General features: G+C 65.0%; 47 protein-coding genes (2 of these 47 running past the window's edge). 19 read left to right on the top strand and 28 right to left on the bottom strand.

What is annotated here, in order from left to right; genetic code table 11:
- Nucleotides 1-1,228, top strand: the 3' portion of a protein-coding gene (locus BLV92_RS25895) for an LLM class flavin-dependent oxidoreductase (RefSeq protein ID WP_090550659.1). 152 nt of this gene lie to the left of the window's left edge; the window shows 1,228 of its 1,380 coding nt (coding positions 153-1,380); the start codon falls outside the window, past its left edge; it ends in the stop codon at nucleotides 1,226-1,228.
- A 143-nt stretch (nucleotides 1,229-1,371) separates the two neighbouring features.
- Here the strand turns inward: BLV92_RS25895 and BLV92_RS25890 are convergent, their stop codons facing one another.
- A complete protein-coding gene (locus BLV92_RS25890) occupies nucleotides 1,372-2,397 on the bottom strand; it encodes a sulfonate ABC transporter substrate-binding protein (protein ID WP_090550658.1) in 1,026 nt (341 codons plus the stop codon).
- 30 nt (nucleotides 2,398-2,427) lie between these two features.
- On the bottom strand, nucleotides 2,428-3,381 hold the full coding sequence (locus tag BLV92_RS25885) for a TauD/TfdA dioxygenase family protein (protein ID WP_090550655.1): 954 nt from the start codon (nucleotides 3,379-3,381) through the stop codon (nucleotides 2,428-2,430).
- Nucleotides 3,382-3,605: 224 nt separating this feature from the next.
- Here BLV92_RS25885 and BLV92_RS25880 point away from each other — a divergent pair, with 224 nt between their 5' ends.
- Together BLV92_RS25880 and BLV92_RS32230 are read left to right on the top strand one after the other, a co-directional pair.
- Nucleotides 3,606-4,337: a carbonic anhydrase gene (locus BLV92_RS25880; RefSeq protein ID WP_090550652.1), complete on the top strand. Its 732-nt coding sequence runs from the start codon at nucleotides 3,606-3,608 to the stop codon at nucleotides 4,335-4,337.
- A gap of 456 nt (nucleotides 4,338-4,793) precedes the next feature.
- The gene (locus BLV92_RS32230; RefSeq protein WP_166676948.1) at nucleotides 4,794-4,970 is read left to right on the top strand and encodes a hypothetical protein; all 177 of its coding nucleotides are present in this window, start codon (nucleotides 4,794-4,796) and stop codon (nucleotides 4,968-4,970) included.
- Between the two features lie 40 nt (nucleotides 4,971-5,010).
- Here the strand turns inward: BLV92_RS32230 and BLV92_RS25875 are convergent, their stop codons facing one another.
- On the bottom strand, nucleotides 5,011-6,036 hold the full coding sequence (locus BLV92_RS25875; protein WP_090551469.1) for an aldo/keto reductase: 1,026 nt from the start codon (nucleotides 6,034-6,036) through the stop codon (nucleotides 5,011-5,013).
- Between the two features lies 1 nt (nucleotide 6,037).
- Between BLV92_RS25875 and BLV92_RS31805 the strand changes: the two genes are divergently transcribed.
- Both BLV92_RS31805 and BLV92_RS25870 read left to right on the top strand, forming a co-directional pair.
- The gene (locus BLV92_RS31805) at nucleotides 6,038-6,316 is read left to right on the top strand and encodes a hypothetical protein (RefSeq protein ID WP_134045273.1); all 279 of its coding nucleotides are present in this window, start codon (nucleotides 6,038-6,040) and stop codon (nucleotides 6,314-6,316) included.
- The gene (locus tag BLV92_RS25870) at nucleotides 6,313-7,740 is read left to right on the top strand and encodes a DHA2 family efflux MFS transporter permease subunit (protein ID WP_090551467.1); all 1,428 of its coding nucleotides are present in this window, start codon (nucleotides 6,313-6,315) and stop codon (nucleotides 7,738-7,740) included. Before BLV92_RS31805 ends, BLV92_RS25870 begins: the two co-directional genes overlap by 4 nt.
- 545 nt (nucleotides 7,741-8,285) lie before the next feature.
- Here the strand turns inward: BLV92_RS25870 and BLV92_RS25865 are convergent.
- The gene (locus tag BLV92_RS25865) at nucleotides 8,286-9,308 is read right to left on the bottom strand and encodes a VTT domain-containing protein (protein WP_090550650.1); all 1,023 of its coding nucleotides are present in this window, start codon (nucleotides 9,306-9,308) and stop codon (nucleotides 8,286-8,288) included.
- Between the two features lie 392 nt (nucleotides 9,309-9,700).
- Here BLV92_RS25865 and BLV92_RS25860 point away from each other — a divergent pair, with 392 nt between their 5' ends.
- From BLV92_RS25860 to BLV92_RS25850, 3 genes are all read left to right on the top strand, one after another.
- Entirely contained in the window at nucleotides 9,701-10,507 is an 807-nt protein-coding gene (locus BLV92_RS25860) for a helix-turn-helix transcriptional regulator (protein ID WP_090550647.1), read from the top strand.
- A gap of 558 nt (nucleotides 10,508-11,065) precedes the next feature.
- Nucleotides 11,066-12,760, top strand: a complete 1,695-nt coding sequence (locus BLV92_RS25855) for an FAD-dependent oxidoreductase (RefSeq protein WP_090550645.1) — start codon at nucleotides 11,066-11,068, stop codon at nucleotides 12,758-12,760.
- Nucleotides 12,761-12,786: 26 nt separating this feature from the next.
- Nucleotides 12,787-12,981: a hypothetical protein gene (locus BLV92_RS25850; RefSeq protein WP_090550642.1), complete on the top strand. Its 195-nt coding sequence runs from the start codon at nucleotides 12,787-12,789 to the stop codon at nucleotides 12,979-12,981.
- Nucleotides 12,982-13,023: 42 nt separating this feature from the next.
- Here BLV92_RS25850 and BLV92_RS32965 read toward each other — a convergent pair whose 3' ends face one another.
- The 7 genes from BLV92_RS32965 to BLV92_RS25815 form a co-directional block, all read right to left on the bottom strand.
- The gene (locus BLV92_RS32965) at nucleotides 13,024-13,788 is read right to left on the bottom strand and encodes a response regulator transcription factor (protein WP_090550641.1); all 765 of its coding nucleotides are present in this window, start codon (nucleotides 13,786-13,788) and stop codon (nucleotides 13,024-13,026) included.
- 437 nt (nucleotides 13,789-14,225) lie between these two features.
- Complete coding sequence (gene ggt / locus BLV92_RS25840; RefSeq protein WP_090550638.1) at nucleotides 14,226-15,953, bottom strand: gamma-glutamyltransferase; 1,728 nt, start codon at nucleotides 15,951-15,953, stop codon at nucleotides 14,226-14,228.
- 119 nt (nucleotides 15,954-16,072) lie between these two features.
- Nucleotides 16,073-17,476 carry an MFS transporter gene (locus BLV92_RS25835; protein ID WP_090550636.1) on the bottom strand — a complete coding sequence of 468 codons (1,404 nt, stop codon included), beginning with the start codon at nucleotides 17,474-17,476 and terminating at the stop codon, nucleotides 16,073-16,075.
- 207 nt (nucleotides 17,477-17,683) lie between these two features.
- Nucleotides 17,684-18,463 (bottom strand): phosphocholine cytidylyltransferase family protein, encoded by a 780-nt coding sequence (locus tag BLV92_RS25830; protein WP_090550633.1) that lies wholly within the window; start codon nucleotides 18,461-18,463, stop codon nucleotides 17,684-17,686.
- Between the two features lie 27 nt (nucleotides 18,464-18,490).
- Nucleotides 18,491-19,504, bottom strand: a complete 1,014-nt coding sequence (locus BLV92_RS25825) for an HpnL family protein (protein ID WP_090550631.1) — start codon at nucleotides 19,502-19,504, stop codon at nucleotides 18,491-18,493.
- Nucleotides 19,501-20,352: a HalD/BesD family halogenase gene (locus tag BLV92_RS25820; protein ID WP_090550628.1), complete on the bottom strand. Its 852-nt coding sequence runs from the start codon at nucleotides 20,350-20,352 to the stop codon at nucleotides 19,501-19,503. The genes BLV92_RS25825 and BLV92_RS25820 overlap by 4 nt, the downstream gene beginning before the upstream one ends.
- Entirely contained in the window at nucleotides 20,349-21,044 is a 696-nt protein-coding gene (locus tag BLV92_RS25815; RefSeq protein WP_090550626.1) for a CDP-alcohol phosphatidyltransferase family protein, read from the bottom strand. Before BLV92_RS25815 ends, BLV92_RS25820 begins: the two co-directional genes overlap by 4 nt.
- Before the next feature lie 624 nt (nucleotides 21,045-21,668).
- On the opposite strand from BLV92_RS25815, the gene BLV92_RS25810 reads away from it, so the two are divergent.
- The gene (locus BLV92_RS25810) at nucleotides 21,669-22,100 is read left to right on the top strand and encodes a hypothetical protein (RefSeq protein WP_090550623.1); all 432 of its coding nucleotides are present in this window, start codon (nucleotides 21,669-21,671) and stop codon (nucleotides 22,098-22,100) included.
- A gap of 31 nt (nucleotides 22,101-22,131) precedes the next feature.
- Here the strand turns inward: BLV92_RS25810 and BLV92_RS25805 are convergent, their stop codons facing one another.
- Nucleotides 22,132-22,641 carry a hypothetical protein gene (locus tag BLV92_RS25805; RefSeq protein WP_090550620.1) on the bottom strand — a complete coding sequence of 170 codons (510 nt, stop codon included), beginning with the start codon at nucleotides 22,639-22,641 and terminating at the stop codon, nucleotides 22,132-22,134.
- Between the two features lie 632 nt (nucleotides 22,642-23,273).
- Here BLV92_RS25805 and BLV92_RS25800 point away from each other — a divergent pair.
- From BLV92_RS25800 to BLV92_RS25790, 3 genes are all read left to right on the top strand, one after another.
- The gene (locus tag BLV92_RS25800) at nucleotides 23,274-24,443 is read left to right on the top strand and encodes a porin (protein ID WP_090550617.1); all 1,170 of its coding nucleotides are present in this window, start codon (nucleotides 23,274-23,276) and stop codon (nucleotides 24,441-24,443) included.
- Between the two features lie 137 nt (nucleotides 24,444-24,580).
- Nucleotides 24,581-25,027, top strand: a complete 447-nt coding sequence (locus tag BLV92_RS25795; RefSeq protein ID WP_309147442.1) for a sugar ABC transporter ATPase — start codon at nucleotides 24,581-24,583, stop codon at nucleotides 25,025-25,027.
- A 136-nt stretch (nucleotides 25,028-25,163) separates the two neighbouring features.
- On the top strand, nucleotides 25,164-25,679 hold the full coding sequence (locus BLV92_RS25790; protein WP_243842614.1) for a metal-dependent hydrolase: 516 nt from the start codon (nucleotides 25,164-25,166) through the stop codon (nucleotides 25,677-25,679).
- Nucleotides 25,680-25,869: 190 nt separating this feature from the next.
- Here BLV92_RS25790 and amaB read toward each other — a convergent pair whose 3' ends face one another.
- Nucleotides 25,870-27,369 carry an L-piperidine-6-carboxylate dehydrogenase gene (gene amaB, locus BLV92_RS25785; RefSeq protein ID WP_090550616.1) on the bottom strand — a complete coding sequence of 500 codons (1,500 nt, stop codon included), beginning with the start codon at nucleotides 27,367-27,369 and terminating at the stop codon, nucleotides 25,870-25,872.
- Between the two features lie 535 nt (nucleotides 27,370-27,904).
- A complete protein-coding gene (locus BLV92_RS25780) occupies nucleotides 27,905-28,108 on the bottom strand; it encodes a DUF6900 domain-containing protein (protein ID WP_143040731.1) in 204 nt (67 codons plus the stop codon).
- 234 nt (nucleotides 28,109-28,342) lie between these two features.
- Between BLV92_RS25780 and BLV92_RS25775 the strand changes: the two genes are divergently transcribed.
- The gene (locus tag BLV92_RS25775) at nucleotides 28,343-29,017 is read left to right on the top strand and encodes a helix-turn-helix domain-containing protein (RefSeq protein ID WP_090550611.1); all 675 of its coding nucleotides are present in this window, start codon (nucleotides 28,343-28,345) and stop codon (nucleotides 29,015-29,017) included.
- Between the two features lie 91 nt (nucleotides 29,018-29,108).
- On the opposite strand, the gene pcaQ is transcribed toward BLV92_RS25775, so the two are convergent.
- Nucleotides 29,109-30,092, bottom strand: a complete 984-nt coding sequence (gene pcaQ, locus BLV92_RS25770) for a pca operon transcription factor PcaQ (protein ID WP_090550607.1) — start codon at nucleotides 30,090-30,092, stop codon at nucleotides 29,109-29,111.
- 138 nt (nucleotides 30,093-30,230) lie between these two features.
- On the opposite strand from pcaQ, the gene pcaH reads away from it, so the two are divergent.
- Nucleotides 30,231-30,935 (top strand): protocatechuate 3,4-dioxygenase subunit beta, encoded by a 705-nt coding sequence (gene pcaH / locus BLV92_RS25765; protein ID WP_090550605.1) that lies wholly within the window; start codon nucleotides 30,231-30,233, stop codon nucleotides 30,933-30,935.
- Between the two features lie 2 nt (nucleotides 30,936-30,937).
- On the top strand, nucleotides 30,938-31,525 hold the full coding sequence (gene pcaG / locus BLV92_RS25760; RefSeq protein ID WP_090550602.1) for a protocatechuate 3,4-dioxygenase subunit alpha: 588 nt from the start codon (nucleotides 30,938-30,940) through the stop codon (nucleotides 31,523-31,525).
- Between the two features lie 139 nt (nucleotides 31,526-31,664).
- Here the strand turns inward: pcaG and BLV92_RS25755 are convergent, their stop codons facing one another.
- From BLV92_RS25755 to uvrA, 3 genes are all read right to left on the bottom strand, one after another.
- A complete protein-coding gene (locus BLV92_RS25755; protein ID WP_090550601.1) occupies nucleotides 31,665-32,243 on the bottom strand; it encodes an NnrU family protein in 579 nt (192 codons plus the stop codon).
- A gap of 290 nt (nucleotides 32,244-32,533) precedes the next feature.
- Entirely contained in the window at nucleotides 32,534-32,764 is a 231-nt protein-coding gene (locus BLV92_RS25750) for an H-NS histone family protein (RefSeq protein WP_090550599.1), read from the bottom strand.
- A gap of 300 nt (nucleotides 32,765-33,064) precedes the next feature.
- On the bottom strand, nucleotides 33,065-38,977 hold the full coding sequence (gene uvrA / locus BLV92_RS25745; RefSeq protein ID WP_244283922.1) for an excinuclease ABC subunit UvrA: 5,913 nt from the start codon (nucleotides 38,975-38,977) through the stop codon (nucleotides 33,065-33,067).
- A gap of 367 nt (nucleotides 38,978-39,344) precedes the next feature.
- Between uvrA and adhP the strand changes: the two genes are divergently transcribed.
- Complete coding sequence (gene adhP / locus BLV92_RS25740) at nucleotides 39,345-40,373, top strand: alcohol dehydrogenase AdhP (RefSeq protein WP_090550595.1); 1,029 nt, start codon at nucleotides 39,345-39,347, stop codon at nucleotides 40,371-40,373.
- Nucleotides 40,374-40,433: 60 nt separating this feature from the next.
- Here adhP and BLV92_RS25735 read toward each other — a convergent pair whose 3' ends face one another.
- The 4 genes from BLV92_RS25735 to BLV92_RS25720 form a co-directional block, all read right to left on the bottom strand.
- Nucleotides 40,434-40,736 carry a putative quinol monooxygenase gene (locus tag BLV92_RS25735; RefSeq protein WP_090550592.1) on the bottom strand — a complete coding sequence of 101 codons (303 nt, stop codon included), beginning with the start codon at nucleotides 40,734-40,736 and terminating at the stop codon, nucleotides 40,434-40,436.
- Nucleotides 40,737-40,772: 36 nt separating this feature from the next.
- Complete coding sequence (locus tag BLV92_RS25730; protein ID WP_090550590.1) at nucleotides 40,773-41,870, bottom strand: NADH:flavin oxidoreductase/NADH oxidase; 1,098 nt, start codon at nucleotides 41,868-41,870, stop codon at nucleotides 40,773-40,775.
- 228 nt (nucleotides 41,871-42,098) lie between these two features.
- Entirely contained in the window at nucleotides 42,099-42,785 is a 687-nt protein-coding gene (locus BLV92_RS25725; RefSeq protein ID WP_090550587.1) for a type 1 glutamine amidotransferase domain-containing protein, read from the bottom strand.
- A gap of 121 nt (nucleotides 42,786-42,906) precedes the next feature.
- The gene (locus tag BLV92_RS25720) at nucleotides 42,907-43,509 is read right to left on the bottom strand and encodes a TetR/AcrR family transcriptional regulator (RefSeq protein ID WP_090550585.1); all 603 of its coding nucleotides are present in this window, start codon (nucleotides 43,507-43,509) and stop codon (nucleotides 42,907-42,909) included.
- Between the two features lie 249 nt (nucleotides 43,510-43,758).
- Between BLV92_RS25720 and BLV92_RS25715 the strand changes: the two genes are divergently transcribed.
- The gene (locus BLV92_RS25715) at nucleotides 43,759-44,409 is read left to right on the top strand and encodes an SGNH/GDSL hydrolase family protein (protein ID WP_090550582.1); all 651 of its coding nucleotides are present in this window, start codon (nucleotides 43,759-43,761) and stop codon (nucleotides 44,407-44,409) included.
- A 135-nt stretch (nucleotides 44,410-44,544) separates the two neighbouring features.
- Here BLV92_RS25715 and cyoD read toward each other — a convergent pair whose 3' ends face one another.
- The 5 genes from cyoD to BLV92_RS25690 all read right to left on the bottom strand — a co-directional run bounded on the left by cyoD (nucleotide 44,545) and on the right by BLV92_RS25690 (nucleotide 50,251).
- Nucleotides 44,545-44,877 carry a cytochrome o ubiquinol oxidase subunit IV gene (gene cyoD, locus BLV92_RS25710; RefSeq protein WP_090550579.1) on the bottom strand — a complete coding sequence of 111 codons (333 nt, stop codon included), beginning with the start codon at nucleotides 44,875-44,877 and terminating at the stop codon, nucleotides 44,545-44,547.
- 1 nt (nucleotide 44,878) lies between these two features.
- Nucleotides 44,879-45,490 (bottom strand): cytochrome o ubiquinol oxidase subunit III, encoded by a 612-nt coding sequence (cyoC, locus tag BLV92_RS25705; protein WP_090550576.1) that lies wholly within the window; start codon nucleotides 45,488-45,490, stop codon nucleotides 44,879-44,881.
- Entirely contained in the window at nucleotides 45,490-47,526 is a 2,037-nt protein-coding gene (cyoB, locus tag BLV92_RS25700; RefSeq protein ID WP_090550574.1) for a cytochrome o ubiquinol oxidase subunit I, read from the bottom strand. Before cyoB ends, cyoC begins: the two co-directional genes overlap by 1 nt.
- 3 nt (nucleotides 47,527-47,529) lie before the next feature.
- A complete protein-coding gene (cyoA, locus tag BLV92_RS25695) occupies nucleotides 47,530-48,417 on the bottom strand; it encodes a ubiquinol oxidase subunit II (protein ID WP_090551463.1) in 888 nt (295 codons plus the stop codon).
- Nucleotides 48,418-48,697: 280 nt separating this feature from the next.
- The gene (locus BLV92_RS25690) at nucleotides 48,698-50,251 is read right to left on the bottom strand and encodes an NADH-quinone oxidoreductase subunit M (protein ID WP_090550571.1); all 1,554 of its coding nucleotides are present in this window, start codon (nucleotides 50,249-50,251) and stop codon (nucleotides 48,698-48,700) included.
- Nucleotides 50,252-51,042: 791 nt separating this feature from the next.
- On the opposite strand from BLV92_RS25690, the gene BLV92_RS25685 reads away from it, so the two are divergent.
- A complete protein-coding gene (locus BLV92_RS25685; protein ID WP_090550568.1) occupies nucleotides 51,043-52,563 on the top strand; it encodes an MFS transporter in 1,521 nt (506 codons plus the stop codon).
- A 403-nt stretch (nucleotides 52,564-52,966) separates the two neighbouring features.
- On the opposite strand, the gene BLV92_RS25680 is transcribed toward BLV92_RS25685, so the two are convergent.
- The gene (locus BLV92_RS25680) at nucleotides 52,967-54,379 is read right to left on the bottom strand and encodes a sugar efflux transporter (RefSeq protein WP_090550566.1); all 1,413 of its coding nucleotides are present in this window, start codon (nucleotides 54,377-54,379) and stop codon (nucleotides 52,967-52,969) included.
- A gap of 820 nt (nucleotides 54,380-55,199) precedes the next feature.
- On the opposite strand from BLV92_RS25680, the gene BLV92_RS25675 reads away from it, so the two are divergent.
- Nucleotides 55,200-57,671: the 5' portion of an excinuclease ABC subunit UvrA gene (locus BLV92_RS25675; protein ID WP_373681841.1), read on the top strand. Its footprint extends 147 nt past the window's final position; only the first 2,472 of its 2,619 coding nucleotides appear in the window; its start codon is at nucleotides 55,200-55,202; its stop codon lies off the right edge, out of view.

The raw sequence follows: 57,671 nt of genomic DNA, 5'->3' as shown, positions 1-57,671 counted from the left end.
ACGCGCGAAATTCGACACGATCTTTTTCGCGGACAGCGTCAGCGTGCGCGACGACAACCTCGCATCGCTGTCGCGCACCGCGCGCGCCGATCACTTCGAGCCGCTCACGCTGCTGTCCGCGCTATCGGTCGTGACGAAACAGATCGGCCTGATCGCAACGGTATCGACGACCTTCAACGAGCCGTATAACCTCGCGCGCAAGTTCGCGTCGCTCGACCATCTGAGCGGCGGGCGCGCCGGATGGAATCTCGTCACGTCGAACACCGAGTCGGAAGCGCACAACTTCAACTTCGAGAAGCATCTCGACCACGAAGTGCGCTACGAACGCGCGCGCGAGTTCTACGACGTCGTCGCAGGGTTATGGGACAGTTGGGATGACGATGCATTCGTCCGCGACAAGGCGAGCGGCGTCTATTTCGACGCGGACAAGCTGCATGTGCTGAACCACCATGGCAAGCACTTTCGCGTGCGCGGCCCGTTGAACGTCGCGCGTTCGCCGCAGGGATGGCCCGTCGTCGTGCAGGCGGGCGCATCGGAAACAGGCCGTGAACTCGCCGCGCAAACGGCCGAGGTGATCTTCGTAGCGCACCAGACGTTCGCGGAAGCGCAGTCGTTCTATCGCGACCTGAAGGCGCGTGTCGCGCGTTACGGCCGCCACCCGGACCATCTGAAGATCATGCCGGGCATCTTCCCGGTGGTCGGCCGCACCCAGGCGGAAGCCGAGGAAAAATTCGACGCGTTGCAATCGCTGATTCAGCCGACCGTCGGCGTGTCGCTGCTGTCGAAGATGATCGGCGGCGACGTGGATCTATCGCAGTATCCGGTCGACGGGCCGGTGCCGGAACTGCCGGAGACCAACGGCGGCAAGAGCCGCCAGCGGCTGCTGTTCGATCTCGCGCGGCGCGAGAACCTGACGATTCGCGATCTGTATCTGCGCATTGCCGGCGCGCGCGGACACCAGCAGGTCGTCGGCACGCCGCAGTCGATCGCGGACCAGTTGCAGCAATGGTTCGAGGAAGAAGGCGCGGACGGTTTCAACATCATGTCGCCGTGGCTGCCCGGCGGGCTCGCCGAATTCGCGACGCTCGTCGTGCCGGAGCTTCAGCGGCGCGGACTGTTCCGCACCGAATACGAAGGCCGCACGCTGCGCGAGAATCTCGGATTGCCGCGCCCCGTCAACCGCTACGCGCAATCAAACCACGTCGCTGCGGCGGCGCTCGCCGGCTGACGCTTTGCTCGTTCGCGAACCCGACCTGTGCCGACTGCAAAGCGGCACAACGGAAATTTAATTGCCGATACGAAACGACCCGCCGGCACTCGATGCGCCGGCAGGTCGCGTGATTCCGATCGTCGTATCGAACTACCCGATCGTCAAACCGCCGGCCAGCGCGCGTCGGCGACGACCAGCTTCTTCGGGATCAGCTTCAGTTCCGTAAACGTATCCGCGATCTGCTGCTGATACGCAAGCGTCGCGGCATCGATCGGCTGCACGCCGTAGCTGGAACGTTTCAACGCGACTTCAAGCGTCCCCGCGTCGAGCCCGACGAGCGGCGACAGCTGTGCGGCCACGGCCGGCACGTTGTCGCGCGCCCAGTCGTCGATCTTGCCGATCTCGTCGAGCAGCGCATGCACGACCTGCGGCTGTGCGTTCGCGAACTTGCGGGTCGCGAGATAGTACTGCGTGTTCCGCACGAGCCCGTCGCCGTTCGCAATCGAACGCGCATTCGCCTGGCGCTCGATCGCGGCCAGATACGGATCCCAGATCACCCACGCATCGACGCTGCCGCTCGTGAACGCCGCGCGCGCATCGGCGGGCGCGAGATAGACGGGCTGAATGTCGGTGTACTTGAGGTTCGCCTTCTGCAGCACCTTCACAAGCAGATAGTGAACGTTCGACCCCTTGTTCAGCGCGACGCGCTTGCCGCGCAGATCCGCCGGCGTGCGGATCGGAGAATTTTGCGCAACGACGATCGCCTCGCCCTGCGGCGCCGGCGGCTCGCTGCCGACATACACGAAATCGACGCCGCCCGCCTGCGCGAAAATCGGCGGCGTTTCGCCGACCGTGCCGACGTCGACCGCGCCCGCGTTCAGCCCTTCGAGCAGTTGCGGTCCGCCCGGAAATTCGAGCCACTGCACGCCGATGCCGAGCGGCGCGAGCCGCTTTTCGAGCGTGCCTCGCGCCTTCAGAACGACGAAATTGCCGTATTTCTGGAAGCCGATTCGCAGCGTCTTGCTGCCCTGCGCCTGAGCAGCGCCGCTGGCCGCGGCAAGCCCGGCCGCCGCGCCGACTCCGGTTGCGCCGCGCACCGCGGCAAACGTCGCGGCCCCGGCCGCGGCTTTCAGCAGCGCGCGGCGCGTGCCGTTTGCTGTGTGGTCGTCCTGCGTGTATTTCGACATCGTGTCCCTGCCTGCAAATGGTCAATCAAATCAATTCAACGCGACTGCCGCCGCCGCGCCCACCGGCGAACCCTGCAGCGCGATCGACGCGCGTCCGTCCGGACCGACCGGCACGTCGCCGACCAGCGTCGTCCGGTACAACTGGCGGTCGAACTCCAGGTCGAAGATGTCGGACGGCGCGAGATGCGCGGTGCTGCGGTTGTCCCAGAACGCGACGCTGCCCGCTTCCCATTTGAAACGCACCGTGAATTCAGGCCGGGTCACGTGCTCCCACAGCAGTTCGAGCAGCACCTGGCTTTCGCGCGGACTGACGCCGACAATTTCCTTCAGGAAACTCGGGCTGACGTACAGCGCGCGTTCGCCGGTTTCGGGATGCACGCGCACCAGCGGATGTTCGGCGATTAGCGTGTGTTGTTCGACAGCCTTGTCGAATACGTCGGTGCCGCTCGTCCCGGCCGGCGCCGCGAAACGATGCACGCCGCGCAGCCCGTCGACGAACGCGCGCAGCGGCGCGGACAGTTTTTCGTAGGCGATCACGAGATTCGTCCACTGCGTGTCGCCGCCGTATGGCGGGATCGTCACGCCGCGCAGGATCGATGCATACGGCGGATTGACCGCGGCCGTCACGTCCGTATGCCAGCCGGTCCACGGACGCAGCAGCGACTGGCCGGCAAAGCGCGTCGCCTTGCGATACTTCGCGATCGAATAGACCTGCGGATAACCGTCGACGTGGCCGAACACCGGATGCCCGGGCGTCAGTTCGCCGAACTGCGCGGAAAACGCGATGTGCTGCTCATGCGACAGGAACTGCTCGCGAAAGAACATGACGCGCCACTTCAGCAGCGCCGCGCGAATGGCGGCGATCTGCTGCGGCGACAGCGGACGCGCAAGATCGACGCCGCGAATTTCGGCGCCGATGTGCGCGGACAGCGGAACGACCTCGATCGAATGCGGATGCGGCTCCGCGACGACGGCTGCGCTCATCGGAAACTCCTCGGATCACGCGTGAGCGCGCGGATGCACGAAGGCAATCTGCGCGCGGACGGGTATGCATCATGCGTGGCGACGAGCGAGCGGGTCAACGAATCGCTTCGAATATTTTCTGCTACGTATTTCGTATCAGAAAATCTATCTTTTGCAGGAATGCCCGGTCGCGCGAAGCCGTGTCAGCGTAAACTCCCGCCTGTTGTCATCCGATTCTGTTGATCATGAGAAAGCGAGAAAACTCCACGCCGGACAAACATCCCCCCCAGCCGCACGCCGGGCACGACGATTCGTGCGGGTGCGGCCTGCTGCATCTGCTGGAAGGCGTGGACGAATTTACGCAACACGTCTTTCCTGGCAACAAGGAGTTGTTCCAGAGCCTCGCGCACAGCCAGGCGCCGCATACGCTGTTCATCACCTGCGCGGATTCGCGCGTATCGCCGGAGATGATCACGCAGACGCGTCCCGGCGAACTGTTCGTCTGCCGCAACATCGGCAACATCGTGCCGGCCTATGGCGAGATGCTCGGCGGCGTATCCGCGGTGGTCGAGTTCGCGGTGCTCGCGCTGAACGTGCAGCAGATCGTGCTGTGCGGCCATACCGACTGCGGCGCGATGAAGGGGCTCGCGTCCGGCGGCGCGGCGACTACCGACATGCCGACCGTGCATGCATGGCTGCGCAATGCGGAAGCCGCGCGCAGCGTCGTGCAGACGCGCGGCCTCGAAGGCGATGCGGTCGTGCAGGCGCTGGTCGAGGAAAACGTCCGGCTGCAACTGACGCACCTGAGCACGCATCCGGCCGTCGCGGCCCGCGTTGCGCAAGGCCGTCTGCGGTTGCAGGGCTGGGTCTACGACATCGGACACGGCAAGGTAGCCGTGCTCGACGAGGCGCACGGAAGTTTCCAGTCGCTCGCGGAAGCCCGCGCGCGGCTCCAGCGCAAGCTGACCGCGAAATAACGCCGGTCGCGAGGCTGAATACGGCGCGGACCCGATCGGAAAACGGGAAAAATCCGCGCCGCCCCCCATTTTTCACCCCTGTTCCAATCGGAAACGAAGCACTGGCGCGGCTCTCCAGCCATCGCCAAAAAGTGTTGCGGATTAGGTATTTACCCTAATCGGGTTTCCGATTAGAATCCGCCCCGTGTCGAGAAAAGTGGCGAACCGCCGCAGCCGAAACAAGAAGAATCGAAGGCCCGTTGCGATAAAGCTTTAGCTTGCGCAGTACCGTCTCACCCCACTCGCATCCTCCCTTCGCTGTCGCGCCAATGAGGCGCTAGTCGTCGGCGCAACGCCCCGAACAATTCAGCCCGAAGTCCCGCCTGACAAGCGCCGCCACCGCGGTGCGGCTGTCGCTCGCCCCTACGGGCCGGCGGGATGACGGACCAAGGACGAATGCCCCAAGGAGTCGATCACATGGATTACGCGTTAAAGCCGGTGCAACTGGTCGAAGTCAAGCTGCTGCTCCATCCCACCGACCTTCGCCGCGCGCAGAGCGCCGCGCGCGAAGCCAATCTGACCGAGCGCGATTTTTATGCGCTCGCCATCCATCTCGGCACCGCCGAGATCCTGCATTCGGTGCGCCGGCCCTGAACCGATGCCGGCGCCGACCGTTCGCGTCGATCGCGCGACGTTACACCGGCGACGGATTGCGTTCCGCGAACCCTTCCTGATGCCAGTACGGATACACGGGCCGCACCGCGCTCGCCGCATCGAGTTTCGCGACCTGCTCGGCCGTGAGGTTCCAGCCGACCGCGCCGAGGTTCTGGCGCAACTGGGCCTCGTCGCGTGCGCCGATCAAAACGGTCGACACCGTCGGCCGTTGCAGCAGCCAGTTCAGCGCGATCTGCGGAATAGTTTTCCCGGTTTCCTTTGCGATATCGTCGAGCGCATCGACCACGCGGTACAGATACTCGTCCGGCACTGGCGGCCCCTGCTCGGCCGTCTTGTGCAGACGGCTCGTTTCCGGCAGCGGCTGGCCGCGGCGAAGCTTGCCGGTCAGCCGGCCCCAGCCGAGCGGACTCCACACCACCGCGCCGACGCCCTGGTCTATGCCGAGCGGCATCAACTCCCATTCGTAGTCGCGACCGATCAGCGAGTAATACGTCTGGTTCGCGACATAGCGCGGATAACCATAGCGATCCGCGACCGCGAGCGACTTCATCAGGTGCCAGCCCGAGAAATTCGACACGCCGGTGTACAGGATCTTGCCGGCGCGCACGAGGTCGTCGAGCGTCGACAACACTTCTTCGACCGGCGTCCGCGCATCGAAGCCGTGCAGCTGGAACAGGTCGATGTAGTCGGTCTGCAAACGCTTGAGCGCGGCATCGACCGCACGCGTCAGGTGAAACCGCGACGAGCCGACGCTGTTCGGGCCGTCGTCGAAACGAAAGGTCGCTTTCGTCGAGATGAGCGCCTTGTCGCGGCGGCCTTTCAGCGCCTCGCCGAGAACGGACTCCGATGCGCCGCCTGAATAGATGTCCGCGCTGTCGAACATCGTCACGCCCGCGTCGAGGCAGATGTCGATCAGGCGGCGCGCTTCCGCGACATCGGTCGCGCCCCACGCCTCGAAGAATTCGCCCTTGCCGCCGAAGGTTCCAGTGCCGAAGCTGAGTACCGGAACCTTGAAGCCGGACGCGCCCAGAAATCGATATTCCATCGTGATCCTCCGCGGAAAGTTGGTTGGCGAACAGCCGATGAGTGTACGCGCGTCGCCCGAAGTCTGCACCGCGTTGCCGATCGGCAACCCGCTGTACAGCGGCGCTTTCCTGTTGGAAACTGACGGCTTTGCCGCGCGGGCCGATGCGTCCGCTGCCGGCGTCGCTCCGATCCGCTCCAACAACAGGCATATACCGATGACCCGATGTTTCCTCGCTCACGCACCGCATTCGTTGCGCGCGCGTGGCTTCACCTGCGCGTCCTGCAAGGACGCGCGATGACGAACACGACTTCCCGCACGACGTCGGTCGGCTGGCTGCCGTACATCGTCGCCGCGACGTTCTTCATGGAGTATCTCGACACGACGGTGATCGCCACCGCGCTGCCGCAGATGGCGCACTCGTTCGGCATCGGCCCGAACAGCCTGAGCCTCGGGATGACCGCGTACATGCTCGCGCTCGCGATCTTCATCCCGGTGAGCGGCTGGGTCGCGGATCGCTGCGGATCGCGGACGGTGTTCTTCAGCGCGATCGTCACGTTCACGCTCGCGTCGGTGTTGTGCGGGCTGTCGCAGAACGTCGCCGAGTTCACGGCCGCGCGGCTGCTGCAAGGGATCGGCGGCGCGATGATGGTGCCGGTCGGCCGGCTGATCGTCGTGCGCAGCACCGACAAGAGCCGGCTGATGCAGGCGATCTCGACGATCACATGGCCCGCGATCGCCGCGCCGGTGGTCGGACCGCCGATCGGCGGCTTCATCACCACCTATGCGTCGTGGCGCTGGATCTTTCTGCTGAACGTGCCGTTCGGCATCGCGGTGCTCGTCGCGGTCGCGACGCTCGTGCCGAACCTGCGCGGCGAACAGCGCAAGCCGCTCGACGTCGTCGGCCTCGTGCTGAGCGGCGCGACGTTGACCGCGCTGCTGTACGGCGCGGAAATCGCGAGCCAGCCGGGCGAAAATCCGTGGACCGCGGGCGCGATCGTCGCGCTGGGCGTGGCGCTCGGGTTCGTCGCGTTCGCGCATGCGAAACGGCATCCGCATCCGCTGATCGACGTATCGACGCTGAAGATCCCGACGTTCTCGGTGACCGTCGTGACCGGCTCCGTCACGCGCATCGGCATGGGCGCAGTGCCGTATCTGATGCCGCTGCTGTTTCAGGTCGGTTTCGGGCTGTCCGCGTTCAAGTCGGGGCTGCTGCTGCTCGCGAGCGCGGTCGGCAACCTCGGGATGAAGGCGCTGACGACGCGCATCCTGCAACGCTGGGGATTCCGCGCGGTGTCGATCGTCGATGTCGCGATCGCAGCGGCGGCGACGATCGCGTGCGGACTGCTGACGCCGGACGTGCCGCTCGCGATCGTGCTGATCGTCGTGTTCGTCTATGGCGTCACGCGTTCGATGCAGTTCTCGACGCTCGCGACGCTCGCCTACGCGGACGTGCCGCAACCGCAGATGAGCGGCGCGAGCACGCTATGGAGCGCGGCGATGCAGATGACCCAGGGGCTCGGCATTGCATTTGGCGCGGTGTCGCTGAGAGTCGGGGCCACGCTGAACGGCGAAACGACCGGTCATGTCTTCACGCTCGACGACTTCCGGTTCGCGTTCCTGCTCGCCGGCATCATTACGCTGGTGTCGGTCGGCGGATACATGCAGATGGCGCGCGACGCGGGGCACAACGTCGGCGGCGGGTCGCGGCGGCAGCGGGCGTGATTCAAGTGCAGGCGGTGCAGCTTCGTCGTCCGCTGCACTGTCGTTGCGCCTCTTGTGACGCATGCAGCGTGAATTTCGCTGCATGCCAGTATGTTGCATGATGCCCGCAGTGGAGCGCCGCCGAAGCGGCTGGAACGCAGCACATCGTTCCGTGCGCGTCGTTCTCTCTGCCATGATTCCTTCATGGAGCGCGAGTCACGCGCGCCATCGGCTCCTGGCGAGTCGGGCATGAAGTGAAGCGCGCTGCCCGTGCAGCTTCGTTGCCTGTTGCATCGGCGTTCGGCTTTCGCGATTCACGTTGCATGACCTCGCAGCAACGTCGAGGCCATCATCGGAACGCAACATTCTCCCGTGTACGTGATGCCTGCTCCCACGTTTCTTCACACGGCGCAGGCTCGCATGAACGTGAAGCGCGGACGATACAACCGCGTTGCTCATTGCACGGTGATGCAGCTTTCGCGATTCATGCTACACGGCCCCGCAGCACCGCCGAGGCCGCTGAAAATACAGCATTCTTCCGCGCGCGCGATCCCGCCTGCCGCCCGCTAGTCGGACAAACTCGCTCGCACGGTGAATTCCTCTTCATCCGGCGGCTCGACATCGCGGCCCTTCACCCGCACCGTCTGAAACTCTGCGGACAGCGGCTCGACCGGATAACCATGCCGCTCCCACGCATCGAGCCCGCCCTTCAGCGCCTTCGCGTGATAGATGTGCTTGCTGCGCAACTGGTTGACGATCCGCTTCGCGGTCGCCTCGTTCGGGCAGACGCAGTAGACGACGATCGGCCGTTCGAGCAGTTCCGGCGGCAGCGGCTCGTCGGAATCGAGGTTCAGCGGACGCGCGCCCGGAATCCGGTACGCCTCCTTCTCGCGCACGCTGCGCGGACGCGCATCGAACACGACCGGCGGCACCTCCGACTTCAGCATCTCGTCGAGCTGATCCGGCGTGATCCGGCGATGCGCAAGCCAGCGCCGGAACTGCAACCGGCGCAGCCACCGATACGCGAGGAACAACACGCCGGCCACCGCCAGCACGTCGAAAATCGTGCCGCCGTTCGCACGCACGAACTGTGAGAAAAAGGCAATCTGATCGTGCGCGACCGCGCCGCCGAGCAGCCATGCGCCGGCCCACAACGATGCGCCGACCGCGTCCCACAACAGGAAAATCCGCGTTTCGATCGACGTCGTGCCGAGCAGCGGCGCCGCGATCAGCCCGAGGCCCGGCACGAACTTCGCGACCGACAGGATCGGCGCGCCATGGCGCTCGAACACGTTGCGCGCGACGCGGATCGTCGTATCGAGCGACAGCGAATAACGCACGAGTCCGTTCAGCAGCCGGCGGCCGCGCAGCCGTCCCGCGGTGAACCACAACGAATCGGCGAGCAGCGTCGCGCCGACCGCCGCCAGCAGCAGGTTCACGTACGACGCCTCCCCCATCGCGGCCATCGTGCCCGCGAGCACGAGCACCGGTGCGGCGGGCAGCGGCACGCCGAGCTGCGTGACGAGCACGCTGAGAAAAACCGCGCCGGCGCCGAAGTCCGGCGGAATCGCGGTGGGAAGGTTCCACATGTCCGGGTTCCTGCTTTGGGGTTCCTGCGATGAAACAGTTTGAGGCGGCGGCCAGCATCGCACTTCGCCGCCCGATCGGTGAGAGTACCCTGGATAGGTGAAACTTTGCTGCCAGTATCTCGAATTCCGATCGGCAACAGGCGGCGCGCACGAGCGTTCGTTGATGCAAACCGTGGGGGCGAGCGCGGCAGGCATTCGGACTAGCCGGAACGGAGCAACGCGGGTTCCCACGCAAACGTCCGCGCGACAAGCGTCAGCGACGGGGTTGCCGATGGGAGAAAAGCGTCCGTGAACACCCATCCGCCGCACGCAGACGACGCTTTGACGCCCCGAATGCAAGGGTGCTAACCTGCTAATTCGCCGTTTTTCAACCGCTTTCTTATCCAGAAATCATGCGCCACTGGCGTCTCGACCGGCCGCAACCCGCCGGCCAGTTCGATCTGTCGCGCGTCACCGGCCTCGTCGGCGCGATCGGCCACGACGACGCCAACGCGCTCGCGTCCGAAGTGCTGCACGCGCTCGGGCCGGCCACGTCGGTGTCGCAATGCACGATCTTCGCGTACGAGTTCGGCAACCGGCCGCGCACGGTTTCGGTCGCCGATCATCGCGGCGGGCGCTTCCTGCGCGACGTCGCCGATACGTATGCGCGGCTTTTCTACGTGCTCGACGGCAACCAGCAGATCGTCACCGCCGCGCCGGCCGACCGTCCGGACCCGTCGCTGGTGCTCCACTGGCAGACCAGCGCGGATATCGCACACGAAGGCTACCGCAACGCGTGGTACTCGCAGCCGGACGTGTCGGACCGGTTGTCGCTGCTGCTGCAACCGGCCGCCGATATCTGGCTGTCGGTGAACCTGTATCGCGTGCGCGACGCCGGCAACTTCCTGCCCGGCGAGATCGAATTCGTCGAGACGCTTGCACCGCTGATCGGCCACGCGGCGCGGCATCACTATGCGTTGCGCGGACAGAGCCAGATGGGCATCCCGCAGATGATGCTCGCGCGGCTGCGCGGGTTATGCCCCGACCTGTCGAAGCGCGAACTGGACGCGCTGCGCGGCGTACTCGAAGGACACACAGCGGCCGAGATCGCCGAACGGATGGGCGTGAAGCCGTCGAGCGTCGTGACTTACCAGAAACGTGCTTATCAACGACTCGGAATTTCCAGTCAGCGACAGTTGTTCGCGTTGTGCGTCAGTTAGGAAAACCGCCGCAGTCGCGCGATTACTGACGCCCCCAAAAATCTCCCGCAAATTCAGGCTCGCCGTGCTTCGCCGGGCCGACTGGCCCTCTGCCTTCTACGCGGAAACCGCCTATCCCGTTAGCCGGCTGCAAGAAGCAGACGCCAGTTCCAGCCGGTTTCCGATCGACTACAAAAAGCATCGCTCCGGCACACCGCGCAACGAAGCGTCGCCCGCCTGACGAACGGCTTTCCGATCCGGAATATCCGTCGCGACAAAACCCCGATCGCCAGGCACCACGCCGCCCCACCCCCCTTGCACGGGGACCCGCACGAACCCGCCCCCTGTACCCAAATTGAGGACAGCCCCGGATACGCATCGATCCATACTTTCTCCAACGGGCGCCATTGCGCTTCGCCCCAGCGAAGCCACCGAACCCGCGCCAGCACAGCAAAAAACCGAGGAGACGCATCGATGCCCCCGATCCCTTTTCCTTCAGCAGCCGCATTCACGCGTATGCAGAACCGTGCGGCCCTTTCCGCGCTCTGACGAGCCCGCCCCACTGAACAGGAACCCACGATGAGCGTTGAATTCAAACCGTACCCGTTCGAGGCGAAACGCTACGACGCGCGGATTCCGCCGCTCGCAGACGGCCGCGAAACGCGTCGTCACGCTGTGACGATCGTCGGCGGCGGCCCGGTCGGCCTCGCGATCGCGCTCGGGCTCGCGAATCACGGCATCGCCTCGGTGCTAATCGAGGCGGACGAATCGGTGTGCTACGGCAGCCGCGCCATCTGCATCTCGCGGCGCAGCCTCGAAATCATCGAGCGGCTCGGCGCGCTCGACGGTTTTCTCACGAAAGGCCTGCCGTGGACCGGCGGACGCAGCTTCTATCGCAACGACGAAGTGCTGCACTTCACGATGCCGCAGGACGACAACCAGAAACTGCCGCCGATGGTGAACCTCGCGCAGTACCACATCGAGCAGTTCCTGCTCGACGCGGCCGAGAAGCGCGCGGACCTGATCGACATCCGCTGGCGCACGAAGGTCACGTCGGTCAAGACCGATGCGGACGGCGCGACACTCACGCTGTCGACGCCGCCCGGCGACTACGAAGCGCAGACCGACTGGCTCGTCGCCGCGGACGGCGGCCGCAGCACGATCCGCGACGCGCTCGGGCTGAAGCTGACCGGCACCAGCTACGAAGGCCGTTATGTGATCGTCGATATCCTGCTCGACAGCCCGCGCCCGACCGAACGCCTCGCGTATTTCGACCCGGCGTCGAACCCCGGCTCGACGGTGCTCGTGCACAAGCAGCCGGACGACGTGTGGCGCATCGACTATCAGTTGCGCGACGGCGAGGACGCGGACGAAGCGATCAAGCCCGAAAACGTGATGCCGCGCGTGCAGAGCCTGCTCGACATGATGGGCGAAACGTCGCCGTGGTCGCCGGTGTGGATCACGATCTACAAGGCAAATGCGCTGACGCTCGAACGCTATCGCCACGGCCGCGTGCTGTTCGCCGGCGACGCCGCGCACCTCGTGCCGATCTTCGGCGTGCGCGGCGCGAACTCGGGCATCGACGACGCGGACAATCTCGCGTGGAAGCTCGCGTTCGCGATCAAAGGCATCGGCGCGGACAGCCTGCTCGACAGCTACTCGGACGAACGGGTGTTCGCGGCGCACGAAAACCTGAGCTACGGAACGAAGAGCACCGAGTTCATGGCGCCGCCGTCGTTCGCGTTCGATCTGATGCGCTCGGCCGTGTTGAGCCTCGCGGTCAGGCATCCGGGCGTGCGTTCGCTGATCAACCCGCGGCAAACCTCCGCGATTTCCTATACGAAATCTTCGTTGAACGCGGCATCCGACGCATTCGACGGCGGACCGGCGCCGGGCGCCGTGCTGCCCGAATGTCCGCTGACGATCGTGGAACGCGGCGACGTGCGCGACGGCCACCTCACCGACCTCGCCGGTCCGCGCTTCACGGCGCTGTATTTCAGCGAGAACGGCGACGTTCCCGCCGGTCTCGACGGACTCGAAACGCACGCGCGGACCTGCGGAATCCCGTTCGAACTGGCGGCGATCAGCCGCCAGCGGCCGTCCGATCCGACGCGCCGGACCGCATGGGACCCCACCGGTCGCGTGTTCGAGATGTACGGCGCACAGCCCGGCGCACTCTACCTGGTGCGTCCGGACGGCCACGTGCTGGGCCGCTGGCTGCACGCGACCGCCGCGCAGGCCGTCGTCGCGCTCGACCATGCACTGAACGCGTAACCCGATTGCCGAATGAGGAAAAAGCCATGACCGACAGCGAACTCGACTCCGTCTATACGCGGCTGTGCAGAACGATGACCGATCTCGGCGAAGCGAACAGCCCGCTGTTTCTGGCCCGCTTCGCGCTGCTCGCGATCGACCGGATCGGAAACGCGGATGCCGCGCTGCGGCTGATCGACGACGCACGCGAAGGCATGACCGCGCGCGCCGACCACGCGTGACGGAGACCGGCAGCACACGCTCGCGCCGCCGGCGATACGGCGTCAGCCTCCGGTCGAACGCACGAGCCGCGCGAGCCGCGACCGGTTGCTGACGCCGAGTTTCTGAAACGACCGGTCGAGATGCGTGCGCACGGTCGTATAGGAAATACCGAGGCGCTGCGCGATTTCCTTGTCGAGCAGTCCTTCGACGACCAGCTCGACGACCTCGCGCTCGCGCCGCGTCAGCCGCCCGAACACGCCGCCCGGTCCTTCCGGCGGCGGCTCGTCGGCCGCCTTTGCGATGCCGGTGTCGTCGCGCGCCCGTGCGAGCGCTACGGTGAACGCCGGCCGCACCAGTTCGAGCAGCGCGAGTTCATGATCGGAAAAATTGTCCCGATGCTCGCCGCGCCAGATCCTCAGGTCGCCGATGTTCTCGCCATCGAACCACGCGAACAGGTTCAGCCCCCAGTGCAGTCCGTCGCGGCGCAGAAAGTCGTTGAACAGTTCCGACTCCGCCAGCTCTTCCTGCGGAATCACGTCGGTCACGCGCACGGCAGTCTGATAGCGTTGCAGCCGCGGGGTCAGCGAATCGCGATACTGGTAGTACTGCTCGTAACCGGACAGATTGTCGTCCGACATGTTGAGCGCCACGCGATTCGCGAACCGCTCGCGTTCGTCGTCCCACACGTAGGACGCGAGATAGTCGGCATTCAGCAGATCGAGCAGGCGCCGCCCCACCTCGCGCCGCAGTTCGTGCTCGGGTAGCGAATCGGCCAGCACCTTGAAGATATCGGCAACGAGTGCCTGTTCGCGGCTCGTCAGGTACATGCGGCACACCTGTCGGAATCGGAAACGTGGCCTCGGCCGCAATCAGCCGGCCGGACCGCCTTGCGCGGTCCGCGGTCGCGAAGCGCAGCCGCTAGAGCGTATACGGACGAATCGGGGTGTTCAAGACAGCAACGCCGACTGTGGACGGGCGTCCACACCGCAGTTGCCTAAAGGAAAATTCTTGTGCAGAAAGAAAGTGGGCGGCCGAAGCCGCCACTCAAAACACACGCCGGCGCAGTTGCTGTACCGTCACCGGAGTTTGCATGGTACGCGAGGAATTTCGTCGTTCAATCCTCATTAATGGGGACAAACGCGCACAAAATGAAAGGTTATGCCGCAAAATGAATCACTACGCATAACCAGGAAACCCGCCGACGCATCGGCTTGGACGTTCGCGCGCGCCGGCGGGAACGACCCGGCGCGCATCCCTGATACGGCTATTGAACGATCCGCGTCACGCCGCGGCCGCGCGGGTCGGCGGCGGCTTCCGGCGTGTCGCCGTCGATACGGATTGCCTGGATGTCGCCGTTGAAGTCCTGCCCCTTCAGCACGTAACCCTTCGCCTCCACCTGCTTCGCGAGCGGGCCGTCGATCGGCTGGTACGGCTCCCAGAAAATCGTGTTCGGCGGCAGCAGTTGATGATGGAAGCGCATCGCGCCGACCGCGTCTTTCAACGGCATATCGAAGTCGTACAGGTTGTTGACCACCTGGAAGATCGACGTGAAGATCCGCGAGCCGCCCGGCGTGCCGATCACGAGCGCGACCTTGCCGTCCTTCGTCAGGATCGTCGGCGTCATCGACGACAGCGGCCGCTTCCTGGGCGCGATCGCGTTCGCATCGCTGCCGACCACGCCGAACATGTTCGGCACGCCCGGCTTCGACGCGAAGTCGTCCATCTCGTCGTTCAGCACGATGCCCGCGCCCGGCACGACGACGCCCGACCCGAAGTAGCCGTTGATCGTGTACGTGCTCGACACCGCGTTGCCCCACCTGTCGACCACCGAGAAGTGCGTCGTTTCTGCCTTCTCCGGCATCGACGTGCCGAGGCCCGGCTGCACGCTCTTCGTGTCCGACGGCTTGTCCGGATCGACTTCGGCCGCGCGCTTCGCGAGATACGCGTCGTCGGTCAGTTGCGCGACCGGCACCTTGTAGAAGTCCGGGTCGCCGAGATACTGCGCGCGGTCCGCGAACACGCGCTTCTCGATCTCCGCGGTCAGATGGATGTACTGCGGCGAATTCAGCGGCACGTCCTTGAACTGCGGCGCGAGATCGGCCTTCATCTTCAGCAGCTGCACGAGGCCGACGCCGCCCGAACTCGGCGGCGGCGCGGTGATGACGTCATAACCGTTCCACTTCGCCTCGACCGGCTGCCGCCATACCGCCTTGTAGTCCTGCAGATCGCGCTTCGTGATGAGGCCGTTGCCCTTCATCGACGCGGCGATCAGATCGGCGGTGCGGCCGTTGTAGAAGTCCTTCGCGCCGTCGTTCGCGATGCGCGTGAGCACCGCCGCGAGTTCGGGCTGACGGAACGTCTCGCCCTGCTTCATCCCGCCGAAATACTGGTCGAAGTTCGTCTTGCCGTCGAACTGCTTCGACGCGTCGTCGCGGCGCTTCACCAGTTGCTCGTCGACTTCGAAGCCATCGCGCGCATAGTGGATCGCGGGCGCGAGCACCTGCTTCCATTTGAGCTTGCCGAAGCGGCGCTGCGCTTCCCACATGCCGTCGACAGTGCCCGGCACGCCGACCGCATAGCCGCCGTACAGGCTCTTGCCCTTGATCACGTTGCCCTGCTCGTCGAGGTACATCGTGCGGGTCGCGGCGAGCGGCGCGCGCTCGCGAAAGTCGAGGAAATACGGCTTGCCGTCGACGTACAGCGTCATGAATCCGCCGCCGCCGATGTTGCCCGCCTCCGGATACGTGACGGCCAGCGTGAACGCGATCGCGACCGCGGCGTCCACCGCGTTGCCGCCTTCGCGAAAGATCTGCTCCGCGGCATCGGCTGCGTAGCGGTCGGCGACCGCGACCGCCGATGCGGTCAATACCGGCTTCTGCTGCGGCGCCTTCGCAAGCGCCGGCGTGGCTTCGAGGAAACCGGTAGAAATTGCGGTCAGCGTGACGAGTGCGAGAGTGCCTGCGGAAATTCTTGTTCTGTCGATCAACTTCATTGAGCTTCCTCCATGATTCCGTTCATCAACTCACGTCCTGCCCTGGCCTTATAACACGCACGTCAATCGTTTGCGAGCCGGGCGCCTGCCTGATGCCTGCCTGGCGCGGGCGTCGGCGCCTACGCGGCGCGGCGCGTGCCGCGCGCGATCTCGTCGCCGGTGCCGGCCGGCAGACGCATCGTGACCGGAACCGACGCGACGCAGAACAATCCGACCACGACGAACGCGGGCCAGAAATCCGACCAGACGATCGTCGGATGGCCCTGGAGCGTATGCGAAATCTGCAGCACGATGCCGGCGATCGTCACGCCGAGCCCGAGCGACAGTTGCTGGATCACGCTCGCGACACTCGTTGCGCGGCCGATGTCGCGCGTCGGGATGTCCGCATACGCGAGCGAGTTGAGCGCGGTGAACTGCAACGAAGGAAACAGGCCGCCGATCAGCACGATCAGCAGGATCGCCCAGCGCGGCGTATCGGGAAAGAAAAATCCGCACGCGGCAATCGACGCGCCCGCGAGCATCGCGTTGACGATCAGCACATGACGAAACCCGTAGCGCCGCAACGCGCGCGACGCAATCGTCTTCATGAAGATCGAGCCGAACGCCGACGCGCACGTGATCGAGCCGGACGCGAACGCGGTCATGCCCAGTCCCTCCTGCAACGTCAGCGGCAGCAGGAACGGCACGGCGCCGAGCCCGATACGAAACAGCGAGCCGCCGGCGACGCTCGCGTTGAAACTCGGAATCCGCAGCAGGCTCAGATCGAGCACCGGCCGCTCGACGCGCCGCGCATGGAACCAGTAGATCGCGAGCAGCACCACGCCGCCGACACACATCGCGAGCGCGCTGCCAACCGGCACGAGCCCGCTGCCGACGAGCGACAGGCCGAGCATAAACAGCGCCGCGCCACCGGCGGACAACAGGAAACCGACCAGATCGAGCCGCCCTGGATGCTCTTCGTGCATGTTCGCGATGTGCCGTCCCGCGAGCCAGATGCCGAGCACCCCGATTGGAATGTTGACGAAAAAAATCAGCCGCCAGTGCAGGAACGTGGTGATGAAACCGCCGAGCGGCGGTCCGACCACCGGCCCGAGCAACGCGGGCACGGTCAGATAGTTGACCGCGCGAATGAAGTCGGACTTCGGCAGCGAACGGAAGATGATGATGCGCCCGACCGGCACCATCATCGCGCCGCCGATGCCCTGCACGAAGCGCGCGGCGACGAACATCGTCAACGACGTGGACGCCGCGCACAGCAGCGACCCGGCAATGAAAATTCCGATCGCGGTACGAAACACGGTGCGCGAACCGAAGCGGTCCGCGACCCAGCCGCAGATCGGGATGAACACGCCGAGGCCGATCACGTAGCTCGTGACCGCGAGTTTCAGCGTGATCGGATCGTGGCCGAGGTCCCGCGCCAGTGCGGGCAGCGAAGTGACGATGACCGTCGCGTCCACGTTCTCCATGAACATCGCGCAGGCGACGATGAGCGGGACGATGAAAGTGCCGAGGGCGAGTGGCATGGGCGGAACGACAGTCAGCGCGGCTGACGGCGTAAAGCCGCCATTATGGCATCGTGTTGCGGCCCCATGTTGCCGCGGAAACGCAGGAAAACGAATCGTGTGCCGCGGCGGCGCGACTTTTTACGATCCGAAAACGAGAAAAACTGGCGGACAAACAATGGCCCGCGCATACAGCGGCGGGCCATCGATCATCGAATAAGGCGGGATTTACAGTGTCGGCTGCTTCACGCGGCTCACGACCGGACGCAACTGCGGCAGCACTTCTTCGGCCGCGCGCACGACGTCGTTCGGGAAGTCGATCTCGATCCACGGCGCGCCGGTCACGTCCGCGGTGTCGAACTCCGGGCCGCGTTCGAGCAGCAGGTCGCGCACCGCTTCTTCGTGCGGCAGGTTCGCGCGGCCGCTGTCGACATAACCGGCGACGATCTGCGCGAACCGCTTCGCGGTCGCTTCGTTCAGCCGGAAGAAGCCAACCGACTCGCCGATGGTGTCGTATTGCAGCCCGACCGCGAGTTGCTTGCGCAGTTCGACCGGCACGCCGTCGCGCAGGCACAGCTTCACCGGCTCGTCGCCGGCCTCGAAGTCGCGGTCGATCAACAAACGGTTCGTCGGCGCGTCGCCGGCGACCAGCGGTGCGAGCACGCGCTCGTCGTACAGCACATCGGCGTCCATCAGCAGCACGTCGCCGCCGCGCGTCAGCGCATCGGCGACGCAATGCACGGTCAGCACGCTGCCCAGATCGAAACGCGTGTTCAGCACCGTCTCGACCGGATGCGGCCAGCCGATCCGCTTCAGTTCGGCGTCCACCTGCTCAGGCTGAAAGCCGAGCGCAAGCACGACTTCGGTCACGCCGGCCGCTTCGAGCAGTTGCAGGTGACGCTCCAGCAGCGACACCCCTTCGAACGGCAGCAGGCATTTCGGAAACTGTTCTCCAGCCTGTTGCTGAAGGCGCAGGCCAAGGCCCGCGGCAAGAATGATCGCGCGCATGCGTAAAGCGTTCCTCGGGAAAAAAACTTAATCGACGGCTTCGACAGCAGTCGGCACGCGCACCGCGCGCCGACGCTGCCAGTTCCGTTCGCTGAAATGCAGATAAAGCAGGCCCGGCAGGCCCAGCATGATTTCGCGCGCGCGCTTCGCGAGCGACAGCGCGAGCGCGGCGTCGGGCGGCAGCCCGACAAGCGGCGCGAGCAGCAGATAACCGCCCTCCTGCACGCCGAGCGAGCCCGGAATCGCGAACGCCGCGCCGCGGATCGCCTGGCCGACGCTTTCGAGCAGCAGCGCGTCGACCCAGCCGACCGGATGGCCGAGGAAGCGCAGCGCGAGCCACACCTCGACCGTGCCGGCCAGCCAGCCGACGAGGCTGAAGGCGAAACTCGCCGCCGCCTTGCCGCGCTGCCGATACAGTTCCTTCACGGCTTCATCGACCGCATCGGCGCGGCTCGTCAGCGACGACCAGTCGCGCTTGCCGAACAGCTTCGCGGCGACGCGCAGCGTGCGCCCGAACAGCCCGCGCCGCTGCGCGACGTAGAACAGCGCGATCATCGACGACAGCACCACGGTCGCGATCGCCGCCGCGATGCCGAGATTGCGCGGCGCGCCATGCGACGCGTACACGCAAAACAGCAGTATGCCGAACACCGCGAACAGGATCTGCGCGACTGCCTGCAACGTCGTGCTGACGGTGATCGCGGCCGCCGCATCGCGCATCCGCATCCCGCGCTGCGTGAGCTGGCGCACCATCACGACCGGGCCGCCGATCTGGCCGGCCGGCAGCAGGCTGTTCACCGCCTCGCCGGTCCAGCGCGCGAGCAGCGCGTCGCGCTGATCGACTGGATCATGCCGGCCGAACATCACCGCGATCGCCCCCGCGTCGAACGCGAGCGGCACCACATGCACGACAGCGAGCAGTCCGAGCCCCCAGCCGGCGGTCGCCAGCGCGGTCGTCACCGATCCGAGCCCTTGCCAGGCCAGCAGCGCGATGAAGAGTGCCGCGCCGATCGACAGCAGCAGGAGCGCAGCGCGACTCACGCGGACTCTCCCCCGGTGCCGCCGCCGCGCCGGCCCGCGAGGATTGCCTTGCGGAACACCTGGCGAAAGCCGAAGTACGCGATCGCGTCCTTCATGTTCGAAATGAAACGGCGCCACGGGCGCATGTTCGGGTTCGTCACGTACTCGAACGTCAGCGACACGCGCATCTCGCCTTCGGCGGCCGGCGTGACACGGTGGCGCAGCTTGTCGCCGTCGAACAGCACCAGCGAACCCGGCGGATACTGGACCGAGCCGGGTTGGTCCGAACGGCTGTCGTCGCGCGTGTGCAACTCGTAGTCGAGCGTGCACGACGAGTCGTCGATCACGCCGAACAGCACTGTGTAGCGGCGGCCGTCGTAATACGACGTGTCGTAGTGCCAGCCGATGTGGTCGCCTGCGCGCGTGTAGTAGTACAGCGCATACGCGTGCGGATCGTCCTGCGGCGACAGTTGCAGCCGGTCGCCAGTGATCTTTTCGAGCCACGCGATCAGTTCCGGCGAGCGGTAAAGCTGCGCGATGTACGGCGCGAGCCGGTCGATCGTGTGGCGGCTCACGCTGCCGCCCGCCTTGTGGCCCGGCAGGTAGTTGCGGTTGACTTCGGGAAGCAGCGCGCGCGCCGCGTCGATCAGTTGTTGCGTCGCGTCGGCGGGCAGGAACTCGGACAGGTACAGGAACGAGCCCTGATCCACGTATTCGCCGCGCAGACGCGCATTATCCAGCGGACGCAGCGCCGCCGCGACGGCCCGGGCCGGGTCGGCGCCGGGTGCGGTGGATTGCGGCGCGGGGCCGCCGGAGAAACGGGGGGCGGTGGACGGGACGACCTGTTCTTGTTCTGCTTGCGCACTCATCTGCTGATCCACATCTGGCTGGTTTCCTTCGCGGGACGGAGCCGGCGCGTCACGCGCCAGTAGTCGACCACGACCCACAGCGCAAACAGCGGTGCACCAATCGACGCCGCGACGACGAAAGGCGCCACGATACCGGTGAGCGTCACGAGCGGCAACAGATAGAGAACGTCCTCCGTCTCGAAGCCCCCGACGAACGCCTGTTTCGTGCCGACTTTGCCGGCCATTTCCTCGATCCGCATCCGCAGGAAGAAGATCGCCGCGACCGCGACGCCCGCCAGCCCGCCGAGCACCGCGGGCGGCACGTGCCACCCGGCGCCGGACGACTGGACGCCTAGCCCGTAGCCCATGCCGAAGAACAGCAGCACGGTCACGACCGCATCGGCGGCGAGATCGTAGAAATGACCAATACGGCTGGTTTTACCGCTGATGCGGGCCAGTTCGCCATCGGTGTGATCAACAAAATTCGACAAAACGATCAAAAATGCGCCGATGTTGACGTGCGTAAAGCCGCCGAGCGCGAGGCAATACGCGCCGGCCAGTCCGATCGCGAGGCGCAACGTGGTGAGGTGGTTCGGGGTGACACGCGTGTGGACAAGCGGCGTGACGAGCCAGCGCGCGGCGCGCGCGTCCCAGGTGCGGGGCAGCGGCACCGCGATCGGCGCCGTTTTCCCAGGTTGGTCTTTTCCAGTCATAACCGCGAAGTATAGTCGAAGCCGTATTTGCGTGTGTTGGGGGGCGGCACGTATCGGGATAGACGCCGGACCGCTGAGAGCCCGGCCTGGCGGCGGTATCGCCGCGGAACCGGGGGCTCGGATGCGGGCCGTTTCGGCCGGTGGTTGTCCGGCGGAAGATGCTGAAAAAAGCGCGCGCTTTCCGGATCCCGCGCTGATAACTCCCACGACTATGACGCCCAATCGCTGCGGGAATAGAGCGGATAGGACCGCCGCGTCGGGGACGACCGACGGCACCCGAAACCATGCCTCCCGATCAAGCAAACCGCAGGCCCGCAGATAACCCGAACGCACCCCAACCCAGGTCAAGGCGCTACCCGCCGCGCCATCCACAGAATCGGCCATCGCGTTTTAAGGGCCTGCGGATTTGACACTCTTTCGCGCCATCGTCCGGAAACGATCCGGTGCCGAGCGCCATGGTCACGAAGACATCAAGGACAGTGCGGAACTGATCGAGCGACGCCAATTACTGCGCTGCCGCAAGCACATTCGTTCGAACCCGCGTACAGTGCGTGCCTCTGAAACAGGCTTACGCACCCGCCCGGCGCACGCTCTGCTCCCGGCCGAACTCGAACCCTGACCCGGATGAAACGCCTTACCCGCCTCGCCCTTGCGCTGCTGCTCGCGGCGCTCCCCGCCATCGGCCGCCCGGCCACCCTCGACGACCTGCTGACGTGCAGGATGTCCGCGCACGAGTTCGTGTCCGGCCTCGTCGACCAGCAATTGATCGAGCCCAAGCCGATGCGCGTCGAGGACAACTCGATCAACGCGTTCTGGCCCGCCCACGACCAGCACCTGACCGCATACGGCTTCAGCGTGTTCGCGATCGTCGGATTCCAGCAGGACGACCCGCTTTTCCGGACCGGCAGCGGCAAGCCGATCGCGCGCTCGGCCTATGGCGCGGTCGTGCTCGGCAGCCAGGGCAAGGTCGAGGCCGCGGTGCGCGCCGCCGGCAATGCCGCGATCGTCTATCATGCGGCGCCGCTCCTGACCGCGATCTTCTGCAAGCAGGACTGACCTCGCGGCGGCGCGCGTCATACGTTACGCGTCAGCCGCCGACGCGGCCGAAACCGCCCGCCGCCCACGCCTGCGCGGCCGACTTCGACAGCTTGAACGTCGGCTCGACGCGCTGCTGCGCCAGTTGCCCGCCGAACGCGTCAAACGCGGTCAGCAGCGCGTAGGGCTCGTACTCGTCCGGCACGATGTCGAGCGTCACGTCGATGTCGCCGTGGTCGCCGTCGACCGTCACGCGCTTGTGCAACTGCGCATGCAACTGCTGCTCGTGACGACGCAACACCTCGCTCGCCGTCTTCACCAGCGTGCCGAACGCAGCGGCGTCGAGCGGCTTTGGATTCTTCTTGTCCCGCCCCATCGTCCACGGGCCGACCAGCGCGGGCTCCGGTTCGCCGTCCTTGATCATCGCGACGGCCCAGCCGTCGTCGTCTTCGTTCTTGATCACGCGCGCGGTCCAGCCGTCCTTGCGCCACAGGCGCGGGTCCTGCTGGATTTCGGGCGAGGCGGAGGAGTCGGAGGCGGCGGCGGGAGAGTCGGTCGTCATGGCGGCATTCGCGGAGTTGCTGGGCTGCCCGCCAGGCGGGCAAGCGCAGGATTTTACCTGCAAGCGATCGGAACACGCACGACAGATCTATCGGGATATAACTGCGGCGATAAACCACATTATATTTCCGAAACCCTTTTCAGGCCGCCAATAATCTATCTAAACAGGAATTAGCTTTTATCAAAAAAAAGCGGCCCGAAGGCCGCTAAAAAAACAGATGAAAAAGACCACCCTTGGTCAAGGGCAAACAAATTGTATCTCTGAACCGCGCAGCCTTTCACCATCGGGGCTGCAACAATGCCTTCCTGGCTCACGTCTTAATCTAGATCAAGAAATCGATCAGACTGCCGAAACGCTTGACAGACGGCCATTTCCGGGAATCGTCGCACGCACGCAACAGAATTATCATTGACAAACTTCTTTTACATTTTCACGTCCTACAAAATCCTTTTAATACCAATTACTTACTGCCATTAATCCATTTGTTACAAATTTCCACAAGCATTGTTGCGCGAGATAAAGGGAAAGACCCGGGGGACGCGAATACACTCTGCTCCGAATCATCAGATCACCGCTGCGACAGCCCTATACGCGTCGGTGTGATTCTCAAGTACTGTCCGGAGTTAGAAACCATGAAAAAAACCCTTATCGCCGCCGGCGTTCTCGGCGTCTTCGCAATGGGCGCGCACGCGCAGAGCAGCGTGACGTTGTACGGTTCGCTGGACGCAGGCATCGTCTACGCGAACAACGTCGCGGGCCACAGCGCGTGGATCCAGAACAGCGGCTCGGTGTCGAACACGTACTTCGGCCTGCGCGGCGCGGAAGACCTCGGCGGCGGCCTGAAGGCGATCTTCACCCTGGAAAGCGGCTTCAATCTGAACAACGGCGGCTACCACGGCGAAACCGGCTTCAACCGCAAGGCGTACGTCGGCCTGCAGAGCAACCAGTTCGGCACGCTGACGCTCGGCCGCCAGTACGACTCGGTCGTCGACTACCTGTCGCCGCTGTCGGCGGCGGGCATGGGCTTCGGCAACAACCTGGCCGGCCACCCGTTCGACAACGACAACCTCGCGCAGTCGTTCTCGATCAAGAACGCGGTCAAGTATGAAAGCGTGAACTACGCCGGCTTCAAGTTCGGCGGCCTGTACGGCTTCAGCAACGACCCGGAGGGCTTCTCGAACGGCCGCGCATGGAGCGCAGGCGCGTCGTACAACTACGGCCCGCTGAATGTCGCCGCCGCCTATCTGCAACTGAACAACTCGGGTGCGCTGGGTAGCGCGCAAGGCGCGGCCTCGTCCGACACCAACATCTCCGCGCGGCTGCAACGCACGTACGGCGTCGGCGCAACCTACGCGTTCGGCCCGGCGCTGGTCGGCCTCGTGTGGACGCATTCTCAGATCGACGGCCTGGCCTCGTTGAGCAGCGGCGGCGCCGCGTCGGGCGCAACGAACGGTCTCGGCGGGTTGAACCTGCACACCAACAACTACGAGGTCAACGGCGCGTACCACCTGACCCCGGCGCTCGCGCTGCTCGGTTCGTACACGTTCACCGACGGCCGCGTGACCGGCAGCAGCTACGGCCGGAACGATCCGAAGTGGCACACGGTCATGCTCGCGACCGACTATTCGTTCAGCAAGCGCACGGACGTGTACCTCGCGGGCGTGTATCAGCATGCTTCCGGCTCGCTGGGCTATGACGCCACGGGCAACGGCATCTCGAACGTCGCAGCGATCAACACGCTGCCGGCGTCGACGAACGGCAACCAGGTCGCGGCGACGGTCGGCCTGCGTCACCGCTTCTAAAGTACGCAGCGAAGCGGCAGCACGGCGCAACCCGCCGGGCTGCCGTCGATGCGCAACGCACATGCGGCACAACCGCATGTGCGTTTTTTATTGGCGCTCGCATCACGCGGCAAGCTGCGATTTCGACGAACGCGCTGTTGCATCTTCTTACTGACCGGCGCATGCAACCCTGCGTATACTCGACGGCACTTTCAGCGTTCGTTGTCACTTCCATGCCGCTCATGAATTCGCTCACGAAATCCCTGCTTGCCGCCGCTCCCGTTGCATTGGTTGCCGCGTGCGGTTCGGCGCCGACGCCAGCGCCGGACGACACCGCGGCGGCCGCGCCGATGGTTTATGTGTCGTCGCTGCGCTCGCCGTCATCGATTGCGACCTGCCTCGAAGATCGCCTGCCGCGGGTTCGCGCGTCGCAAGCGGGTGGCGCGACTGAACTGGCGGTGGGTTCGTCGTCGAACGCGTCGTACCTGGTGACGCTGACGCCTTCCGGCAACGGGTCGGTGGTGCGCGTCATGCACGATCCGTCCGCGTCCAGCGATCCTCCCGAAGAAGAAATGCGCTTTCATATCGCGCGCTGCACGATTTGACGGGCGGTCCGACTTCACCTCGCGACGGAGTAATCGGTTGACGCACCTGGCGTCATATCCTCTCCGTCGCCGCACGAGCACTTCTGCAAAGACGTGCTCCGTCCGATTTCCTCTTCCCTATAAATAGACTGATCCGATGGCATCGGGCAACGCACATCACGCGACCGGCTGGGCCGCCGGCGTCATCGCGGCCGCAGTGGTCACGCACGCCGGAGCCGGCGGCCCGTGGCACCTCTGGACCGCACTGGCTTTCCTCGCGGGCGTGGCCGGCGGCACCGCGCCGGACTGGCTGGAAGTCGCGTGGTGGACGAAACGGCGGCGTCTGTGGATCACGCATCGGACGATCACGCACTGGGGCATCGGCTGGATCGCGCTGCTGGCGTGGTCGTATCACGGCATCGGCCATCTGCCGCTCGCGGCGCCGGTGTTCGGCCTTGCGTGCGGCGGCGTCATCCATCTGCTCGCGGACTGGCCGAATCCGCTCGGCGTGCCGTGGATCGCGCGACGCCATTCGCTGAACTGGTGGAACAGCGGCCGCTGCGATCTGCTGGTCGTCGGCGCATCGTGGGGTGCTGCGTGGTTCGTCGCGGTTCATGGAGCGCCGCATGGATGGCCTGTCGGGACGATCGAACGGTGGTGGAGGCAGGTGTAAAGGTGGAAACCGCCGCGATGGTTACAGGCCGATCCGCCTGAGCAATACCTCCGGGATCACACAAGCCGCACGACATGATCCGGCTTGCCACCGCCGTCCGACAATGATTTTTTCCGGACAGAGACGAACTGTATAGCCGGCAGCGAGCCCCCGGAGCGTTCATCGCGCGTCCCGGGGGTACACGCTACGGTCAATCGAGCCGAAAATCGATCCCCTGCGCAAGCGGAAGCGCAGCCGAGTAGTTGACGGTATTGGTCGCACGCCGCATGTACCCTTTCCACGCGTCCGATCCCGACTCCCGACCGCCGCCGGTTTCCTTTTCGCCACCAAATGCGCCGCCGATTTCCGCGCCGCTCGGCCCGATGTTCACATTGGCAATCCCACAATCGCTGCCCGATGCCGAAAGGAAACGCTCGGCTTCGCGCAGATCGGTCGTGAACACGCACGACGACAACCCGTGTGCGGCCGCGTTGTTCGCGGCAATCGCTTCGTTGAAGTCGCTGTATCGCATTACGTAGAGGATCGGAGCAAAAGTTTCCTTTAGTACGATTCCGGTTTGCGACGGCATCTCGACCAGCGCGGGACGCACGTAATAGCCGCCGGGCAATCCGGCAACCTCGATACGTTCGCCGCCAGTCACCTTACCGCCCTCCTCCGCGGCTGCGCGCAGCGCCGCCCGCATCCGCCCGAATGCATGAGCGTCGATCAGCGGCCCCATCAGCGTGCCGGCATCGAGCGGGTTTCCGATCGGAACCTTCGCATAAAGCTGGCGCAGACGCTCGACCGTTTGCTGATAAACGCTGTCATGCACGAACAGACGACGAAGCGACGTACACCGCTGCCCCGCCGTACCGACCGCAGAAAACAGGATCGCGCGCAACGCGAGTTCGCGATCGGCGCTCGGGGTGACGATGCCCGCATTGTTGCCGCCGAGTTCGAGGATCGCGCGACCGAACCGCTGCGCGACGGCGACCCCGACTGCGCGGCCCATTTCCGTGCTGCCGGTTGCGCTGACGATCGCCGCGCGCGGATCCCCCGCCAGTTGCGCACCGACTTGGCGCCCGCCGTTGACGACCGACACCAGTCCGGCCGGCGCATCGCCGAATTCGGCCAGCGCACCGGCCATCAACCGGTTGACCGCCAGCGCGGTGAGCGGGGTTTTCTCGGACGGCTTCCAGATCACGGCGTTGCCGCAGACCAGCGCGAGCGCCGCGTTCCAGGACCACACCGCAACCGGAAAATTGAATGCCGAGATGATCGCGCACGTTCCCATCGGATGCCACGTTTCCGCCATCCGGTGTCCCGGACGCTCCGATGCGATCGTCAACCCGTACAGTTGCCTCGACAGGCCGACCGCAAAATCGCAGATATCGATCATTTCCTGCACTTCGCCGAGTCCTTCCTGAAGGATCTTCCCGGCTTCGAGCGACACGAGACTGCCCAACGCCTGCTTGCTGGCGCGTAGACGCTCGCCCAGCAATCTCACCAGTTCTCCGCGGCGCGGCGCAGGCACATTGCGCCACGCGAGGAACGCACCATGTGCGCGAGTCAGCGCATCGTCCACGTCCGCCGGCGACTGGCTGGCGACACGTCCGATCAGCTCCCCCGAAATCGGCGACCGCACCTCGATATCACCGACGCGCACCTGTTCCGCGATCCCGAGTTCGGCAAGAATATCCGAAGCGTTCATGGCTTCCCCTTTATTTCCGATAAGAAACAAACTAGCTCCGGCGACTATACATGGGCCGAATCGGGGTATCAAGCGGGGTTCTCCCGCTAAGTTGGGACATGGGGATCTCAGGGCGGAGGCCCGTTTCGGTTGTTTTGTTTCCGATCGGAACGCCGGATTGAAGGCCTCGTTTCCGTTCGGAAAACCATTCCCGCCGGAAGAGCCAGGTGAGGTGAGTGAAGATAGGGGGTGCTTAGCACGGCCGAAGGCGGGAGGGAATTCCTAGCGGTTGGCTGTGCGATTTAAGCACGAGGTATGGCGGTCAGATTCGCTTCGTACCCGGTAAACGAAAGGCAAACAGTAACAACCCCGTGGCGTACAAGAACTGCGAGGAAAACACGAAAATCGCGGGCTCGCCGTAAAACCAAAGCGCGCAATGCGCATCGAATTGACCGTTTAAGGCGGCCGCAGCCTCGCATCCGAGCGGATAAAACCCTGGTTGCCGACACCCGCTCGCACAAAACCCGACAAAATGCACAAATATCCGCGCAAGCCGTCAGGAGCTCTCCATGCACTCGGACCGGCCGATCCGGTACCCGACCAGCAGGCCGGCATCGTAAGCAGCTTCCAGTGCCTGCACGACATCTCCGATGTTCACTTCATGCAGGTCGGTGTCGAGTTCGCCGGTCGATTCAAAGGTGTCGATGTCCAGCGTCCGGCGAGCGATGGCCAATAATAATTCGACGCGTTCGTCGTTCACTTTTTCCTCCGTACTTGACATTAGTCATTGCATTTAGATCATAAATAGCCAGCCTTCCTGCGACACGTGACGCCGTGACGCGTATTGAAACTCCATTCAAAAATTGCGTATTTCTGGGAACCCTGAAAACCGGTATGGCCGCCCGCGTTGGCCGTCCGGCCGAGTTTCCCTACGTCAACCGAATGCTATGATCGGAAACTTCTGCGCCAACCCACCTGCGTGTCTCAGCCGTTTATGGACGCTCCGCACCCTCAATCGCCGACGTCAACCAGTGCAGACCTCGGGCGCCGCGTGCGCACCGCACGACGCGCTCACGATTTGACGCTGGACACCGCAAGCCGTCTGTGCGGCGTGTCTCGTTCCACACTGTCGAAAATCGAGAATGGCCTGATGTCGCCGACGTTCGACGTGCTGCAGAAAATCGTCGCCGGATTGAAGATCGATCTCGGCGAACTGTTCGGCTCCACGCCAAAAGCCAATGCCGGTGGACGTCGTGCGCTGACGCGCAAGGACGCCGGACAGCGCCACGCCTATCGCGGCTACCAGATGGAATTGCTTGCCACGGACCTCGCGCACAAAGCGATGCTGCCGTTTCGTATCCGCATCACCGCGCACTCGCTGGACGCGTTCGACGACTGGGGGCGTCACGAAGGCGAAGAGTTCCTGTATGTGCTGAACGGCAGTGTCTGCCTGTACTCCGAACTCTACGCGCCGACCTACCTCGAAACCGGCGACAGCCTGTACTTCGACAGCCGCACCGGACACGCAGCGATATCGACCAGCGACGAAGACGCCGAAGTTCTCTGGATGGCAACGAGCGTCATCGGCGACAACGCCGAGCATACCGCGCCGACCGCCGCGCAGGCGGCAACCAGACCGCAGCGTCAGAAGACGAAACCATCGGCATAAGCCCGGCCCGGCCGCTAGCCGCCGCACACGCATCGGTTGCCGATACGAAATATGGCTCCCTCCTGCGATCGGCAACGAAACGGAACGCCGCTCAACTCTGCTTCGAACGTCGCCCGCGCTTACGCGTCGCTGCTGCCTCCGCAGAAGCCGCAACCCGCTCCCGCGCCGCCCGCCGCACCGCATCGATCAATGCACGCCCCGCAATCGACGGCTGCGTATCGGTCCGCTGAATCAGCCCGACCGGTTCCTCGCTGCCCGCCGACGGTAACGGCAACCGCACCAGCGCGCCATGCCGAAGATCGTACTCGACCACTCCGGACGGCACGAACCAGACCGCGTCGTTTTCGAGCGCCAGCGCGCGCCCGACCGACACCGACAGCATCTCGACGAACGAGACCACCGGCGCAGCCCCCCACGCTGCGAGCAAGCTGTCCGCCGCCTGGCGGATCAACGTGCCGAACGGCGGCAACACCACGGGAAAATCCGCCAGCCGCGCCGGCAATCCCGCGCCGTTCTGCAACGGATGCCCAACTCGCACGACGACCGCCAGCGGCTCGCTGTACAACTGCTCGAAACTGAGCCCGACCATCCGCTCCGGATCCGCAAGACGCCCCACGGCGAAACCGATCTCCCCGGCCTTTAACCGTTCGAGCAGTTCCGCATTCGAAGCCGTCGTGAGCCGCACGACCGCACGCGGCCATTGTCCGGAAAACGCCCGCAACATCGGCGGCACCAGCGCGGTCGCAACGGTCGGCAGCACGCCGATGTCGAGCGTCGCGGCGGCCGCGCCTTCGTCGCGCGCAAGCAGCTCGACGCCTTGCCGCAACGCGCTCACGCAGGCGCTCGCGTGCGGCATGAACAGTTGCCCCTCGTGCGTCGGCACCGCGCCATGTCGACCGCGCTCGAACAGCTTCACGCCGAGCAGCGCTTCGAGTTCGGCAATCGTCTTCGACACCGCGGGCTGCGTAACCGACAGGCTCTCCGCGGCTTTCTGCACGCTGCCGAACTGCGCGACCGCGAGAAAGCACTGCAGATGCCGGAACTTGACGCGACTGTCCGCTAGACGGCGATACATAACGATTCGTTATACGAGATACGAGAAAACGTCATTTTGCATAACTTTTCCATTTGGATAAAGTCGCACCATTCACCCTGCCGGAATCGCCGCACCAGCGGCGGCACCCGTTCCCACAATCAAACCAGGAGACGCTCAATGGACGAGTCCATTCTGTCGCCGCGCGACTTCGACTCGCATCCGGCGTACGTTCACCCGCCGTATCGCTCGTCGGTCAAACGTGGCCCCACGCTGCCGCTGATTCCACTAAAGGAAAAATTGCGCGACCAGCATACGCCGGTGTACGGCACCGACGATCTCGGTCCGCTCGATCACGACCTGACGCGCAACGCGGCCCGCAACGGCGAGCCGCTCGGCGAGCGCATCATCGTCACGGGCCGCGTGCTCGACCTCGGCGGCAAGCCGGTACGCAACACGCTCGTCGAAGTCTGGCAGGCGAATGCAGCCGGACGCTACGTGCACAAGCAGGACCAGCACGACGCGCCGCTCGACCCGAACTTTCTCGGCGCCGGCCGCTGCCTGACCGACGATGAAGGCCGCTACCGCTTCCTGACGATCAAGCCCGGCGCATATCCGTGGGGCAACCACCCGAATGCGTGGCGTCCGAATCACATCCACTTCTCGCTGTTCGGCGACTACTTCGGCTCGCGTCTCGTCACGCAGATGTACTTCCCCGGCGATCCGCTGCTCGCGCTCGATCCGATCTTCCAGGGCACGCCGGAGCAGGCGCGCGACCGCCTCGTTTCGCGCTTTTCGATCGACACCACCGAAGAAGGCTACGCGCTCGGCTACGAATTCGACATCGTGCTGCGCGGCCCGAACCAGACTCCCACGGAGCGTTGAACATGGCATTCAAGGAAACGCCCTCGCAAACCGTCGGCCCGTATTTCGCGTACGGTCTGTGCCCGCAGCAATACGATTTCGATCTGAAAAGTCTGTTCACGCCCGACATCGCGACGCCCGACGCCGCCGGTGAACACATCACGCTGATCGGCCGCGTCTTCGACGGCGACGGCAACGCGGTGCACGATGCGATGCTGGAGTTCTCGCAGGTCGATTCGGAAGGACGCTATCCGTCGACGCGCGCGCAAATCGACGAGACGGGTTTTCGCGGTTTCGGCCGCGCCGGCACCGGCACCGATCCGAAGCAGCGCTTCGTGGTGCGCACGGTGAAACCCGCGCGCGCGAACCCGGCCGAAGCCCCGCATCTGAATGTGATCGTGACGATGCGCGGAATGCTCACGCACACGTTCACGCGCATCTACTTCGACGACGAAGCGGCGGCGAACGACGCCGACCCGGTGCTGTCGGCGGTCCCCGCCGACCGCCGCGCGACGTTGATCGCCAAACGCGATGAGCAGGCCGGCAACATCGTGTACCGCTTCGACATCCACATGCAGGGCGAGCGCGAGACAGTGTTCTTCGATCTCTGATCCCTGATCGCGCCGGCACGTCCATGGCTTGGGTTTCATGATCCTTTCACGAACGGACCTTATGATTCATAAAGCGATCTGATCGCGAAACTCCAGGCTGTACTTGAAGCCCGCTTCACGCGGGCTTGTTTTTTCTGGATCAGCCCAGCGGCCGCACGCCGATCAGCGGGCCATGCAGATAAAACACGAATATCGCCCACGCAACGAGCCCGATCACCACCACGAGCGCATCGCACGAAACGAGACCTGGCGGATAAACGACGCCCGCGTCACGATCACGCCGCCTGCCGGCAAGCATCGCCACCACCGACCATACGAGGAAGACGCCGAACAGCACGATGTCGTGCAGCGTGCCGTTAGCAAGCAGATGCGCGAACGCCCACAGTGCGATACCGCACAGAAGCGGATGTCCAATCGCGCGCTTGAAATGATTGCGGCGCACATGCGCGGCCACGATCAGCACGAACGCGATTGCCGTCAGCAACGCGGTCACGTGCGGCATCCAGAATGGCGGACTCCATACCGGCACCGGCGCGTGACGCGCAAGACCATACCCGTAGATCGTCAGCACGATGCCCGCCAGCGACAGCAGCGCATACACGCCGCGCCATGCACCGGCGCCGAATCGCGCGATCTGCGCTTCGCGCCATCGCGCGGCGACGATCCGGATCGAATGCACGCCGATAAAGACGATCAGGCCCAGTATCAGTACCGCCATGTCGATCCCCCTTCGATGTTGTACCCGGACTGATCGCGATTGTCGCGCAATTCGCGCGGGGCGCGACAAAACATGGCCGATATCCGCCGGAATATCAACGCCAGGAAGGATAAATCGAATGCCGGAATTTCAGCCGCGCAGCACTGGTCGATTGCCAATCGGCTAATCGGCTAATCGGCAATTACTGATGCATTTAATCGTCGCATCAACGCATGCGATACAACGGGATCTGAAAGGATCAAAACGGGTGCAAAAGAAATGCACCATGAACGGGACAGGAAATCACGCGCTCAACAGCGAAAATGCTCCATGTCCTGCCCGGCGTGTATCGCCCGGGCGAGCCACGGCGGTATTTCGCCCTGGCCGTCCCACGTATTGCCATACGCATCGCGATACATCGGTTGTTTTTCGGATTCGGTAATCGCTGCCGCCAGGTCTTCCAGCGTAATGCCGTATTCCTCCATGCGGCGTCGAATCCACAGAATCAGTCGTTCGCGTGCCTCACCGTCGAGGTCGAACATCGGTTAATTCCTCTCGCATCGTCTAAGGCGTGACGTCGATTCGTATCAATGCGCCTGCCCTGAAAAGACAAAGGCTTCGCAAAACACCTGACGAAGCCTTGCTGCCTTGATGAGGTGGCCCGGGGTAACCCGTGCCCCATCCGGAGGGGATCTGCTGGTCCGCTGCTCCGCTCGCCAAAACGCAGCGCCTATAGGTGACGCTGCTGCAAGCGGAGCCCATCATACCGTGCGTGCGTCGCACAGATCAAGCGGTTTGCGGACGACACGGGCATTCCCGGCGCCGTCCGCATCCAGCGACGGTTATGGTGACACCGTCGCGCGCGAACCGGCATCCGGCTGCGCGGCATGCACTTCGCCATCCTGAACGGACGACGGCTGGCGCGCGAGCACCGCTGCGAGCGCCGCGCCGGTATGGCTCGCACCGACCCGCACGAGCCCTTCGGGATCCGCCGCAGCAACGATCATGCCGCCGCCCGCGCCGCCTTCCGGGCCGAGATCGAGGATCCAGTCCGCTTCGGCGATCACGTCGAGATCGTGCTCGATCACGACAACGCTGTGGCCACCGTCCGCGAGCCGGTGCAGCACGCGGATCAACCGCGCGACGTCGGCCATGTGCAGGCCCACGGTCGGTTCGTCGAGCACGTACAGCGTATGCGGCGCTTTTTGCCCACGTCGGGTGATGTCGTCGCGCACCTTGCTCAGTTCGGTCACGAGCTTGATGCGCTGCGCCTCGCCGCCCGACAGCGTCGGCGACGGCTGGCCGAGTGTCAGATAACCGAGCCCCACGTCCTTCATCAGTTGCAGCGGATGCCCGATGCTCGTGATCGATGCGAAGAACTCGACGGCCTCGTCAATCTCCATCGTCAGCACGTCGCCGATGTTCTTGCCGCGCCACGTGACCGCCAGCGTCTCCGGATTGAAGCGCTGGCCATGGCAGACGTCGCACGGCACTTTCACGTCGGGCAGGAAGCTCATGCCGATGGTCCGCACGCCTTGCCCTTCGCAGGTCGGGCAGCGTCCGTCGCCGGTGTTGAACGAAAAGCGCGACGCCGTATAACCGCGCGCCCGCGCTTCGAGCGTGTCGGCAAACAGCCGGCGAATCGCGTCCCACACGCCGATGTACGTAGCCGGACACGACCGCGGCGTCTTGCCGATCGGCGTCTGGTCCACTTCGAGCACGCGGTCGATGCTTTCCCAGCCGGTGATCGAATCGCAGCCCTGCCACGCATGCGTAACGTCGAGCTTCGGTTTCGTCGCGGCGCGCGACGCCGTGGCAGTGCGACGCGCATCGGCGGTGCTCTCGTTCGCCGCCTTGCGCGCGCGGCGCGTCGCCGGCGACGACAGCACCGAGCGGCCGACCGCGTCGAGCAGGTTCGTCAGCAGCACGTCGCGCGCGAGCGTGGACTTGCCCGAGCCGCTGACTCCGGTGATCGCGACGAGCCGCCCGAGCGGAATCTGCGCGGTCACGTTGCGCAGGTTGTGCAGCTTGCCGCCGTGCACGGTCAGCCACTGCGCCGGCGTGGCCTCGCGCGCCCCCCGCGCGGGCTTCACTTCGCGACGCGGCTGCAGCGGATGCACGATCGGATGCGCGAGGTAACGGCCGGTCAGCGAGTCGGGCTGCGCGGCGAGGTCCGCGACGCTGCCCTGCGCGACGACGTTGCCGCCGCGTTTGCCCGCGCCAGGGCCGATGTCGATGATGTGATCTGCACGACGAATCGTATCCTCGTCGTGCTCGACGACCACCAGCGTGTTGCCCTTCTCGCCGAGGCTGCGCAGCGCATCGAGCAGAATCCGGTTATCGCGCGGATGCAGCCCGATCGTCGGTTCGTCCAGCACGTAGCAGACGCCCTGCAGATTGCTGCCGAGCTGCGCGGCAAGCCGGATGCGCTGTGCTTCGCCGCCCGAAAGACTCGGCGCCGCGCGATCGAGGCTCAGATAACCGAGCCCGACCTCTTCGAGGAAACGCAGCCGGCTGCGAATTTCGCTGATCACGTCGCGCGCGATCTGCGCTTCGCGGCCGCCGAGTTCCAGCGCGTCGATCCAGCGGCGCGTATCGGAGACCGTCCATTGCGCGACATCGACGATCGGATGCGAATCGAACGTCACCGCGCGCGCGACCGGGTTCAGCCGCGTGCCGCCGCAATCCGGACACGGTTCTTCGCCGACGCCTTCCGGTTCCTGTTCTTCCGAAGGCAGCGTCTGCTCGCGGCCGCGCCCGTCCTCCACCGCGACCGTGTCGTCGTACGCGGCGCGCTGTTCGCGCGTCAGCGCGAGACCCGTGCCGACGCAGGTCGTGCACCAGCCGTGCTTGCTGTTGTACGAGAAAAGCCGCGGATCGAGTTCCGGATAACTGGTGCCGCACACCGGACACGCGCGCCGCGTCGACAGCACCTTCACGGCGCCGATCCGTGCGGTAGAGCCGCCGTTGCCGAGCGCATCGTCGAGACCGTCGAGCGGCGCCAGCAGATGCACGACCCCCTTGCCCGCTTCGAGCGTCGCATCGAGCAGGTTGCGCAATTGGGCCTCGTTTTCAGGCTCGATCAGCAGATCGCCGACCGGCAGTTCGATCGTATGCTCGCGGAAACGGTCGAGCTTCGGCCACGGCGCAACCGGCACGAATTCACCGTCCACGCGCAGATGCGTGTTGCCGCGCGCCTTCGCCCACTTCGCGAGATCGGTGTACACGCCCTTGCGGTTCACGACGAGCGGTGCGAGCAGGCCGACGTGCTGCCCGCGATGCTCGCGCAGCAACTGCGCGACGATCGCATCCGCGCTTTGCGCCTTGACCGGCGTGTGATCGTGAATGCAGTGCTGCACGCCGAGCTTCACGTACAGCAGGCGCAGGAAGTGCCACACCTCGGACGTGGTCGCGACCGTGCTCTTGCGCCCGCCGCGCGACAACCGCTGCTCGATCGCGACAGTGGGCGGAATGCCGTACACCGCATCGACCTCGGGCCGCCCCGCCGGCTGCACGATCGAGCGGGCATACGCATTCAGCGATTCCAGATAACGGCGCTGCCCCTCATGAAACAGGACGTCGAACGCGAGCGTCGATTTGCCCGACCCCGACACGCCGGTGATCACGTTGAAGCGTCCGTGCGGAATATCGACGTCGAGCGCCTTCAGGTTGTGCTCGCGCGCGTTGACGATCCGCACCACGTCCTCGCCCTGCACTTCGCGCCGCGTCTGCGCGGCGCGCAATGCCGTCTGCAACGCGACGCCTTCTTCTTCCGCGATAACCGCCGCAGCCGGGCCGCCGAGCGCCGCTTCATAGCGTTCGAGCGCCGCGCCGGTATGTGAACGCGGACACGCGATCACGTCGTCCGGCGTGCCGACGCACACCACTTCGCCGCCCGCATCGCCGCCTTCCGGACCGAGATCGATCAGCCAGTCGGCCGCGCGAATCACGTCGAGATTGTGTTCGATCACCAGCAGCGAATGGCCGCGAGCCAGCAGCTTGCCGAACGCGCGCATCAGTTTCGCGATGTCGTCGAAATGCAGGCCGGTGGTCGGCTCGTCGAACATGAACAGCCTGCCGGCGCGCAAGTTCCGCTTGACGCCCGACGGCGTGGTTTCCGCGAGAAAACCCGCGAGTTTCAGGCGCTGCGCCTCGCCACCCGACAGCGTCGGCACCGGCTGGCCGAGCTTCACGTATTCGAGACCGACATCGACGATCGGCTGCAACACGCGCAATACTTCGGGATCCTCGTCGAAACACTGCACCGCTTCGCTGACGGTCAGATCGAGCACGTCGGCAATCGACAGCGCGCGGCCGGCGCGCTCGATCTTCACTTCGAGCACTTCCGCCCGATAACGGCTTCCGTCGCAGTCGGGGCAGCGCAGGTACACGTCGCTCAGGAACTGCATCTCGATGTGTTCGAAGCCCGAGCCGCCGCAGGTCGGGCAACGGCCATCGCCCGAATTGAAGCTGAACGTGCCGGCCGTATAACCGCGCTGCTTCGCCATCGGCGCCTTCGCGAACAGCTTGCGGATTTCATCGAACGCACCGACGTAACTCGCCGGATTCGACCGCGCGGTCTTGCCGATTGGCGACTGATCGACAAACACCGCGTCGCTGATCTGTTCAGCGCCGACCAGTTGCCGGTACGCACCAGGCGTCTCGGTCGCCTTGCCGAGATGCCGCGCGAGCGCCGGATACAGCACGTCCTGAATCAGCGTCGATTTACCCGAGCCGGATACGCCGGTCACGCAGACGAGCCGCTGCAACGGAATCTGCACGGTCACGTCGCGCAGATTGTGTTCGCTCGCGCCTTCGAGCACGAGCCTCGGCGTCGTGGCGTCGACCGGACGACGCTCCCAATGCGATGCGTCCGCGACCTCGCGGCGGCCGGCGAGATATTCGCCGGTGAGCGTGTTCGACGAGCGGATATTATCCGGCGTGCCGTCGTAGACAATCGACCCGCCGCGCTCGCCCGGTCCCGGCCCCATGTCGATCAGGCGATCGGCCGCGAGCATCACGGACGGATCGTGCTCGACCACGACCAGCGTGTTGCCCGCGTCGCGCAGCCGCTGCATCGCTTCGACGATGCGGTTCAGGTCGCGCGGATGCAGCCCGATGCTCGGCTCGTCGAGCACGAACAGCGTCTTAGTCAGCGACGTGCCGAGCGCGGTGGTCAGATTGATCCGCTGCACCTCGCCGCCGGACAGCGTGCGGCTCTGCCGGTCGAGCGTCAGATACCCGAGGCCGACGTCGCACAGGTAACGCAGCCGCGTGCGCACTTCGGCGAGCAGCAGTTTCAGCGCATCGTCGAGCAGCGCCGATGACAGCGACAGGTCGTCGAAAAAGCGGCGGATACGCTCGATCGGCATCATCATCAGATCGTGCAGCGCAAGGCCGGGCAGCGCTTCGAGCTGCGCGCGGGTCCATTCGACGCCGTGCGGCAGGAAACGGCCCGCGGGCGCGAGCACCTCGTCCGCGTTCGGCTTCGTGCCGAGACGCCACAGCAGCGCCTCCGTTTTTAGCCGCGCCCCGCCACACGTTTCGCACGGCGTATAGCTGCGGTACTTCGACAGCAGCACGCGGATGTGCATCTTGTACGCTTTCGATTCCAGGTACTGGAAAAAACGTTTCACGCCGTACCACTGCGTCTGCCAGCTACCGGTCCAGTCGGGTGAACCTTCGATCACCCAGTTGCGTTGCGCGTCGGTGAGTTTGGACCATGGCGTATCGCGCGGGATGCCCGCTTTCGCGGCGTAGCGCATCAGGTCGTCCTGGCACTCCTTCCACGCGGGTGTCTGCAGCGTCTTGATCGCGCCGCCGCGCAATGTCTTGCGCGCGTCGGGCACCACGAGTCCCCAGTCCACGCCGATCACGCGTCCGAAGCCTCGACACACGTCGCACGCGCCGTACGCGGAGTTGAACGAAAACAGCGCCGGTTGCGGGTCCGCATAACGCAGATCGCTGTCCGGGCAATGCAGGCCGGTCGAAAAGCGCCAGATCTGCGGCGTCGCCGGCGTGTCGGACTGATCCGCTTCCGGCATCACGTACACGTTCACGCGGCCGCCGCCGCGCTTCAGCGACGCCTCGATCGCCTCGACCGCGCGGCTTTTCTCGGTGTTTTGCAGGCGGAAACGGTCCGCGACGACGTCGAGCATCTTGCGCGCGCCGTCGGCCGTCTTCACTTCGCGCTGCGCCTGCACGCGCGTATAACCGCTCGCCGACAGCCATTGCGTGACCTCTTCGTCGGTCGTCGTGTCCGGCAGTTCGACCGGGAACGTGACGACGAGCCGCGGATCGCCGGCCGCCGCCGCGCGCGCGAGCAGTTCCGCGTAAATCGTTTCAGGCGTGTCGTGCCGCACCGGCTGCGCGGTCACGCGATCAAACAGGTTCGCCGCGCGCGCATACAGCAGCTTGAGGTGATCGTTCAGCTCGGTCATCGTGCCGACGGTCGAGCGCGAACTGCGCACCGGGTTCGTCTGGTCGATCGCGATCGCGGGCGGCACGCCGTCCACGCGATCGACCTGCGGCCGATCCATCCGGTCGAGAAACTGCCGCGCGTATGCGCTGAACGTCTCGACGTAACGACGCTGTCCTTCCGCGTACAGCGTGTCGAATACGAGGCTCGACTTGCCCGACCCGGACGGACCGGTCACGACGGTCATCTGTCCGGTGTGCAGATCGAGGTCGAGGTTCTTCAGATTGTGCTGGCGTGCTCCGCGGATGCGGATCGTCGTCGTTCGGTTTTCGCTCACTTGCGCTGGCATTCCGGCTGGGTTCACGGCATCGGCGCAGGGCCTTGCACCCCGCCCGGCGGATCGCAGCAAGGCGCCCGCCGCGCGCGGCGGGCAGCACCCGGCTGTCTGGGTCAGATTCTACTGTATGTTTATACAGCACGCAGGACGCGCACGAAAGGAAACACGAGCGCCAATAGTTGCCGATGGGTTGCCGACGGGTTGCCGATGCGCTCTATCGCAAAAATTTGAGCACGGTCGGGGCGAGCGTCTGATCGATGCGGCACACTCGTCGCATCCCGAGGGGCGACCCGCCGCCGTCCGTTCCATCCGGAAACGCACGACACACTCCACCCGCCCCGACCGGTTCTACGAGGAGAGCCCGACCATGAACAAGACGATGCAAGCCGCAGTCGTACACGCATTCGGCAAACCGCTGACGATCGAGGAAGTCGCCGTGCCGACGCCCGGCCCCGGCCAGTTGCTGGTCAAGATCGAGGCGTGCGGCGTCTGCCACACCGACCTGCACGCCGCGCACGGCGACTGGCCGGTCAAGCCGCAGCCGCCGTTCATTCCCGGCCACGAGGGCGTCGGCTACGTGGTCGGCGTCGGCGCCGGCGTCACGCACGTGAAGGAAGGCGACCGGGTCGGCATCCCCTGGCTCTATTCGGCCTGTGGCCATTGCGAACATTGCCTCGGCGGCTGGGAAACGCTTTGCGAGCAGCAGCAGAACACCGGCTACTCGGTGAACGGCGGTTTCGCGCAATATGCGCTCGCGGACGCGAACTACGTCGGCCTGCTGCCGAAGAGCGTCGGCTTCATCGAAATCGCGCCGGTGCTGTGCGCAGGCGTCACCGTCTATAAAGGGCTGAAAGTCACGGACACGCGCCCCGGCAACTGGGTCGTGATCTCCGGGATCGGCGGGCTCGGCCACATGGCGGTCCAGTACGCGCGCGCGATGGGTCTGAACGTCGCCGCGGTGGATGTTGACGATACGAAACTCGAACTCGCGAAGAAGCTCGGCGCGGCCGTCGTCGTGAACGCGAAAACGACGGACCCGGCCGCGTATCTGAAGAAGGAGATCGGCGGCGCGCATGGCGTGCTCGTCACCGCGGTGTCGCCGATCGCGTTCTCGCAGGCGCTCGGCATGGTCCGCCGCGGCGGCACGGTGTCGCTGAACGGCCTGCCGCCCGGCGACTTCCCGCTGCCGATCTTCGACATGGTGCTCGGCGGCGTCACGGTGCGCGGGTCGATCGTCGGCACGCGGCTCGACCTCGAAGAGTCGCTGCAGTTCGCGGAGGAAGGCAAGGTCAAGGCGACCGTTTCCACCGACAAACTCGAAAACATCAACGACGTGTTTGCGCGGATGGAGCGCGGCGCGATCGAAGGCCGCGTCGTGCTCGACATGGCCGCCTGACGTCGGAAACGAAACAGGCGGACGGCACGCGCCGCCCGCCTGTTTCCGATGCTCAACAAATCAGCCGACGACGACGTCCACGCCGACCAGTTCCTTCACATCCGGCGCTTCCGCGAGCCACGTACCGACCTTCGCACGATAAGCGGTGTAGTGCGCGCTGTCGCGATGCGCCTGCACGGCCGCCGCGTCCCTGTAGCTTTCGAACAGGTGAAAGCCCGGTGCGCCGTCGGCGCGGCGCATCAGGTCGTAACGCTGGTTGCCCGGCTCCTTGCGCGTCTCGGCGACCATCACGCGCAACGCGGCTTCGATATCAGCGACGTGCTCGGCCTTCGGCGTCAGGCTCGCAAAAATATAAACCGTCATCGTGGGTTCTCCAGAAATTGAATGAATGCCGGACGCTCAGGCGACCTTGTAGCGTTCGAGCCAGTGCGCGTACGGCGCGGGCAACGTCCACGACGGACGGTCGATGCCCAGCTCGCGCGCCGCGTAATACGGCCAGTGCGGATTCGCGAGATGCGCGCGGCCGACCATCACGAGATCGAGCTGCTCCGACGCAACCGAGCGCTCGGCGAGCGCCGGCGTGTCGATGCCCCATGCGGAGGCGACCGGCAGGCCCGCTTCGCGACGCACGCGCTGCGCGATCGGCGCGAGGAACGCAGGCGCCCACGGAATCTGCGCGGTCGGCGTCGAGAAGCCGATGCTGACGCTCAGCATGTCGAGCCCTTCGCGCTTGAAACCCTTCGCCAGTTCGATCGATTCCGCGAGCGTTTCGGCGTCGCGGCCATCGTACTCGATCACGCCGAAACGCGCGGTCAGCGGCAGCCGTTCCGGCCACACCTTGCGAACCGCGGCCAGCGTTTCCAGAAGGAAACGGCTGCGGTTTTCGAGGCTGCCGCCGTACGCGTCGGTGCGCTGGTTCGAATGCGTCGAAAAGAAACTCTGGCCGAGGTAGCCGTGCGCGAAATGCAGTTCGAGCCATTCGAAGCCCGCGGCGAGCGCGCGCTTCGCCGCCGCGACGAAGTCCTCGCGCACGCGCGCGATGTCGTCGAGCGTCATCGCGGTCGGCACCTTCGGCAGATGCGCGCCGAACGGAATCGCCGACGGCGCGATGGTTTGCCAGCCGCGCGGATCGCCTTCGGCAATGTGATCGTCGCCTTCCCACGGACGGTTCGCGCTCGCCTTGCGGCCCGCATGCGCGATCTGGATGCCCGGCACCGCGCCGGCCGCCTTGATCGCCGCGACGCTCGGCGCGAACGCGTCGGCCTGCGCATCGTTCCACAGCCCCGCGCATCCCGGCGTGATCCGGCCTTCCGGCGACACCGCGGTCGCCTCGGCGATCACGAGGCCCGCGCCGCCGCGCGCGATCTGCGCGAGATGCACGTGATGCCAGTCGTTGATGACGCCGTCGACGGCCGAATACTGGCACATCGGCGGCACGGCGATACGGTTGCGCAAGGACACGTCCTTGAGCTTGAACGGTTCGAACAAAGCGGACATCGATGGTTCTCCTGGTCCTGATCGGCGCGCGCCGCAAATGATGCGGCGGCCGCGCCACGTTGGAAAATCGGTAGTTCGCATCGGCAACATGAACACCGCCGCCGCCATCCCGCGCCGGAGACCGTGTTGCCTGATGGAATCAGAGAAAAAAGGCGGTGCGGCGACGAATCCCGCACCGGTAAAACAGGCGCGTCGCGGACCGGTTGTTTCCGATCCGCAACGCGCGATTCACGCGCGACCGCGCAGTTGCTTCAGCAGCGCCTCGGCCACCGGCTCGGACGACGCAGGATTCTGTCCGGTGATCAGCAGCCCGTCGACCACCGCGTGCGATTGCCAGTCCGCGGCCTTCGTATAACGGCCGCCGCTCGTCTTCAGCATGTCCTCGACGAGGAACGGCACGACGTCGGTCAGCCCCACGGCCGCCTCTTCGCTGTTCGCGAAGCCGGTTACCGACTTGCCGTCCACGAGCGGGCGGCCGTCCGCGACCTTCACATGACGCAGCACGCCGGGCGCGTGGCACACCGCCGCGACCGGCTTGCCGGCTTCGATCATCCGTTCGATCAGCGCGATCGACGCCGGATCTTCCGCGAGATCCCACAGCGGACCATGGCCGCCCGGGTAGAACACCGCGTCGAAGTCGTCCGCCTTCACGTCCGCGAGACGCACGGTGTTCGCGAGCGCCGCGCGCGCGTCCGCATCGGCCGCGAAACGGCGTGTCGCATCGGTCTGCGCGGACGGTTCGTCGCTCTTCGGATCGAGCGGCGGCTGACCGCCCTTCGGCGACGCGAGCGTCAACGTCGCGCCGGCATCGCGCAGCGCGAAATACGGCGCGGCGAATTCCTCCAGCCAGAAGCCGGTCTTCTTGCCGGTGTTGCCCAGTTCCGCATGCGAGGTCAAAACGATCAATACCTTCATCGGAATTTCCTTTCGGAGAAGTCTGGAGGCGTTTGCGAGCCTCGGAAAAAAACCGGCCGAAGAATTAGACCGGTCGTCTAGTTCGATGATGCACGGCGGTGTGTGTCATTCGTCGCCGCGCTCAAGCGCCCGGCGGCAAATTCAGCAGGTGCTTCGTAGTGACCATCGCCGCGTCGAACGGCCGGCGATCGCGCCGGATCTTGTCGAGCAGCGTCGCGCCGAGCCACAGTTCATACAGCGTCGCGGCCGTGCCGGCCGGTTCGCCCACGCCTTTCAGCGAGCCATCGCCGATCCCCTGCTCGATGCACGCGGCCAGCCGCTCGACGATGCGTTCGGTTCCCCGCTGCAACACCGCGCGCATCGGCTCCGACAGATCGCACACCTCGGCCCCGAGTTTCACCGCGAGGCACTTGCCGTGCGGATCGTCCGCGCTCTGCGCCGTGCGCCAGTCGTCCCAGTAGCGCATCAGGCGTTCGGCCGCAGTGCCCGGTTCGCGCGTGAGCAGATCGTCGAGCCGCGCGACGTAGTCCGCGAAGTACGATTCCAGCAGCGCCTCGCCGAACGCCTCTTTCGAGCCGAAGTAATGATAGAACGACCCCTTCGGGATACCTGCGGCGGACAGGATCTCGTTCAGTCCGACCGCGGAAAAGCCCTTGCCCAGCATGATGGGCATGGCGGTGTCGAGGATGTGTTGCCGGACTTCGGCGGCGGGCGCAGCATTCATGGCGAGCCATCATACGAACGATTAGACCGGTCGTCTAGCAATCTCGTATAACCTGTAGTGGTTTTATCGAACTGGCTGCCTTCGCTTCTCGTTATATCGGTTTCGGTTCGGAAAACCGGATCCGCACCACAATCATCTTGTACGGGATCGGAATAAATGAACTGAAGCGCTAACTTCGATCGACCGCTTTGCATGGGATCGAAGTAAGCGCTGAAGCGCTAACTTCGATCGACACCGGAGAGACGACTCATGACGTCACGCACCCTGCTCTGCTACGGCGATTCCAATACACACGGCACAAAACCACTCACACAACCCGGCGTCCTCGAACGGTTCGGCCCCGACGACCGCTGGCCCGGCGTGCTCCGCCAGACGCTCGGCGACGACTGGATCGTGCTCGACGAAGGACTCCCCGGCCGCACGACCGTACACGACGACCCGATCGACGGCCGCCACAAGAACGGCCTCGCCTATCTGCGTCCGTGCATCGAAAGCCAGTTGCCGCTCGACCTCGTCGTGCTGATGCTCGGCACGAACGACCTGAAGGCGCGTTTCTCGGTGACGCCGGCCGACATCGCAAAGTCCATCGACGTGCTGCTCGAAACGCTGCTCGCGTGCCGCGCCGGGCCCGGCGGCTCGACGCCGCACGTGCTGCTGATGGCGCCGGCGCCGATCGAGGAGATCGGATTCCTCGGCGAGATCTTCACCGGCGGCGCCGCGAAATCGCGCAAGCTCGCGCCGCTCTACGAACGGATCGCGGTCAAGTACGGCTCCGCGTTCCTCGATGCGGGCGACTTCGTCACCGTCAGCCCGACCGATGGCATCCATTACGAGGCAGAGCAGCATCACCGGCTCGGCAAGGCGGTAGCCGACGTGATTCGGCAGCGCTTCGGCGCATGAACCGCACAATCGCGAACAAACCGGACCAACACGCAGCAACCAGTAAAAACGCCGCCGCGGCGCGAAGCCGGGGCGGCGTCTGATGCGTTCTCGTCCCGCCACGAGAGCGGGAACCCGAACCGATGAACCGTGCGTTTACCGCGACATCATGTTCATCGTGACGTTATGCATGACCCACAACGTGCCGATGACCACGATCGCGAGCGTCAACACGGTGAATGCGAATGCCATGACGTTCCAGCGCTGTCCCGACGACGTATTCAGATGCAGGAAGTACACCAGGTGCACGAGAATCTGCACGACGGCCAGCACCGCAAGACCGATCAGCGCGGTTTCGCGCGAGAAGCCGCCATGCAGCACGACCCAGAACGACGCGGCCGTCAACACCACCGCCAGCACGAAACCGGTCAGATAGCTGCCGATGCTGCCGTGCGATTCTTCTTCGTGAATGGAATGCGTTTGAGCCATTTCAGATCACGCTCGCAAGATAGACAAAGGAAAACACGCAGATCCAGACGATGTCCAGAAAGTGCCAGAAAAGGCTCAGGCACGTCAGGCGGCGCAGTTCGCGCTCGCCGAGTTCCGGCGCCCTGGCGACCTGCACCATCAGCACGATCATCCACACCATGCCGAGCGACACGTGCAGGCCGTGCGTGCCGACCAGCGTGAAGAACGACGACAGGAACGCGCTGCGGTCCGGACCGGCGCCATCGGCGATCAGGTGGCTGAACTCGTTCAGTTCGAAGTACAGGAACGTCGCGCCGAGCACGAACGTGATCGCGAGCCAGCCGATCACCTGACCCGTGCGCTTCTTGTGCGCGCCGATCATCGCGAAGCCGTACGTGATGCTGGACAGCAGCAGCACCGCGGTTTCCATCGCGACGCCCGGAATGTCGAACAGATCCTTGCCGGTCGGACCGCCCGCGAACTGGTGCTGCATCACCGCGAACACCGCGAACAGCGTCGCGAAGATGATGCAGTCCGTCATCAGGTACAGCCAGAAGCCGAACACCGAGTGCGACGGCGGGTGATCGTGATGATCGTGCTCCGCCAGCGCAGCCGCATTAGTTTTCTGCAACATCAGTTGGCCTCCAGTGCTTCTTGACGCTTGCCGTCGCGGCGCTGACGTTCTTCGAACGCCTTGACGAGCGCGCGATTGCGCATTTCTTCATCGGCCCGGACCTTCGCGGCCGGGATGTAGTAGCCCTCGTTCTTGCCGAAGCTGTAGATGATCGCCGTCGCCAGCACGCCGACGAAGCTGACCGCCACGAGCCACCAGATGTGCCAGATCGCTGCGAAGCCGAGCACGAGGCTGAACATGCCGATGATGAGACCCGCGCTCGTGTTCGACGGCATATGGATGTCGAGGTACTTCGTGTTCGCGACGTCGACCGTTTCCTTGCCGTTTTCCTTCATGTGCGCGAATTCGTCGAGTTCGCTCACGTGCGGGATCATCGCGAAGTTGTACGACGGCGGCGGCGACGAGATCGCCCATTCCAGCGTGCGGGCACCCCACGGATCGCCGGTCAGGTCGCGGTTTTCCGGCAGGTTGCGGTCGCGGATCGACACGTACAGCTGCGCGAGCTGATGCGCGATGCCGATTGCGACGAGCACGGCGCCGAACCACGCGATGACCATCCACGGATGCCATGCCGGATTGTCGTAGTGGTTCAGACGGCGCGTCGCACCCATGAAGCCGAGCACGTACAGCGGCACGAACGCGACGTAGAAGCCGACCAGCCAGAACCAGAACGCGCGCTTGCCGAGCTTCTCGTTCAGCTTGAAGCCGAACGCCTTCGGGAACCAGTAGTTCATGCCGGCGAGGTAGCCGAACAGCACGCCGCCGATGATCACGTTGTGGAAGTGCGCGATCAGGAACAGCGAGTTGTGCAGCACGAAGTCCGCGCCCGGGATCGCCATCATCACGCCGGTCATGCCGCCGATCGTGAACGTGACCATGAAGCCGATCGTCCACAGCACCGACGCGCTCATTTCGAGGCGGCCGCGATAGATCGTGAACAGCCAGTTGAAGATCTTCACGCCCGTCGGGATCGAGATGATCATCGTCATGATGCCGAAGAACGCGTTGACGTTCGCACCCGAGCCCATCGTGAAGAAGTGGTGCAGCCACACGACGAACGCGAGCACCATGATCGCGCAGGTCGCGTAGACCATCGCCTTGTAGCCGAACAGCGGCTTCTTCGCGTAGGTCGCGACGACTTCCGAGAACACGCCGAACGCCGGCAGGATCAGGATGTACACCTCGGGGTGGCCCCATGCCCAGATGAGGTTCAGATACAGCATCTGGTTGCCGCCGCCGTCATTCGTGAAGAAGTGCATGCCGAGGTAGCGGTCGAGGCCGAGCAGCGCGAGCGTGACGGTCAGGATCGGGAACGACGCCATGATCAGCACGTTCGTGCACAGCGCGGTCCACGTGAACACCGGCATCTTCATCATCGTCATGCCAGGCGCGCGCATCTTGATGATCGTGACGAAGAAGTTCACGCCGGTCAGCAGCGTGCCGACACCGGAGAGCTGCACCGCCCACAGGTAGTAGTCGACCCCCACGCCCGGACTGAACTGCAGCTCCGACAGCGGCGGATACGCGAGCCAGCCGGTCTTCGCGAATTCGCCGACCACGAGCGAGATGTTGATCAGGATCGCGCTGATCGCCGTCATCCAGAACGACAGCGAGTTCAGGAACGGGAACGCGACGTCGCGTGCGCCGATCTGCAGCGGCACGACGATGTTCATCAGGCCCACCATGAACGCCATCGCCATGAAGAAGATCATGATGACGCCGTGCGCGGTGAAGATCTGGTCGTAGTGATGCGGCGGCAGGTAGCCCGGCGCGTTATACGCGAGCGCGAGCTGGGTGCGCATCATGATCGCGTCGGCGAAGCCGCGCAGCAGCATGATGATCGCGACGACGATGTACATCACGCCGAGCTTCTTGTGATCGACGCTAGTGAGCCATTCGGTCCACAGGTACTTCCACTTGCCGAAATACGTGATTGCGCCGAGCACGACGAGCGCGGCGAAGACCATGCCTGCGCCCGCGATCACGATAATCGGCTCGTGATATGGAATCGCGTCTAATGTGAGTTTGCCGAACATGCGTTACCCCTTCGTACCGCAGGCAGCGTCCTGGAGATCCATGACGTGGCCGTTGTTGTACTTCGCAATGATGTTGTGGAACAGCTGCGGATCGACCGTCGAGAAGTACTGCACCGGCGCCTTCTCGCTCGGCTTCGCGACCGTGCCGTATTCGTCCATGCTGAGCTGCTGCTGCGTCGCCTTGACCTTCGCGACCCACGCGTTGAACTCGTCGGGGCTCTGCGCGAGCGTGCGGAACTTCATGTCCGAGAAGCCTTCGCCGCTGAAGTTCGCCGACATGCCGGCGTAGTCGCCCGCCTCGTCGGCGATCAGGTGCAGACGCGTCTGCATGCCCGCCATCGCGTACACCTGGGTGCCGAGCTGCGGGATGAAGAACGAGTTCATCACCGAGTCGGACGTGATGCGGAAGTTGACCGGCGTACCGACCGGCACCGCCAGCTGGTTCACCGACGCAATGCCGAGGTCCGGATAGATGAAGAGCCATTTCCAGTCGAGCGCGACGACTTCGACGTTGATCGGCTTCACGTTCGACTCGATCGGCCTGTACGGATCGAGTTCATGCGTGGTCTTCCAGGTGAGCACGCCGAGGAAGATGATGATCAACGTCGGAACCGTCCAGACGACGACTTCGATAGCGGTCGAATGCGACCACTTCGGCGCGTACGTCGCGTTGCGATTCGACGCGCGGTAACGCCATGCGAACAGCAGAGTAAGGATGATTACGGGGATCACGACGATCAGCATTGCCCAGGTGGACGTTGCGATCAGCGCTTTTTCGGCGACTCCCACGCTCCCTTTGGGGTCGAGAACGTCCAGGTTGCATCCGGACAGACACGCGGCCAATCCGGCTCCGACGGGAAGCCATAACCTTTTCAAGGTCGTTGTTTTCATCACGTTTGCCTGAATTTCATTCATTGAGTAAATCCGTGCACGTTTCCTGACATCCGGCAAAGGAAGCGCGCCCGAATCATACAGCCGCTTTGATAATTGACAAGCAATGAATGTTGAAAATGATCTTTGCCCAAACGAAACTGAGACGGTTTGTCGCACCCCTCGCGCGCTATGCCGCTCCATTCCGGGCATCGATCCGCCGCGGCCCTTTCAAATACATTTATTTGAAAACTTTGAACCGCGCGCCGCCCAGTCGGCACGCGGCCTTCATTCCTTACGATCAGGTCGGCGAACGCTGCGCGTGCGCTTCCGCGCCGGTCCGCCCGGCTTCCGCCGCCTGCGCGCCCGCCGCTTCGTCCGTCGGCTGCTTCGAGCGGCCGGCCTGCGTGACGAGATTCGCCGCGGACAGCTCGATGGCGTCGGTGAAAGGCTTCGGATACAGGCCCATCAGCAGCACCAGCGCCGCGAGCGACGCGAACATCACCGACTCGCGGCGGCCGAGGTCGACCAGCTTCGCGACGTTGCCGTTCGCGACCGCGCCGAAGATCACGCGCTTGTACATCCACAGCGTGTAGGCGGCGCTCAGGATCACGGTCGTCGCGGCGATCGCGCCGATCCAGAAGTTCACGCGGATCGCGCCCATGATCACCATGAACTCGCCGACGAAACCCGACGTGCCCGGCAGGCCGACGTTCGCCATCGAGAACAGCATCACGAACGCGGCGAAGCGCGGCATCACGTTCGCGACGCCGCCGTAAGCCGAGATCGTGCGGGTCTGCGTGCGATCGAACAGCACGCCGGCCGACAGCAGCATCGCGCCGGACACGAAGCCGTACGAGATCATCTGCACGATCGCGCCTTCGGTGCCGATCTGGTTGAACAGGAACAGGCCGAGCGTGACGAGGCCCATGTGCGCGACGGTCGAGTACGCGAGCAGCTTCGTCATGTCGGTCTGCGCGAGCGCGAGCAGGCTCGCGTAGACCACCGCGATGAGCGACAGCGTGATGATCATCGGCGCGAAGAAGTGGCTCGCGTCCGGCGTGATCGGCAGCGTGAAGCGCAGGAAGCCGTAGCCGCCGAGCTTCAGCATCGCCATCAGCACGGTCGCGCCGGTCGGCGCTTCGAGGTGAACGTCCGGCAGCCACGTGTGGAACGGCCACATCGGCACCTTCACCGCGAACGCCGCGAAGAAGCCGATGAACACGAACACCTGCGGCAGGAAGCCGAGTTGCAGGTTGTGCCACGCGGCCATGTCGAACGTGTGCGACTGGCTGTACAGGTACAGCATCGACAGCAGCATCAGCAGCGAGCTGGCGAACGAGAAGAAGAAGAACTTGATCGCCGCGTACGTGCGCCGCGTGTTGCCCCACGCGCCGATCAGCAGGTAGAGCGGGATCAGCGTCGCTTCGAAGAACACGAAGAACAGCATTCCGTCGAGCGCCGCGAACGTGCCGACCATCAGCCCCGACAGGATCAGGAACGCGCCGAAGTACTGCGCGACGCGCACCGTGATCGACTCCCACGACGCGATCACGATCACGAGCGTCGTGAACGCCGTCAGCACGACCAGCCACATCGAGATCCCGTCGATGCCGAGCCGCCACGCAACGCCGAAGTCCGGCAGCCAGTCGCGGAACTCGATGAACTGCATCGCGTTCAGGTGGTTATCGAAACCGGAGATCAGCGGAAGCGTCAGCAGCAGGCCGACGATCGAACCGATCAGCGCCAGCCAGCGCGTGAGCTGCGGACGGCGATCCGATCCGACGCGCAACACCACCACGCCGAACAGGATGGGAATCCAGATCGCCAGACTCAGAAGTGGAACGGATTGCATTTCGACAAGGGCCTTAAGAATGCGTAGCGTGTTGCTCTGACGCGCCGCGAAGCGCGAAAGTAATTTGAAAGTTTTAGCGCGTGAAGGGATTCGAACCAGGCAGGCTGTAATGCGGCCGTCAGCTTTGTGGTGAAACGCAACTCACGTTCAAGGGTTAACGAGGGTAAACGGATTGCGAATCTTTTGCAGCGCAACAAGAAGCCCCGGTTTGCTCGTTGATATAAGTCAATGTTTTAATTGAGGTTTTCACGGACATAAAAAACAACAAGTTGGTCTCCGCGGCGTCTTTTTGGCCGCTAGTCACGCGCCAAAGCACGGTTCCGGCTACCTGAACGCAGCCCCCGCTGTCTCCCGCGTTGGCTCGAATACTCTTTCATTTACATTTCAATTACGTTACTTTTTCGTTTCGCTTGCCGGGCAGACCGGCCGCCGGACAGCTCGACTGCCGGCTTCGATCCCGACGAAAAAAACCCCGGTCGGGTATGCCCGGCCGGGGCCAACTCTCACGTTACGCGCCAGGGATTGTCAAAACGCGTGGCCGAACTTTAGTCGGTCGCGGTCCCCGAATTAACCGTGATTGCTGGAAGGGTCCTTTCCCGCCGGTGTCAGACTTTTCGCCGCGCGGATGATACCTGCTGTCGGCCGGTCTGTGTTCATGCCCTTATATTTTACGGGCAGCAGCGGGTGATGCGCACTGCATGAGCACATAACGAAAAACGATTTGGGTTCGTTGCGGCGGGCCGGTAGGATCACGCGTTTTCGCGTCTTTTCACCGTCCGCCTCCTCCGCGCATGTCCGTCCAGTCCGCTGTCCCCCGCCCTGCCGCGCCGGTTTCCGCCGGCACTCATCCCGTGATCCGCACGGCCGCCGACGTGTCGCGGCTCGTCAACGAAGGCGCCGCGCGCGGCAGCAACGCGCGCATCGTCGTCGCGATCGCGCTCGGCGGCGTGTTCCTCGACGCGTACGACCTCGGCGCGCTCGCGTTCGGCCTGAAGGACGTCGCGCGCGAGTACTCGCTGACGCCGGCCGGCACCGGCTTCGTCGCGTCCGCGATCACGTTCGGCGCGATCGTCGGCGCGTTTCTCGGCGGTTTCCTGACCGACCGGATCGGCCGCTACCGCGTGTTCATGGCGGACATGTTCTTCTTCGTCGTCGCCGCGATTGCGTGCGCGCTCGCGCCGAACGCCTGGGTGCTCGGCGGCGCGCGTTTCGTGATGGGGCTCGGCGTCGGCATCGACCTGCCGGTCGCGATGGCGTTCCTCGCGGAGTTCTCGCGGCTGTCCGGACGCGGCAACAAGGCCGCGCGGGTCGCGATGTGGTGCCCGGTCTGGTATGCGGCGATCAGCGTGTCGTACCTGCTCGTGCTCGCGTTCTACGCGACGCTGCCGGCCGACCATGCCGGATGGCTGTGGCGCCTGACGCTCGGTTTCGGCGCGCTGCCGGCGCTCGCGATCATCGCGATCCGCAGCCGCTACATCAGCGAATCGCCGGTGTGGGCCGCGAACCAGGGCGACCTGGCGGGTGCGGCGCGGATCCTGAAGCGCTCTTACGGCATCGACGCCAAAGTAGCCGACGACGGCGCGAACGCGGCAGTGGCGACGCGCCCCGCCCGCGTGGCGTCGTGGAAGAACTACGGCGCGCTGCTGCGCGGCGTCTACACGCGCCGCACCGTGCTCGCGACGGTCATCGGCGTCGCGTCGTCGTTCGCGTACAACGCGGTCGCGTTCGGGCTGCCGGTGATCATCTCCAGCTTCCTCGCGCAGTCGATGCTGACGACGATCCTCGCGTCGCTCGTGCTGAACCTCGGGTTCGCGTTCGTCGGCGGGCTGATCGCGGTGCGGATCGTGCCGCGCGTCGGCGCGTGGAAACTTACTGTGCTCGGTTACGCGATACAGCTCGTGGCGCTGATCGGCCTCGCGATCGTCGGCAAGCCGTCGGGCGGCGCGGAAGTCGCGAGCGCGGTCGCGCTGCTCGCGGCGTTCCTGTTCGGTCAGGGGATCGGGCCGGGGTCGCACAGCATGACGTTCGCGTCGCTCGGTTATCCGACTTCGCTGCGCGGCGTCGGCGTCGGTTTCAACCAGACGCTGATGCGCGCGAGTTCGACCGTGTCGCTGTTCCTGTTCCCGGTGCTCGCGGCCGCGCTCCACACGCGGGTGTTCTGGATCATCGCGATCGCGCCGCTGTGCGGGCTCGTCGCGCTGCTCGCGGTGCGCTGGGAGCCGTCGGGGTATGACGTCGACGCGGAAGACTTCGTCGAAGGGGCTGGCGTGGGTCGGGTTGCGGCGGTCGCAGTCGAAGCCGATACCGTGTAAATGCACTGCCCCGGGACTGATGCACTGCATTTCCACTTTGGGCTCGACCGGAAACTACGTGCAGCGGCTGCAGCAGATTGCAGGTCTGCCTAACCACGTTATCCGGCACGACGGAAACGGCCCAGCATCCCGGATTTGATGCACCGTATTGCGTGGATTCGCTTCTACAACCTGCTTGACGCACAAGCGGTCCCTCTCGTCCTGCGTGATGAATCGCGACGAATGAACGGGATGGCGGAGATTGCATGAAAGCGCGCTGCCCGGTAGCCGGATTGCCTTAACGGTTCCGGCCTCCCGCATCGCCCAGCGGCACGGCTCCCCCCCTCTCACTGCCCGCCGTTTCCGATAAGCACTTTTCGCGGCCTGTCGTTTCCAAAACGAATCGCACGCGCCGTCGGCGGCATCACTTCGGACCGCCCCGCCCCGTCAATCTGGCAAGCCGGCTCCTCACTGCCCGAGCGATCACCGGATAACGTTCTCCCGGCACCGCGAACAGCACGAGCGCGCACAGCGCGAGCAGCCCGCAGAACAGAAACGTGCCGCGATAGCCGAACGCCTGTACGAGCATCCCCGACAGCACGCCGGACAGGATCGACCCGAGCCGCGACGCGTTGAAGAACAGCGCGGTCGCGCGCCCCGGCGACGTGGGCATCAGGTCCTGCACGTAGGTCATGCCGAGACACGACGTCACCGCGACGACGAACGCATTGAGGATCTGCATCGGAATCAGCGAGTTCACGCCCGGCGCGAGCGACATCGCGACGAAGTACACCGCATGCACGGTCGCGCATGCGGCGAGCCAGTTCAGCTTGTGCAGATTCGACGCGCGCGCGCCGAGCGCGAGCATCATCGGAATTTCCATCAGCGCGCCGAGGCCGAGCATGATCGACACGTCGAGCCGCGAACCCTTCAGCCCATGCACGATGTAGAGCGGCAGCACGATCATCGTCGCGTTCGCCGCGAGGCCGATCAGTGTCAGCGCCACGACCGCGCGCATGATGTCGTTCGACGACACGTCGGGCGACGACATGCGCCGCTTCGCGGCGGCGGGTTGCGAAACGTCCGCATGGCCGGCTGCGGCGGCCTGCGGCACGCCCGGCTGCACTTCGGCCTGGGTCAGCGGCTGGCCTTCGTATTGCGCGGCCGCTTCCGCGGCCTGCGCGTCGACGTCGCCCGCCATCGGACGCGGCCGCAGATGCTGTGTCGCATGTTCATCGCCGGCCGCGCCCGGTTCGCGCATCCGCCAGACGATCGTCCCGCACGCCGCAAAACTCGCGGCCGCGAACAGGAACAACCCGTAGAAGCCGGTCGCCGCGAGCACCAGCGCGCCGACCGCCGGACCGAAGACCCATGCGGCGGAGAGGATCGTGCGCAGCGTCGCGCTCGCAAACGTGCGCTCGGCGTCGTCGGCGACCGGCAGCGCCGCGCGACTGAACGAGAACACGAGCGACAACGCGCAGCCGCCCGCGCCGATGAACGCGATGCCGACCACGAGCAACAGCCTGTAGTCGCGCACGATGCAAAGGCTCAGATAACCGAGCGTCGCCGCGCATAACGACGCGAGCAGCAGCGGCCGATGTTTGCCGGTCGCATCGCTCCAGCGGCCGGCAGCGGTGCTCGCGATCACGCCGCTCGCGGCGATCGCCGTCATGAACACACCGAGCCGGAACGGCGTCATGCCCGCGCGCTCGATGCCGAACAGCGACAGATATGGTGCGGTGAACGACATTGCGACGCCGAGCATCAGCGTCGCGCCGGCGAGCGGCAAGAAACCAGGGATACGCAGAAGACCAGGAAAGCGCGAGTTCTTGAGCACGGCGCAACGGGAAGTGGGAAGGACGACGCGACGAAGCGCGAAGCATGTTTGCGCAGCCGGATCGACGCGGCATTATCCGACCGAATGCAACGACGGTGCAAGGCGCGTGCCGCGCGTGTCAAAGACTGGGCCTGTTATGCACAGATCATGTTGACAGCCCATTGGATATCTTGAGGACAGCCGGCTTAGCCCGTTGATGCAAAAGGAATTGAACAGGCCGGCGTCGAAAGCGGCAGGGAACGGCTCTGCTGAAAAAAACGAAGCGGACTTGTCCACAGTTTTCGTGGAAAGCCTTGTGCACAAGTGCTGGAGAATTCACGCAGGCCTTTGACCCGAAACGGTTATTCGAAGAACGAGGCTGAAGAGGCGGCGCGTTCGTGCCGTTCGGCTTGTCCACAGTTTTCGTGGAAAAGCCTGTTGATAACTACTTTGCGCGATCCGTAAGGTATTGATCGCAGGCGCAATTTTCACGCTGCATCGGAGTTGCGTGTGGAGATGCCCGATGCGTACGAATCGCTTCGGATGTGAACAATTCTTGCTGATGCGAAACGCGTGATCGCGACGTGATGGCTGATGCGAAAAACAGCTGTCCCCAACGGCATCGCCAGATTGTCTAAACTTTCAGCGACCCGCCCACTCGCCAGCAAACCGTTTCCGCCTGGAAACCCGGAGCCCTCGCCATGCACGATCGGAAACCGCCCGCCGTGAACGACAGGCATGTCCCACCCGACTCCACCCGCCTGCCGCCATCCGGGTGCCGGCATTGAACGCGCGCCCGCGCCGGTCGAAAGAACAAGCCGCACCGCCCGAACGCGTAAGGGTGCGCGGCGCGCGCGAGCACAACCTGAAAAATCTGAACGTAGAGATTCCGCGCGACGCGCTGGTCGTGTTCACCGGCGTGTCGGGTTCCGGCAAGTCGTCGCTCGCGTTCGGCACGCTGTACGCGGAAGCGCAGCGACGCTACTTCGAATCGGTCGCGCCGTATGCGCGCCGGCTGATCGAGCAGGTCGGCGCACCCGACGTCGACGCGATCGACGGTCTGCCGCCCGCGGTCGCGCTTCAGCAGCAGCGCGGCACGCCCGGCGCGCGCTCGTCGCTCGGCAGCGTAACGACGCTGGCCAGCCTGATCCGGATGCTCTATTCGCGCAGCGGCGCCTATCCGCCAAAGTTGCCGATGCTATACGCGGAAGACTTTTCGCCGAATACGGTGCAGGGCGCGTGTCCGACCTGCCATGGCCTCGGCCGCATCTACGACGCAACCGAGCAGTCGATGGTCCCCGACGACGCGCTGACGATCCGCGAACGCGCGATCGCCGCATGGCCGCCCGCGTGGCACGGCCAGAACCTGCGCGACATTCTCGTCACGCTCGGCTACGACGTGGACACGCCGTGGCGCGACCTGCCGAAGAAGGACCGCGACTGGATCCTGTTCACCGATGAGCAGCCGACCGTGCCGGTTTATGCCGGCCTGACGCCGAAGGAAACGCGCGCGGCGCTGAAGCGCAACGCCGAGCCGAGCTATCAAGGCACGTTCACGAGTGCGCGCCGCTACGTGCTGCACACGTTCGCGAACACGCAGAGCGCGCTGATGAAGCGGCGCGTCGCGCAATACATGGTCAGCAGCGAATGCCCCGCGTGTCGCGGCAAACGGCTCAAGCGCGAGGCGCTGGCCGTCACGTTCGCGGGCCTCGACATCGCGGAACTGTCGCAACTGTCGCTCGATCAGTTGACCGCGCTGCTGCGTCCGGTCGCCGACGGGGCGTGGCCCGACGATGCGCGCAACACGGCCCCCGGCAACGTGCTGCCGCCCGGCGCGCGGCGCGCGGCCGTCCGCCGCCGCGTCGCGCAGGGTGGCTCCGCGCATGCGAACGCGCCCGACGTCCGGCGCACGCCGAATCTTTCCGAAGAGAAACGCGTGGCCGCGCAGCGGCTCTCGCAGGAACTGCTCGAACGGCTGACGACGCTGACCGGCCTCGGGCTCGGTTATCTGTCGCTCGACCGCAGCACGCCGACGCTGTCGTCCGGCGAACTGCAACGGCTGCGGCTCGCGACGCAGCTGTCGTCGCAGCTATTCGGCGTCGTCTACGTGCTGGACGAGCCGTCGGCCGGCCTGCATCCGGCGGACGGCGAGGCGCTGTTCGATGCGTTGCAGCGGCTGAAGGCGGCCGGCAACTCGCTGTTCGTCGTCGAACACGATCTGCGCACGATGCGCCGCGCGGACTGGCTGATCGACGTCGGGCCGGGTGCGGGCCAGCACGGCGGAGAAATCATCTATAGCGGGCCGCCGGCGGGACTCGCGAATGTTGCCGGGTCGGAGACCGCGCGCTACCTGTTCGGGAAGCCGTCGCTCGCCGCGACGTCCGCACGCGAACCGCGCCGCGCGTCGCGCCGGCTGCGCCTGACCGGCGTCGTCTGCAACAACCTGCGCGGGCTCGACGCCCTGTTTCCGATCGGGTGCCTGACAACCGTGACCGGCATCTCCGGCTCCGGCAAGTCGAGCCTCGTGAGCCGCGCGCTGCCCGATCTCGTGTCGGCCGCGCTGGGCCGCGACGTCGCCGCCGACGGCGACGACGAAGCCGACCCGTTGTTCGCGTCTGCGGACGCGCCGGCCAGCGGCGCGATCGCCGAAGGACTCGACGCGTTCCGCCGGCTGGTGCGCGTCGACCAGAAGCCGATCGGCCGCACGCCGCGCTCGAATCTCGCGACCTACACCGGCCTCTTCGATCACGTGCGCAAGCTGTTCGCGGACACGCCGCTCGCGCGCCGCCGCCGTTACAGCGCGGGACGTTTCTCGTTCAACGTGGCGGCCGGGCGCTGCCCGACCTGCGAAGGCGAAGGTTTCGTCAGCGTCGAACTGATGTTCCTGCCGAGCGTGTACGCGCCGTGCTCGACCTGCCACGGCACGCGCTACAACGCGCCGACGCTCGAAGTGAGCTGGCGCGGCCGCAACATCGCCGACGTGCTCGACCTGACCGTCGACGCCGCGTGCGAGTTCTTCGCGGACGAGCCGCAGGCAATGCGCTCGCTCGCGGTGCTGCGCGACATCGGCCTCGGTTATCTGCGGCTCGGACAGCCGGCGACCGAACTGTCCGGCGGCGAAGCGCAGCGGATCAAGCTCGCGACAGAACTCCAGCGCGCGCAGCGCGGCGACACGCTCTACGTGCTCGACGAACCGACGACCGGCCTGCATCCGGCCGACGTCGATCGCCTGATGCTTCAATTGCAGGGGCTCGCGGACGCCGGCAACACGGTCGTGCTCGTCGAGCACGACATGCGGGTCGCGGCGCAGAGC

Origin of the sequence: Paraburkholderia caballeronis (assembly GCF_900104845.1) — a bacterium.
GTDB lineage: Bacteria > Pseudomonadota > Gammaproteobacteria > Burkholderiales > Burkholderiaceae > Paraburkholderia > Paraburkholderia caballeronis.
The sequence above is the reverse complement of the archived record's forward strand: the minus strand, read 5'-3'. Positions and strand labels throughout refer to the sequence as shown.

Excerpts from the sequence above, each read along its gene's own strand:
- BLV92_RS25690 (WP_090550571.1), bottom strand. The coding sequence starts at position 50,251 with ATGCAATCCGTTCCACTTCTGAGTCTGGCGATCTGGATTCCCATCCTG.
- pcaQ (WP_090550607.1), bottom strand. The coding sequence starts at position 30,092 with ATGTATCGCCGTCTAGCGGACAGTCGCGTCAAGTTCCGGCATCTGCAG.
- BLV92_RS25685 (WP_090550568.1), top strand. The coding sequence starts at position 51,043 with ATGTCCGTCCAGTCCGCTGTCCCCCGCCCTGCCGCGCCGGTTTCCGCC.
- BLV92_RS25725 (WP_090550587.1), bottom strand. The coding sequence starts at position 42,785 with ATGAAGGTATTGATCGTTTTGACCTCGCATGCGGAACTGGGCAACACC.
- BLV92_RS25810 (WP_090550623.1), top strand. The coding sequence starts at position 21,669 with ATGAAACGCCTTACCCGCCTCGCCCTTGCGCTGCTGCTCGCGGCGCTC.
- BLV92_RS25885 (WP_090550655.1), bottom strand. The coding sequence starts at position 3,381 with ATGAGCGCAGCCGTCGTCGCGGAGCCGCATCCGCATTCGATCGAGGTC.
- BLV92_RS25855 (WP_090550645.1), top strand. The coding sequence starts at position 11,066 with ATGAGCGTTGAATTCAAACCGTACCCGTTCGAGGCGAAACGCTACGAC.
- BLV92_RS25835 (WP_090550636.1), bottom strand. The coding sequence starts at position 17,476 with ATGCCACTCGCCCTCGGCACTTTCATCGTCCCGCTCATCGTCGCCTGC.
- BLV92_RS25735 (WP_090550592.1), bottom strand. The coding sequence starts at position 40,736 with ATGACGGTTTATATTTTTGCGAGCCTGACGCCGAAGGCCGAGCACGTC.
- BLV92_RS25860 (WP_090550647.1), top strand. The coding sequence starts at position 9,701 with ATGCGCCACTGGCGTCTCGACCGGCCGCAACCCGCCGGCCAGTTCGAT.
- BLV92_RS25790 (WP_243842614.1), top strand. The coding sequence starts at position 25,164 with ATGGCATCGGGCAACGCACATCACGCGACCGGCTGGGCCGCCGGCGTC.
- cyoB (WP_090550574.1), bottom strand. The coding sequence starts at position 47,526 with ATGTTCGGCAAACTCACATTAGACGCGATTCCATATCACGAGCCGATT.
- BLV92_RS25755 (WP_090550601.1), bottom strand. The coding sequence starts at position 32,243 with ATGGCGGTACTGATACTGGGCCTGATCGTCTTTATCGGCGTGCATTCG.
- cyoA (WP_090551463.1), bottom strand. The coding sequence starts at position 48,417 with ATGAAAACAACGACCTTGAAAAGGTTATGGCTTCCCGTCGGAGCCGGA.
- BLV92_RS25865 (WP_090550650.1), bottom strand. The coding sequence starts at position 9,308 with ATGTGGAACCTTCCCACCGCGATTCCGCCGGACTTCGGCGCCGGCGCG.
- BLV92_RS25775 (WP_090550611.1), top strand. The coding sequence starts at position 28,343 with ATGGACGCTCCGCACCCTCAATCGCCGACGTCAACCAGTGCAGACCTC.
- BLV92_RS25875 (WP_090551469.1), bottom strand. The coding sequence starts at position 6,036 with ATGGAATATCGATTTCTGGGCGCGTCCGGCTTCAAGGTTCCGGTACTC.
- BLV92_RS25750 (WP_090550599.1), bottom strand. The coding sequence starts at position 32,764 with ATGTTCGACCTCGACGGTGAGGCACGCGAACGACTGATTCTGTGGATT.
- BLV92_RS32965 (WP_090550641.1), bottom strand. The coding sequence starts at position 13,788 with ATGTACCTGACGAGCCGCGAACAGGCACTCGTTGCCGATATCTTCAAG.
- adhP (WP_090550595.1), top strand. The coding sequence starts at position 39,345 with ATGAACAAGACGATGCAAGCCGCAGTCGTACACGCATTCGGCAAACCG.
- amaB (WP_090550616.1), bottom strand. The coding sequence starts at position 27,369 with ATGAACGCTTCGGATATTCTTGCCGAACTCGGGATCGCGGAACAGGTG.
- BLV92_RS25850 (WP_090550642.1), top strand. The coding sequence starts at position 12,787 with ATGACCGACAGCGAACTCGACTCCGTCTATACGCGGCTGTGCAGAACG.
- BLV92_RS25870 (WP_090551467.1), top strand. The coding sequence starts at position 6,313 with ATGACGAACACGACTTCCCGCACGACGTCGGTCGGCTGGCTGCCGTAC.
- BLV92_RS25730 (WP_090550590.1), bottom strand. The coding sequence starts at position 41,870 with ATGTCCGCTTTGTTCGAACCGTTCAAGCTCAAGGACGTGTCCTTGCGC.
- BLV92_RS25815 (WP_090550626.1), bottom strand. The coding sequence starts at position 21,044 with ATGACTGGAAAAGACCAACCTGGGAAAACGGCGCCGATCGCGGTGCCG.
- BLV92_RS25720 (WP_090550585.1), bottom strand. The coding sequence starts at position 43,509 with ATGAATGCTGCGCCCGCCGCCGAAGTCCGGCAACACATCCTCGACACC.
- BLV92_RS25890 (WP_090550658.1), bottom strand. The coding sequence starts at position 2,397 with ATGTCGAAATACACGCAGGACGACCACACAGCAAACGGCACGCGCCGC.
- BLV92_RS25830 (WP_090550633.1), bottom strand. The coding sequence starts at position 18,463 with ATGCGCGCGATCATTCTTGCCGCGGGCCTTGGCCTGCGCCTTCAGCAA.
- BLV92_RS25880 (WP_090550652.1), top strand. The coding sequence starts at position 3,606 with ATGAGAAAGCGAGAAAACTCCACGCCGGACAAACATCCCCCCCAGCCG.
- BLV92_RS25715 (WP_090550582.1), top strand. The coding sequence starts at position 43,759 with ATGACGTCACGCACCCTGCTCTGCTACGGCGATTCCAATACACACGGC.
- ggt (WP_090550638.1), bottom strand. The coding sequence starts at position 15,953 with ATGAAGTTGATCGACAGAACAAGAATTTCCGCAGGCACTCTCGCACTC.
- pcaH (WP_090550605.1), top strand. The coding sequence starts at position 30,231 with ATGGACGAGTCCATTCTGTCGCCGCGCGACTTCGACTCGCATCCGGCG.
- BLV92_RS25820 (WP_090550628.1), bottom strand. The coding sequence starts at position 20,352 with ATGAGTGCGCAAGCAGAACAAGAACAGGTCGTCCCGTCCACCGCCCCC.
- BLV92_RS32230 (WP_166676948.1), top strand. The coding sequence starts at position 4,794 with ATGGATTACGCGTTAAAGCCGGTGCAACTGGTCGAAGTCAAGCTGCTG.
- cyoD (WP_090550579.1), bottom strand. The coding sequence starts at position 44,877 with ATGGCTCAAACGCATTCCATTCACGAAGAAGAATCGCACGGCAGCATC.
- pcaG (WP_090550602.1), top strand. The coding sequence starts at position 30,938 with ATGGCATTCAAGGAAACGCCCTCGCAAACCGTCGGCCCGTATTTCGCG.
- cyoC (WP_090550576.1), bottom strand. The coding sequence starts at position 45,490 with ATGTTGCAGAAAACTAATGCGGCTGCGCTGGCGGAGCACGATCATCAC.
- BLV92_RS25800 (WP_090550617.1), top strand. The coding sequence starts at position 23,274 with ATGAAAAAAACCCTTATCGCCGCCGGCGTTCTCGGCGTCTTCGCAATG.
- BLV92_RS25805 (WP_090550620.1), bottom strand. The coding sequence starts at position 22,641 with ATGACGACCGACTCTCCCGCCGCCGCCTCCGACTCCTCCGCCTCGCCC.